Annotated in this window: 51 protein-coding genes and 3 pseudogenes (1 of these 54 cut by a window edge); 41 read left to right on the top strand and 13 right to left on the bottom strand. The window is 57.2% G+C overall.

Annotation, left to right across the window (positions count from 1 at the left end; translation table 11 throughout):
• Positions 1–223, top strand: the 3' portion of a protein-coding gene (yfcD, locus tag ACOTZP_RS14600; protein WP_006811396.1) for an NUDIX hydrolase YfcD. 344 nt of this gene lie to the left of the window's left edge; 223 of the gene's 567 nt are visible here — the last part of the coding sequence; the start codon falls outside the window, past its left edge; its stop codon occupies positions 221–223.
• 3 nt (positions 224–226) lie between these two features.
• Here the strand turns inward: yfcD and ACOTZP_RS14595 are convergent, their stop codons facing one another.
• Positions 227–1,246, bottom strand: coding sequence for a LacI family DNA-binding transcriptional regulator (locus ACOTZP_RS14595; protein WP_271074637.1), 1,020 nt, complete (start codon positions 1,244–1,246; stop codon positions 227–229).
• Positions 1,247–1,482: 236 nt separating this feature from the next.
• Between ACOTZP_RS14595 and ACOTZP_RS14590 the strand changes: the two genes are divergently transcribed.
• The 5 genes from ACOTZP_RS14590 to ACOTZP_RS14570 all read left to right on the top strand — a co-directional run bounded on the left by ACOTZP_RS14590 (position 1,483) and on the right by ACOTZP_RS14570 (position 5,464).
• Positions 1,483–1,926, top strand: a complete 444-nt coding sequence (locus ACOTZP_RS14590; RefSeq protein ID WP_271074638.1) for a PTS sugar transporter subunit IIA — start codon at positions 1,483–1,485, stop codon at positions 1,924–1,926.
• Between the two features lie 79 nt (positions 1,927–2,005).
• Positions 2,006–2,278, top strand: a complete 273-nt coding sequence (locus ACOTZP_RS14585; protein WP_003861447.1) for a PTS sugar transporter subunit IIB — start codon at positions 2,006–2,008, stop codon at positions 2,276–2,278.
• A gap of 21 nt (positions 2,279–2,299) precedes the next feature.
• The gene (locus ACOTZP_RS14580) at positions 2,300–3,691 is read left to right on the top strand and encodes a PTS ascorbate transporter subunit IIC (protein ID WP_017383437.1); all 1,392 of its coding nucleotides are present in this window, start codon (positions 2,300–2,302) and stop codon (positions 3,689–3,691) included.
• A complete protein-coding gene (locus ACOTZP_RS14575; RefSeq protein WP_271074639.1) occupies positions 3,688–4,518 on the top strand; it encodes a transketolase in 831 nt (276 codons plus the stop codon). The genes ACOTZP_RS14580 and ACOTZP_RS14575 overlap by 4 nt, the downstream gene beginning before the upstream one ends.
• Complete coding sequence (locus tag ACOTZP_RS14570) at positions 4,511–5,464, top strand: transketolase family protein (protein WP_038416451.1); 954 nt, start codon at positions 4,511–4,513, stop codon at positions 5,462–5,464. Before ACOTZP_RS14575 ends, ACOTZP_RS14570 begins: the two co-directional genes overlap by 8 nt.
• Positions 5,465–5,574: 110 nt before the next feature.
• Here the strand turns inward: ACOTZP_RS14570 and pta are convergent, their stop codons facing one another.
• Together pta and ackA are read right to left on the bottom strand one after the other, a co-directional pair.
• A complete protein-coding gene (gene pta, locus ACOTZP_RS14565; RefSeq protein WP_022648836.1) occupies positions 5,575–7,716 on the bottom strand; it encodes a phosphate acetyltransferase in 2,142 nt (713 codons plus the stop codon).
• A gap of 75 nt (positions 7,717–7,791) precedes the next feature.
• On the bottom strand, positions 7,792–8,994 hold the full coding sequence (gene ackA / locus ACOTZP_RS14560) for an acetate kinase (RefSeq protein ID WP_022648835.1): 1,203 nt from the start codon (positions 8,992–8,994) through the stop codon (positions 7,792–7,794).
• 335 nt (positions 8,995–9,329) lie between these two features.
• Here ackA and yfbV point away from each other — a divergent pair, with 335 nt between their 5' ends.
• From yfbV to ACOTZP_RS14525, 7 genes and pseudogenes are all read left to right on the top strand, one after another.
• Complete coding sequence (gene yfbV / locus ACOTZP_RS14555; RefSeq protein WP_003861459.1) at positions 9,330–9,785, top strand: terminus macrodomain insulation protein YfbV; 456 nt, start codon at positions 9,330–9,332, stop codon at positions 9,783–9,785.
• Between the two features lie 92 nt (positions 9,786–9,877).
• A complete protein-coding gene (locus ACOTZP_RS14550) occupies positions 9,878–10,372 on the top strand; it encodes a YfbU family protein (RefSeq protein ID WP_008502874.1) in 495 nt (164 codons plus the stop codon).
• A gap of 11 nt (positions 10,373–10,383) precedes the next feature.
• Positions 10,384–11,043, top strand: coding sequence for a sugar phosphatase (locus tag ACOTZP_RS14545; RefSeq protein WP_022648834.1), 660 nt, complete (start codon positions 10,384–10,386; stop codon positions 11,041–11,043).
• A gap of 75 nt (positions 11,044–11,118) precedes the next feature.
• Complete coding sequence (locus tag ACOTZP_RS14540; RefSeq protein WP_022648833.1) at positions 11,119–12,951, top strand: SLC13 family permease; 1,833 nt, start codon at positions 11,119–11,121, stop codon at positions 12,949–12,951.
• Positions 12,952–13,058: 107 nt separating this feature from the next.
• Positions 13,059–13,150: pseudogene (locus ACOTZP_RS14535) on the top strand (hypothetical protein); the annotation flags it as partial.
• Positions 13,151–13,274: 124 nt separating this feature from the next.
• Positions 13,275–13,349: pseudogene (locus ACOTZP_RS14530) on the top strand (hypothetical protein); the annotation flags it as partial.
• Between the two features lie 306 nt (positions 13,350–13,655).
• Positions 13,656–13,748: pseudogene (locus ACOTZP_RS14525) on the top strand (hypothetical protein); the annotation flags it as partial.
• A gap of 82 nt (positions 13,749–13,830) precedes the next feature.
• Here ACOTZP_RS14525 and yfbR read toward each other — a convergent pair.
• Both yfbR and alaA read right to left on the bottom strand, forming a co-directional pair.
• The gene (gene yfbR, locus ACOTZP_RS14520) at positions 13,831–14,430 is read right to left on the bottom strand and encodes a 5'-deoxynucleotidase (protein WP_022648832.1); all 600 of its coding nucleotides are present in this window, start codon (positions 14,428–14,430) and stop codon (positions 13,831–13,833) included.
• A 117-nt stretch (positions 14,431–14,547) separates the two neighbouring features.
• Positions 14,548–15,762 (bottom strand): alanine transaminase AlaA, encoded by a 1,215-nt coding sequence (gene alaA, locus ACOTZP_RS14515; RefSeq protein WP_022648831.1) that lies wholly within the window; start codon positions 15,760–15,762, stop codon positions 14,548–14,550.
• A 936-nt stretch (positions 15,763–16,698) separates the two neighbouring features.
• On the opposite strand from alaA, the gene lrhA reads away from it, so the two are divergent.
• The 14 genes from lrhA to nuoN all read left to right on the top strand — a co-directional run bounded on the left by lrhA (position 16,699) and on the right by nuoN (position 33,292).
• Positions 16,699–17,637: a transcriptional regulator LrhA gene (gene lrhA, locus ACOTZP_RS14510; RefSeq protein ID WP_058677682.1), complete on the top strand. Its 939-nt coding sequence runs from the start codon at positions 16,699–16,701 to the stop codon at positions 17,635–17,637.
• Positions 17,638–18,267: 630 nt separating this feature from the next.
• Positions 18,268–18,708: an NADH-quinone oxidoreductase subunit NuoA gene (gene nuoA / locus ACOTZP_RS14505; RefSeq protein ID WP_003861475.1), complete on the top strand. Its 441-nt coding sequence runs from the start codon at positions 18,268–18,270 to the stop codon at positions 18,706–18,708.
• Between the two features lie 15 nt (positions 18,709–18,723).
• Complete coding sequence (nuoB, locus tag ACOTZP_RS14500; RefSeq protein ID WP_003861482.1) at positions 18,724–19,398, top strand: NADH-quinone oxidoreductase subunit NuoB; 675 nt, start codon at positions 18,724–18,726, stop codon at positions 19,396–19,398.
• Between the two features lie 89 nt (positions 19,399–19,487).
• Positions 19,488–21,290: an NADH-quinone oxidoreductase subunit C/D gene (nuoC, locus tag ACOTZP_RS14495; RefSeq protein WP_003861484.1), complete on the top strand. Its 1,803-nt coding sequence runs from the start codon at positions 19,488–19,490 to the stop codon at positions 21,288–21,290.
• A 2-nt stretch (positions 21,291–21,292) separates the two neighbouring features.
• The gene (nuoE, locus tag ACOTZP_RS14490; protein WP_006176513.1) at positions 21,293–21,793 is read left to right on the top strand and encodes an NADH-quinone oxidoreductase subunit NuoE; all 501 of its coding nucleotides are present in this window, start codon (positions 21,293–21,295) and stop codon (positions 21,791–21,793) included.
• Positions 21,790–23,127, top strand: a complete 1,338-nt coding sequence (gene nuoF / locus ACOTZP_RS14485) for an NADH-quinone oxidoreductase subunit NuoF (protein WP_006811381.1) — start codon at positions 21,790–21,792, stop codon at positions 23,125–23,127. Before nuoE ends, nuoF begins: the two co-directional genes overlap by 4 nt.
• A 54-nt stretch (positions 23,128–23,181) precedes the next feature.
• Positions 23,182–25,905 (top strand): NADH-quinone oxidoreductase subunit NuoG, encoded by a 2,724-nt coding sequence (gene nuoG, locus ACOTZP_RS14480; protein WP_271075021.1) that lies wholly within the window; start codon positions 23,182–23,184, stop codon positions 25,903–25,905.
• On the top strand, positions 25,902–26,879 hold the full coding sequence (gene nuoH, locus ACOTZP_RS14475) for an NADH-quinone oxidoreductase subunit NuoH (RefSeq protein WP_022648828.1): 978 nt from the start codon (positions 25,902–25,904) through the stop codon (positions 26,877–26,879). Before nuoG ends, nuoH begins: the two co-directional genes overlap by 4 nt.
• Positions 26,880–26,893: 14 nt before the next feature.
• A complete protein-coding gene (nuoI, locus tag ACOTZP_RS14470; protein WP_003861491.1) occupies positions 26,894–27,436 on the top strand; it encodes an NADH-quinone oxidoreductase subunit NuoI in 543 nt (180 codons plus the stop codon).
• A gap of 10 nt (positions 27,437–27,446) precedes the next feature.
• A complete protein-coding gene (gene nuoJ, locus ACOTZP_RS14465) occupies positions 27,447–28,001 on the top strand; it encodes an NADH-quinone oxidoreductase subunit J (protein WP_006176507.1) in 555 nt (184 codons plus the stop codon).
• Positions 27,998–28,300, top strand: a complete 303-nt coding sequence (nuoK, locus tag ACOTZP_RS14460) for an NADH-quinone oxidoreductase subunit NuoK (RefSeq protein WP_006176506.1) — start codon at positions 27,998–28,000, stop codon at positions 28,298–28,300. Before nuoJ ends, nuoK begins: the two co-directional genes overlap by 4 nt.
• Positions 28,297–30,138, top strand: coding sequence for an NADH-quinone oxidoreductase subunit L (gene nuoL / locus ACOTZP_RS14455; RefSeq protein WP_022648827.1), 1,842 nt, complete (start codon positions 28,297–28,299; stop codon positions 30,136–30,138). The genes nuoK and nuoL overlap by 4 nt, the downstream gene beginning before the upstream one ends.
• A 160-nt stretch (positions 30,139–30,298) precedes the next feature.
• Entirely contained in the window at positions 30,299–31,828 is a 1,530-nt protein-coding gene (nuoM, locus tag ACOTZP_RS14450; protein WP_023300624.1) for an NADH-quinone oxidoreductase subunit M, read from the top strand.
• 6 nt (positions 31,829–31,834) lie between these two features.
• Positions 31,835–33,292 carry an NADH-quinone oxidoreductase subunit NuoN gene (nuoN, locus tag ACOTZP_RS14445; protein WP_271075022.1) on the top strand — a complete coding sequence of 486 codons (1,458 nt, stop codon included), beginning with the start codon at positions 31,835–31,837 and terminating at the stop codon, positions 33,290–33,292.
• A 99-nt stretch (positions 33,293–33,391) separates the two neighbouring features.
• Here nuoN and ACOTZP_RS14440 read toward each other — a convergent pair whose 3' ends face one another.
• Both ACOTZP_RS14440 and rbn read right to left on the bottom strand, forming a co-directional pair.
• The gene (locus ACOTZP_RS14440) at positions 33,392–34,396 is read right to left on the bottom strand and encodes a chemotaxis protein (protein WP_023306639.1); all 1,005 of its coding nucleotides are present in this window, start codon (positions 34,394–34,396) and stop codon (positions 33,392–33,394) included.
• Positions 34,397–34,460: 64 nt separating this feature from the next.
• Positions 34,461–35,378, bottom strand: coding sequence for a ribonuclease BN (rbn, locus tag ACOTZP_RS14435; RefSeq protein ID WP_022648823.1), 918 nt, complete (start codon positions 35,376–35,378; stop codon positions 34,461–34,463).
• Between the two features lie 71 nt (positions 35,379–35,449).
• Here rbn and ACOTZP_RS14430 point away from each other — a divergent pair, with 71 nt between their 5' ends.
• The 8 genes from ACOTZP_RS14430 (at position 35,450) to menE (ending at position 43,361) form a co-directional block, all read left to right on the top strand.
• Positions 35,450–35,914 carry a GNAT family N-acetyltransferase gene (locus ACOTZP_RS14430; RefSeq protein ID WP_023300622.1) on the top strand — a complete coding sequence of 155 codons (465 nt, stop codon included), beginning with the start codon at positions 35,450–35,452 and terminating at the stop codon, positions 35,912–35,914.
• A 50-nt stretch (positions 35,915–35,964) separates the two neighbouring features.
• The gene (gene elaB / locus ACOTZP_RS14425) at positions 35,965–36,270 is read left to right on the top strand and encodes a stress response protein ElaB (RefSeq protein ID WP_022648821.1); all 306 of its coding nucleotides are present in this window, start codon (positions 35,965–35,967) and stop codon (positions 36,268–36,270) included.
• Between the two features lie 86 nt (positions 36,271–36,356).
• Positions 36,357–37,652 (top strand): isochorismate synthase MenF, encoded by a 1,296-nt coding sequence (gene menF / locus ACOTZP_RS14420; RefSeq protein ID WP_271075023.1) that lies wholly within the window; start codon positions 36,357–36,359, stop codon positions 37,650–37,652.
• An 88-nt stretch (positions 37,653–37,740) separates the two neighbouring features.
• A complete protein-coding gene (menD, locus tag ACOTZP_RS14415) occupies positions 37,741–39,411 on the top strand; it encodes a 2-succinyl-5-enolpyruvyl-6-hydroxy-3-cyclohexene-1-carboxylic-acid synthase (protein WP_171936325.1) in 1,671 nt (556 codons plus the stop codon).
• Complete coding sequence (gene menH / locus ACOTZP_RS14410; protein ID WP_155025454.1) at positions 39,408–40,184, top strand: 2-succinyl-6-hydroxy-2,4-cyclohexadiene-1-carboxylate synthase; 777 nt, start codon at positions 39,408–39,410, stop codon at positions 40,182–40,184. The genes menD and menH overlap by 4 nt, the downstream gene beginning before the upstream one ends.
• Positions 40,181–41,038 (top strand): 1,4-dihydroxy-2-naphthoyl-CoA synthase, encoded by an 858-nt coding sequence (menB, locus tag ACOTZP_RS14405; RefSeq protein WP_014832749.1) that lies wholly within the window; start codon positions 40,181–40,183, stop codon positions 41,036–41,038. The genes menH and menB overlap by 4 nt, the downstream gene beginning before the upstream one ends.
• Positions 41,038–42,003 (top strand): o-succinylbenzoate synthase, encoded by a 966-nt coding sequence (menC, locus tag ACOTZP_RS14400; RefSeq protein ID WP_271075024.1) that lies wholly within the window; start codon positions 41,038–41,040, stop codon positions 42,001–42,003. The genes menB and menC overlap by 1 nt, the downstream gene beginning before the upstream one ends.
• Entirely contained in the window at positions 42,000–43,361 is a 1,362-nt protein-coding gene (gene menE, locus ACOTZP_RS14395; protein ID WP_063163618.1) for an o-succinylbenzoate--CoA ligase, read from the top strand. Before menC ends, menE begins: the two co-directional genes overlap by 4 nt.
• Here the strand turns inward: menE and ACOTZP_RS14390 are convergent, their stop codons facing one another.
• From ACOTZP_RS14390 to ACOTZP_RS14380, 3 genes are read right to left on the bottom strand one after another with little or no spacing between them, the layout of a single operon-like run.
• Positions 43,362–44,876, bottom strand: coding sequence for a tripartite tricarboxylate transporter permease (locus tag ACOTZP_RS14390; RefSeq protein WP_063150339.1), 1,515 nt, complete (start codon positions 44,874–44,876; stop codon positions 43,362–43,364).
• 11 nt (positions 44,877–44,887) lie between these two features.
• Entirely contained in the window at positions 44,888–45,319 is a 432-nt protein-coding gene (locus ACOTZP_RS14385) for a tripartite tricarboxylate transporter TctB family protein (protein ID WP_022648813.1), read from the bottom strand.
• A gap of 11 nt (positions 45,320–45,330) precedes the next feature.
• Positions 45,331–46,311 (bottom strand): Bug family tripartite tricarboxylate transporter substrate binding protein, encoded by a 981-nt coding sequence (locus ACOTZP_RS14380; protein ID WP_038416442.1) that lies wholly within the window; start codon positions 46,309–46,311, stop codon positions 45,331–45,333.
• Positions 46,312–46,463: 152 nt separating this feature from the next.
• On the opposite strand from ACOTZP_RS14380, the gene tctD reads away from it, so the two are divergent.
• The 4 genes from tctD (at position 46,464) to ACOTZP_RS14360 (ending at position 50,497) form a co-directional block, all read left to right on the top strand.
• Positions 46,464–47,138: a transcriptional regulator TctD gene (tctD, locus tag ACOTZP_RS14375; RefSeq protein ID WP_046619087.1), complete on the top strand. Its 675-nt coding sequence runs from the start codon at positions 46,464–46,466 to the stop codon at positions 47,136–47,138.
• Positions 47,125–48,534, top strand: coding sequence for a sensor histidine kinase (locus ACOTZP_RS14370; RefSeq protein WP_023306632.1), 1,410 nt, complete (start codon positions 47,125–47,127; stop codon positions 48,532–48,534). Before tctD ends, ACOTZP_RS14370 begins: the two co-directional genes overlap by 14 nt.
• A 129-nt stretch (positions 48,535–48,663) precedes the next feature.
• Positions 48,664–49,203, top strand: a complete 540-nt coding sequence (locus ACOTZP_RS14365; RefSeq protein WP_022648809.1) for a YfaZ family outer membrane protein — start codon at positions 48,664–48,666, stop codon at positions 49,201–49,203.
• Between the two features lie 94 nt (positions 49,204–49,297).
• Positions 49,298–50,497, top strand: a complete 1,200-nt coding sequence (locus tag ACOTZP_RS14360) for a nicotinamide mononucleotide deamidase-related protein YfaY (RefSeq protein WP_032623880.1) — start codon at positions 49,298–49,300, stop codon at positions 50,495–50,497.
• Positions 50,498–50,528: 31 nt separating this feature from the next.
• Here the strand turns inward: ACOTZP_RS14360 and glpC are convergent, their stop codons facing one another.
• From glpC to glpA, 3 genes are read right to left on the bottom strand one after another with little or no spacing between them, the layout of a single operon-like run.
• The gene (gene glpC / locus ACOTZP_RS14355) at positions 50,529–51,719 is read right to left on the bottom strand and encodes an anaerobic glycerol-3-phosphate dehydrogenase subunit GlpC (RefSeq protein ID WP_023306631.1); all 1,191 of its coding nucleotides are present in this window, start codon (positions 51,717–51,719) and stop codon (positions 50,529–50,531) included.
• Complete coding sequence (gene glpB / locus ACOTZP_RS14350; protein WP_023300613.1) at positions 51,716–52,933, bottom strand: glycerol-3-phosphate dehydrogenase subunit GlpB; 1,218 nt, start codon at positions 52,931–52,933, stop codon at positions 51,716–51,718. Before glpB ends, glpC begins: the two co-directional genes overlap by 4 nt.
• Positions 52,923–54,551 carry an anaerobic glycerol-3-phosphate dehydrogenase subunit A gene (gene glpA / locus ACOTZP_RS14345; RefSeq protein WP_150312179.1) on the bottom strand — a complete coding sequence of 543 codons (1,629 nt, stop codon included), beginning with the start codon at positions 54,549–54,551 and terminating at the stop codon, positions 52,923–52,925. The genes glpB and glpA overlap by 11 nt, the downstream gene beginning before the upstream one ends.
• A gap of 250 nt (positions 54,552–54,801) precedes the next feature.
• Between glpA and glpT the strand changes: the two genes are divergently transcribed.
• Positions 54,802–56,154, top strand: coding sequence for a glycerol-3-phosphate transporter (gene glpT / locus ACOTZP_RS14340; protein ID WP_039274182.1), 1,353 nt, complete (start codon positions 54,802–54,804; stop codon positions 56,152–56,154).
• Between the two features lie 11 nt (positions 56,155–56,165).
• The gene (gene glpQ / locus ACOTZP_RS14335) at positions 56,166–57,224 is read left to right on the top strand and encodes a glycerophosphodiester phosphodiesterase (RefSeq protein WP_271075025.1); all 1,059 of its coding nucleotides are present in this window, start codon (positions 56,166–56,168) and stop codon (positions 57,222–57,224) included.
• The last annotated feature ends 167 nt before the right edge of the window (positions 57,225–57,391 follow it).

Below are 57,391 nucleotides of genomic sequence, written 5' to 3'. Positions count from 1 at the left end.
CGTCTGGGGCGGGCTGTTTAGCTGCGTTTCCCACGGACCTTTCGCCTTGCAGGAAGAGGAAGTGAGCGAAGTGTGCTGGATGACGCCGGAAGAGATCACCGCGCGTTGCGACGAATTCACGCCGGATTCCCTTAAAGCACTGGCGCTGTGGATGACCCGCAACGCCAAAAACGAATCCGCTAAACCGGAAAATAAGGCGGAAAAAGAGGAAGAGGCTGAGTAAGCCTTAACAGCTTTCCCGCAGACACAGGCTGGACGCGATGGGTTTATGGTCGCGCCAGTCTCCGTCATTCAGACGTTCCAGTAACGCTTTCCCGGCTTCAATCCCAATCTTGCGATGCGGTACTGCCATCGTCGTCAGCGGCGGCTGACAGACGCGGCTGACGTCGCTGTCGCCAAAGCCCACGACCGCTAAATCGTCCGGCACCTTGATGCGCCGACGCTGGCACTCATACAGCGCGCCGCAGGCCAGTTCATCGGACACGCACACCAGCGCATCCAGCTCCGGCCACGCCAGCAGAAACTCCGGCAATTGTGCCGCACCGGTGGAAAAGCTCGGCGGCATGGCGGCATTAATCACTCTGTTTGGCGACAGGTGGTGGCGCAGCATCGCCTTGTACCAGCCCTGCAAATGCTGCTGAAAAATCCACTGCTCCTGGTTAGCGCACAGCAGGCCGATATTCTGATAGCCGCGCTGAATCACCATTTCGGTAAGTTCATACATGGCGGCGACGTTATCAATCCCGATATTCATATCAATAGGATCGGCACGCATTGCACCCATTTCCATCACCGGGATAGAGGCGTTTTTTAGCCAGTGTCGCACGGTGTCGGAGTGCTCGACGCTGAGCAGTATCGCCGCGGCGATGTTCGAGGCCAGCAGCGTTTCAAGCAGTTTCTCTTCCTGTTCAAGACGATGCTGAGATTCCGCCAGCATAATCTGATATCCGGCTGGCTGGAGCACCTGCTGTAGCCCGGCGAACATCTCGGAACAGCCAGCTTCGGAAAGATTGGGTACAACCATCGCAATCGTCCATGACGATGCCGATGCCAGTGCGCTGGCGGCAAGATTGGGCATGTAACCCAGCTCCTGCACCGCGGCTTCAATTTTTTCACGCAGTTTTTCGGAAACCTGTTCGGGCGTGCGGAGGGCACGGGATACAGTCATCGTGCCTACGCCGGCAAGCTGCGCGACATCCGCGAGCGTTACTTTTCCGGTACTGCGCCGTTTTCGGGTTAAAGACATACATCTTCCTGCTGACAGGACGCGATTTAGTTTCATCCTTCATTTTACGTGACAGGCAGTATACGCCTTAAATCCCTTTTTTTGCTGTGATTTCGCACCAGGATAGCAATTTGATAGCGCTATCACAGTTCTGCATGTTAGTCGTTGGTAGCGCTATCTTTGTGATCGCGATCGCAGTCATTAATTGATGGGTTGAATAGAGTTTGCCCATGTCTGGTCTTAAGCGGGAGTGAAAAATGCTCAAAAAGTGGATATATGATACAACCATCATCCTACAGGATAGCGTTAAAAGCTGGCCCCAGGCGCTGGAACTGTGCGCGAAACCGCTGCTGGATTTGCAGGTCATTGCGCCGGAATATGTCACGGCTATCATTGAGCAGCATCACAGGTTAGGTCCCTACTATGTGCTGGCTCCTGGGCTGGCAATGCCACATGCGCGACCGGAAGAAGGGGCGAAAGGACTTGGCCTGTCATTATTAAAACTGAAACAGGGCGTCTCATTTGGTGCTGGTGAGTTTGACCCCGTCGATGTGATTGTGATGCTGGCGGCGCCGGACAAACATAGCCATATCGAAATGATCTCCGCCTTAGCAGAATTATTTTCCAGCGACGAAGATATGGCTGAATTACATCGGGAGAATACGCTGGAGGAGATAAAAACCGTCATCAATCGCTTCTGATTTAATTATTTAATCCGATTCATCTCAACATTACGCGTCAGCGTGATGGGGCGTACTCTACTCAAAAAAGGGGATAACAATGAAAATTATGGCTATTTGCGGCTCCGGCCTGGGCAGCAGTTTTATGGTCGAAATGAATATTAAAAAGGTGCTCAAAAAACTGGAAATTGAGGCAGAGGTTGAACACTCCGATCTCTCCTCGGCCACGCCGGGCGCGGCGGACCTGTTTGTAATGGCGAAAGACATTGCCGCCAGCGCCAGCGTGCCGGAAAGCCAGCTGGTGGTGATCAACAATATTATCGATATCAACGAACTCGAAGCGCAGCTGCGCGCCTGGTTCGAAAGACAATAATCCTGAAAAGGCGAGGTGGATATGTTTATCCTTGAAACGCTGAATTTCGTTGTTGATATTTTAAAAGTCCCTTCAGTCCTGGTCGGGTTAATTGCCCTGATTGGTCTGGTGGCGCAGAAAAAAGCCTTTTCAGATGTGGTAAAAGGCACAATAAAAACCATTCTCGGCTTTATTGTACTGGGCGGCGGCGCAACCGTGCTGGTGGGCTCTTTAAATCCGCTCGGCGGTATGTTTGAGCACGCCTTTAATATTCAGGGCATTATTCCCAACAATGAAGCTATTGTTTCGATTGCCCTGGAAAAATATGGTGCCTCCACCGCGCTCATTATGGCTTTCGGGATGGTGGCGAATATTATTGTCGCGCGCTTTACCCGCCTGAAGTACATCTTCCTGACCGGGCATCACACCTTCTACATGGCGTGCATGATTGGCGTGATCCTGACGGTCGCAGGCTTCGAAGGGGTAGGGTTGGTCTTCACCGGTTCGTTGATCCTCGGCCTGATTATGGCCTTCTTCCCGGCGATTGCGCAGCGCTATATGAAGCGAATTACCGGCAACGATGAGATTGCCTTCGGTCATTTCGGCACGCTGGGCTACGTGCTGTCCGGCTGGATTGGCAGCAAGGTCGGTAAAGGCTCGCGCTCCACCGAAGAGATGAACCTGCCGAAGAACCTCAGCTTCCTGCGCGACAGTTCGATCTCCATCTCACTGACCATGATGATTATCTACCTGATTATGGCGGTGAGCGCCGGGCGTGAGTACGTGGAGGCCACCTTCAGCGGCGGCCAGAACTACCTGGTGTACGCCATCATTATGGCCATCACCTTCGCGGCAGGCGTGTTTATCATCTTGCAGGGTGTGCGCCTGATTCTGGCGGAAATTGTCCCGGCCTTTACCGGCTTCTCAGAAAAACTGGTGCCCAATGCGCGACCTGCGCTGGACTGCCCGGTGGTCTACCCGTATGCGCCAAACGCGGTGCTGATTGGCTTCCTGTTCAGCTTCCTCGGCGGGATTGTAGGCTTGTTCATCTGCGGTCAGTTTAGCTGGGTGCTGATTCTGCCGGGCGTCGTGCCGCATTTCTTCACCGGTGCAACGGCGGGCGTGTTTGGGAACGCCACCGGCGGACGTCGCGGGGCGATGATTGGCGCCTTTGCTAACGGCCTGCTGATCACCTTCCTGCCGGTCCTGCTGCTGCCTGTTCTGGGCGCGATTGGCTTTGCGAATACGACCTTCTCGGACGCCGACTTTGGCGCCGTCGGGATTGTGCTCGGCAACCTGGCGCGCTTCCTGTCGCCGCTTGCCATCACCGGACTGGTTGTTGTGTTGTTTGCGCTGCTGGTGGCCTACAACGTCTTCGCTAAAAACAAACCTGCCAGCGGTAACGCGCAGGAAAACCCCGGAGCCAAATCATGAATGAAAATGAAATAACCGAACTGGCGCGTCAGATCCGCCTTGAGACGCTGAAATCCCTGACGCAGCTGGGTTTTGGTCACTACGGCGGCAGCATGTCAGTCGTTGAAACACTGGCCGTTCTGTACGGCGCGGTAATGAAAATTGACCCGGCCGATCCGGACTGGCCAGAGCGCGATTACTTTGTGCTGTCGAAGGGACATGCGGGCCCGGCGCTGTACAGCACGCTGGCGATTAAGGGCTACTTCCCGATTGAAGAGCTGAGCACGCTAAACCAGAACGGAACGCGTCTGCCAAGCCACCCGGATCGCCTGAAAACACGCGGCGTGGATGTCACCACCGGATCGCTGGGGCAGGGGATCTCCATTGCAGGCGGCATGGCGCTGTCGCACAAGCTGGCAGAAAGGCCAAACCGGGTGTTTTGCATCGTTGGCGACGGGGAGCTGAACGAAGGGCAGTGCTGGGAAGCCTTCCAGTTTATTGCTCACCATCGACTGAACAATCTGACGGTGTTCGTGGACTGGAACAAACAGCAGCTCGACGGCGAGCTGGACGAAATCATCAGCGCCTTCGATCTGGAAGGCAAATTCCGCGCCTTTGGTTTTGACGTAGTGACGGTGAAGGGGGATGACATTCCGGCGCTGCTGGAGGTGACCGCGCCGATCCCTGCGACCGATGCGCGTCCGCGGGTGGTGATCCTCGACAGCATCAAAGGGCAGGGGGTGCCATACCTGGAACAGCTCAGCAACTCGCATCACCTGCGATTAACTGAGGAGAGCAAAGCGGCGCTCAACGAGACGATTCGCCAACTGGAGGCTTCACATGATTAAGGTTGCACCGACAGGACAGAAAGATGCCGTTGAGATGCGTAAGGTCTATGCGGGTTTTGTGGCAAAACAGATTGAGGCCGGGAGCGAGATTATTGCGCTCGAAGCGGATCTGATGAGTTCGATGGCGATGGACGGCGTAGCGCGTGATTATCCACAGCACGTCATCAACTGCGGCATTATGGAGGCCAACGTGATTGGGACGGCCGCCGGGCTGTCGCTCACCGGACGTAAGCCGTTCGTCCATACCTTTACCGCTTTTGCCAGCCGTCGCTGCTTCGACCAGCTGTTTATGTCCCTGGACTACCAGCGCAATAACGTGAAGGTGATTGCCTCGGATGCGGGCGTGACGGCCTGCCACAACGGCGGGACGCATATGTCGTTTGAGGATATGGGCATCGTGCGCGGTCTGGCGCATTCAGTGGTGCTGGAGGTGACCGATGCGGTGATGTTCGAAGATGTGCTGCGTCAGCTTATCGACCTGGAAGGCTTCTACTGGGTGCGGACCATCCGTAAACAGGCGCCGAGCGTCTATGCCCCGGGGTCAACCTTCACCATCGGCAAGGGCAACGTGCTGCGCGAGGGAACCGATATTACCCTGATTGCTAACGGCATTATGGTGGCGGAAGCGCTGGAGGCGGCGCGCCAGCTGGAGCAGGAGGGGGTAAGCGCAGCGGTCATCGACATGTTTACCCTGAAGCCTATAGATCGGATGCTGGTGAAAAATTATGCCGAGAAAACCAGGCGTATTGTGACCTGTGAAAACCACAGCATTCACAACGGGCTGGGGTCGGCGGTGGCGGAAGTGCTGGTGGAAACCTGTCCGGTGCCGATGCGGCGGGTTGGGGTGAAGGAGCGTTACGGTCAGGTAGGCACGCAGGACTTCCTGCAGAAGGAGTATGGCCTGACGGCACATGACATTGTGTCGGCGGCACGTGAGTTGCTGTAATAAAAAAGGCGACCGTTGAATGGTCGCCTTTTTTTGCCGGATGGCGCTTCGCTTATCCGGCCTACAAAACCCTGGGCCCGGTAAGCGCTAGCGCCACCGGGCTTTTTAGCTTACTGCTGCTGCGAAGACTGAATCGCCGTCAGCGCGATGGTGTAGACGATATCGTCAACCAGCGCACCACGAGACAGGTCGTTCACAGGCTTGCGCATACCTTGCAGCATTGGCCCGATGGAGATCAGGTCTGCTGAACGCTGTACCGCTTTATAGGTGGTGTTACCGGTGTTCAGATCCGGGAAGATGAACACGGTAGCGCGACCTGCAACCGGCGAGTTAGGCGCTTTAGATTTCGCAACGTCAGCCATTACCGCGGCATCGTACTGGAGCGGGCCGTCGATCATCAGATCCGGACGTTTTTCCTGCGCAATGCGGGTCGCTTCACGGACTTTCTCTACGTCGCTGCCTGCACCAGAGGTACCGGTGGAGTAGGAGAGCATCGCGACGCGCGGTTCGATACCGAAGGCAGTCGCGGAGTCCGCAGACTGGATAGCGATTTCTGCCAGCTGCTCTGCGGTTGGGTCCGGGTTGATCGCGCAGTCGCCGTAAACGTAAACCTGTTCAGGCAGCAGCATGAAGAACACGGAGGAGACCAGAGAGCTGCCCGGTGCGGTTTTGATCAGCTGCAACGGTGGACGGATGGTGTTCGCGGTGGTGTGAACCGCACCGGAAACCAGGCCGTCAACTTCGTCCTGCTCCAGCATCAGCGTCCCCAGCACGACGTTGTCTTCCAGCTGCTCGCGCGCAACGGCTTCGGTCATGCCCTTGTTCTTACGCAGCTCAACCAGGCGGGCAACGTAGCTTTCGCGAACCACTTCCGGGTCAACGATCTCAATGCCAGCGCCCAGCTCAACGCCCTGAGACGCCGCAACGCGGTTGATCTCATCCGGGTTACCCAGCAGCACACAGGTCGCGATACCGCGCTCTGCACAGATGGCCGCTGCTTTAACGGTACGGGGTTCGTCACCTTCTGGCAGAACCACGCGTTTGCCCGCTTTACGCGCCAGCTCGGTCAGCTGGTAACGGAAGGCTGGAGGAGACAGACGACGGCTGCGCTCGGACGTCGCCGTCAGGGATTCAATCCAGTCTGCGTTGATGTAGCCCGCAACGTATTCCTGAACTTTCTCGATACGCTCGTGGTCATCAACCGGCACTTCGAGGTTGAAGCTTTGCAGGCTCAGGGAGGTCTGCCAGGTGTTGGTGTTCACCATGAAGACTGGCAGGCCAGTGGCGAACGCACGTTCGCACAGCTTGCTGACGCGCGGGTCCATCTCGTAGGCACCGGTCAGCAGGATCGCACCGATTTCCACGCCGTTCATCGCAGCCAGGCACGCTGCAACCAGCACGTCTGGACGGTCAGCAGAGGTCACCAGCAGGGAACCTGCGCGGAAGTGTTCCAGCATGTGCGGAATGCTGCGCGCGCAGAAGGTCACGGACTTCACGCGGCGGGTGTTGATATCGCCTTCGTTAACGATGGTGGCATTCAGGTGACGCGCCATATCGATTGCACGGGTGGCAATCAGATCGAAGCTCCATGGCACCGCACCCAGCACCGGCAGTGGGCTGGAATCCTGCAGCTTAGCCGGGTCAACTTTGATGACTTTCGCTTTGGAAGAGTCGTCGAAGATTTCGGACAGGTCAGGACGCGTACGGCCCTGCTCATCTACTGGCGCGTTCAGCTTGTTAACAATCACGCCGGTGATGCTGGTGTTTTTTGCACCGCCGAAGCTGCTGCGCGTCAGTTCGATACGCTCTTTCAGCTGCTCTGGGGTGTCCGTGCCCTGAGACATCACGAAAACAATCTCTGCGTTCAGGGTTTTCGCGATTTCAAAGTTCAGAGACTGGGCAAACTGGTGTTTACGGGTCGGGACCAGGCCTTCAACCAGCACCACTTCAGCGTCCTGCGCGTTTGCGTGGTAGTTGGCGATGATCTCTTCCATCAGCACGTCTTTCTGGTTGCTGGAGAGCAGAGATTCAACGTGGCTCATCTTCAGCGGTTCAGCCGCTGGCAGATTGGAGTTCTTACGAACGATGGAGGTGGTCTGGTCTGGCGCATCGCCACCGGCACGTGGCTGGGCGATAGGCTTAAAGACACTCAGACGAACGCCTTTGCGTTCCATAGCGCGGATCACGCCGAGGCTGACGCTGGTCAGGCCGACGCTGGTTCCGGTAGGGATCAGCATAATAGTACGGGACACGGTTTATCCTCTTTCGTTACCGCCGCGTTGGGCGGGCTACAAAACAGCACCGCCAGCATTGCTGGCGGTGTGGAATCAGGCAGTCAGGCGGCACGCGTCTTGCGCGATGACCAGCTCTTCGTTAGTTGGGATAACGATAGCCGGGCGGGTGCCTTCTTTGTTGATGAAGCCAGACTTGCCGAAGCGGGCAGCCAGGTTACGCTCGTGATCGACTTCGAAGCCCAGTACGCCCAGTTTGCCCAGGGACAGCTCACGTACCATTGCCGCGTTCTCACCGATGCCGCCGGTGAAGATAACCGCGTCCAGACGACCGTCCATCAGCGCGGTGTAAGAACCGATGTACTTCGCCAGACGGTGGCAGTAAACGTCCATTGCACGTTTAGCGTCAGCTTTTTCTGCGTAGTTGTCTTCAACGTAACGGCAGTCGCTGGTGACTTCGGTCAGACCCAGCAGGCCAGACTCTTTGGTCAGCATTTTGTTGATGTCGTCAACGCTCATGCCCAGGGTGTCGTGCAGGTGGAAGATGATCGCCGGGTCGATATCACCGGAACGGGTACCCATCACCAGACCTTCCAGCGGGGTCAGACCCATAGAGGTGTCAACACACTTACCGTTGCGGATAGCAGAAACAGAACCACCGTTGCCCAGGTGGCAGGTGATGATGTTGACTTCTTCAACCGGCTTGTTCAGTACTTTTGCGGCTTCCTGAGTCACATAGAAGTGGCTGGTGCCGTGTGCGCCGTAGCGACGTACGCCGTGCTCTTTGTACAGGCTGTATGGCAGGGCATAGAGGTAAGACTCTTCCGGCATGGTCTGATGGAACGCGGTGTCAAACACGGCCACGTTTTTATCTTTCAGATTCGGGAAGGATTTCAGTGCTTCAGCGATACCGATCAGGTGAGCCGGGTTATGCAGCGGTGCGAAAGACGCAGAGTCTTTGATGCCCTGAATCACAGAGTCGTCGATTACCACGGAGCTGGTGTATTTTTCGCCGCCGTGGACGATACGGTGACCAATCGCAGTCAGCTGAGCAGACAGTTCTGGTTTTTGTGCCAGAATAGTGTTAACGATAAAGTTCAGCGCTTCACTGTGAGCGGCGCCTGCACCTAAAGCCGCTTCTTGTTTGCTGCCGTCCATCTTCCACTTGATACGTGCTTCAGGCAGATGGAAACATTCGGCCAAACCAGAGAGGTACTCATCACCGTTGAGCGCATCGATGATGGCGAATTTCAGTGAAGAGCTACCGCAGTTCAGAACCAGTACTAACTTACTCGACATGGAAGTACCTATAATTGATACGTGGCTAAAAAAACGTCAATGAGTCTAAAGCGTAACGCATGCTGACTCAGACATTTATGATTAACATCATGCCAAACGAACATTCTGGCAGGATGGAAGAAATACCTATGATTTTAAGCCATTTTGAACATTTTTCAGACAATGGCATAATATGCGATAATTTGACGAGTTAACGCTTCTCGTCTACGGCCTATCAGGCTGGCACAGGATACCCGATACGGGGTAGCGATGACAAAATATTTTGAACGTTGTCATAGCCTGTTGTGGTTTTGCACGAAAATTTTAATTTTTATATGTGAAGTTGAGGTACAGCCATGTCAACACCTGAAATCCCGTCCGTGAACTTTTTTAGTCTGTTTCGTCGGGGACAGCATTACGCAAAGACATGGCCGATGGAAAAGCGCCTCGCGCCCATGTTTATTGAAAATCGCACTATTCGCGCCACGCGCTATGCGATTCGCTTTATGCCCCCGATCGCTGTCTTTACTCTTTGCTGGCAAATTGCGCTGGGTGGACAGCTTGGACCTGCCGTCGCGACGGCGCTCTTTGCGTTAAGCCTGCCGATGCAGGGATTGTGGTGGTTAGGTAAACGTTCCGTCACGCCACTTCCGCCTTCTATTTTACACTGGTTTTATGAAGTGCGTGGAAAACTGGAGGAGGCCGGCCAGGCGCTCGCCCCGGTTGAAGGCAAGCCGGATTATCAGGCGCTGGCGGACACCCTCAAGCGCGCGTTTAAACAGCTTGATAAAACATTCCTCGATGACTTGTGATTGATCATCGAAACGACGACCAAAAGAAGGCACAGTAACAATCAGTTACCGTGTCTTTTTTTTACAGTGCAATGCGCTACAGGAGTCGAAAGATGGAAATGACCCATGCTCAACGTCTGATTTTGTCTAACCAGTACAAGATGATGACTATGCTTGATCCCGATAACGCTGCGCGCTACAGCCGCCTGCAAACCATTGTTGAACGTGGTTTTGGCTTGCAGATGCGCGAACTGGATCGCGAATTTGGCGAACTGAAAGAGGAAACCTGCCGTATCGTTATCGACATCATGGAGATGTACCATGCGCTGCATGTGTCCTGGACCAATCTGAAAGACCAGCAGTCCATTGACGAGCGCCGCGTAACGTTCCTGGGCTTTGATGCCGCGACAGAAGCGCGCTATCTGAGCTATGTGCGCTTTATGGTGAACACCGAAGGGCGCTACACTCATTTTGATGCGGGTACGCACGGCTTCAACGCCCAGACCCCAATGTGGGATAAGTATCAACGTATGCTGAGCGCGTGGCACGCCTGTCCGCGTCAGTACCATTTAAGCAGCAACGAAATTCAACAAATCATTAATGCCTGACGGAGGTGCGTGTGCAGTGTAAAGGTTTTCTGTTTGATCTGGACGGTACGCTGGTGGATTCGCTGCCGGTAGTGGAGCGTTCCTGGTGTCATTGGGCCGACAGGCACGGCATCGACCATCAGGATGTACTGAATTTCATCCATGGCAAACAGGCCATTACCTCATTGCGGCACTTCCTGGCGGGACGTCCTGAGGAAGAGATTCAGGCGGAGTTCAAATATCTGGAGCAGATTGAAGCTACCGACACTGAGGGCATCACCGCGCTGCCCGGTGCGCGCGAATTGCTTGAGCATCTGAATGAAGCGCAGATCCCGTGGGCTATCGTCACCTCCGGCTCGGTTCCTGTCGCGCATGCCCGCCATAAGGCGGCCGGTTTACCGACGCCGGACGTCTTCATTACCGCTGAGCGCGTAAAGCGCGGCAAGCCCGAACCGGATGCGTTTCTGCTCGGCGCTGAACTGCTCGGCCTTGCGCCAGCGGAGTGCGTGGTGGTGGAAGACGCGGCGGCAGGTGTGCTGGCCGGACTGAACGCCGGAAGCCACGTCATTGCCGTTAACGTCCCGGCGGGGTCCCCGCGGCTGGAGGAGGCGGATTTTGTGCTTAATACTCTGACCGCCATCGACGTCTCGAAGGCATCAGACGGCGTTGTAACCGTCTCGCTAAAAATGTAATCCCATGATATAGCCCCGCATTACCGGGGCTTTTTTATGGCAGAATTGCTTCTCCTCCACTGACAAGGACATGTTGTGAACGGTGAACTGATTTGGGTCCTGAGCCTGCTGTTAATCGCCATCATTCTTTTTGCCACGGGCAAGGTGCGCATGGATGCCGTCGCCCTGTTTGTGATTGTCGCGTTCGTTCTGAGCGGTACCCTTTCCCTGCCGGAAGCCTTTTCCGGGTTTAGCGATCCCAACGTTATTTTGATTGCCGCCCTGTTTATTATTGGCGACGGGCTGGTACGCACCGGCGTGGCGACGATGATGGGGTCGTGGCTGGTTAAAGTGGCGGGCAGCAGCGAAACCAAAATGCTGATTTACCTGATGCTGACGGTCGCCGGACTGGGTGCGTTTATGAGCTCGACGGGGGTCGTGGCCATCTTTATTCCGGTTGTGCTGAGCGTCTGCATGAGGATGCAGATCTCCCCGTCGCGGCTGATGATGCCGTTGAGCTTTGCCGGGCTCATCAGCGGCATGATGACGCTGGTCGCGACGCCGCCGAACCTCGTCGTAAACAGCGAACTGATCCGTGAGGGGCTTGAGGGGTTTAGCTTTTTCAGCGTCACGCCGATCGGGCTGGTTGTACTGGTGATGGGCATTATCTATATGCTGTTGACCCGTTTCGCGCTGAAAGGGGAGAAGCAGGACAAAGCCAAAGAGGGCTGGAAGCGGCGAACTTTTCGCGATTTGATCAAAGAGTACCGTCTGACCGGGCGCGCCCGTCGGCTGGCTATCCGCCCCGGTTCGCCGATGATAGGCCAGCGGCTGGACGACCTTAAGCTACGCGAACGCTATGGCGCGAACGTCATCGGGGTTGAGCGCTGGCGTCGTTTTCGTCGGGTAATCGTTAACGTGAATGGGGTGTCAGAGTTTCGCGCGCGTGACGTCCTGCTGATTGATATGTCCACCGCGGACGTGGATCTGCGAGAGTTTTGTAGCGAGCAGCTGCTGGAGCCGATGGTGCTGCGCGGCGAGTATTTCTCCGACCGGGCGTTGGATGTGGGTATGGCCGAGGTGTCTCTAATCCCGGAATCGGAGTTATTGGGCAAAACCGTGCGCGAAATCGGCTTTCGTACCCGCTATGGCCTCAACGTAGTGGGCCTGAAGCGCGATGGCGTAGCCCTTGAAGGGGCGGTGGTGGATGAGCCGATCCTGCTGGGGGATATCTTCCTCGTGGTCGGCAACTGGAAACTGATTAGCCAGCTCGGGCAGAAAGGCCGCGATTTTGTGGTGCTGAATATGCCGATTGAAGAGAGCGACGCGTCACCGGCGCACAGCCAGGCGCCCCATGCGATTTTTTGCCTGGTGTTGATGGTCGCGTTGATGCTGACAGACGAGATCCCTAACCCGGTGGCGGCGATAATCGCCTGTCTGTTAATGGGCAAATTCCGCTGTATCGACGCCGAAAGCGCTTACAAAGCTATTCACTGGCCAAGCATCATTCTCATCGTTGGGATGATGCCCTTTGCCCTGGCGCTACAGAAAACCGGCGGGGTGGATTTGATCGTAAAAGGCTTAATGGACGCGGGCGGGGGATATGGTCCGTACCTGATGATGGTTTGCCTGTTCGTCATGTGCGCCACCATTGGTTTGTTCATCTCCAATACCGCAACGGCGGTGCTGATGGCGCCTATTGCGCTGGCGATGGCAAAATCGATGGGCGTTTCGCCCTATCCGTTTGCGATGGTGGTAGCGATGGCGGCGTCCGCGGCATTTATGACGCCGGTATCTTCCCCGGTCAATACCCTGGTGCTGGGGCCGGGAAACTATCGATTCAGCGATTTTGTAAAGCTGGGCGTGCCGTTCACCGTGCTGGTGATGCTGGTATGCGTGGTGCTGATTCCGGTGTTATTCCCGTTCTGAGAACATCGCCGGGTGGCGGCTACGCCTTACCCGGCCTACGTGATTCGTAGGCCCTGCAAGCGCAGCGCCGCTGGGCGAAAAACTACAGCGGCGAATCCTTGCTAATCTCATCCAGCGACTTCGTGAAATTGGCGTGCCGTTCACCGTGCTGGTGATGCTGGTATGCGTGGTGCTGATTCCGGTGTTATTCCCGTTCTGAGAACATCGCCGGGTGGCGGCTACGCCTTACCCGGCCTACGTGATTCGTAGGCCCTGCAAGCGCAGCGGCGCTGGGCGAAAAACTACAGCGGTGAATCCTTGCTAATCTCATCCAGCGACTTCGTGAAATTGGCGTGCCGTTCACCGTGCTGGTGATGCTGGTATGCGTGGTGCTGATTCCGGTGTTATTCCCGTTCTGAGAACATTGCCGGGTGGCGGCTACGCCTTACCCGGCCTACGTGATTCGTAGGCCCTGCAAGCGCAGCGGCGCTGGGCGAAAAACTACAGCGGTGAATCCTTGCTAATCTCATCCAGCGACTTCGTGAAATTGGCGTGCCGTTCACCGTGCTGGTGATGCTGGTATGCGTGGTGCTGATTCCGGTGTTATTCCCGTTCTGAGAACATTGCCGGGTGGCGGCTACGCCTTACCCGGCCTACGTGATTCGTAGGCCCTGCAAGCGCAGCGCCGCTGGGCGAAAAACTACAACGGCGAATCCTTGCTAATCTCATCCAGCGACTTCGTGAAGATTGGCGTGCCGTTCACCGTGCTGGTGATGCTGGTATGCGTGGTGCTGATTCCGGTGTTATTCACGTTCTGAGAACATCGCCGGGTGGCGGCTACGCCTTACCCGGCCTACGTGATTCGTAGGCCCTGCAAGCGCAGCGGCGCTGGGCGAAAAACTACAGCGGTGAATCCTGACTGATCTCATCCAGCGACAAATGGAAGCTCGGCACAAACACCTGCATAAAGTAATCCATCTCTTCGCTACGGCGGGAGTCGAGCGTTTTCTCCAGGCGCGTTTTCGCCAGCAGGAACTCGTTATTCCCCGCGGATAACTCTTCCAGACATTTCAGGTAGGCGCACAGCGCATCGGCCTGCTTAACCAGGGATTTCTCCTCTTCCGTATACTGATGCTCGTCGATCAGCGGCCCGAAGATATCACGCAGCTCATCAGGCACCATATCGATCAGCTTCTGCTGGGCAATCTTCTCAATGGCCTTATATTCCTGGGCAATCTGCGAGTTGAAATATTTCACCGGCGTAGGCAGATCCCCGGTCAGTACTTCCGATGCATCGTGGTACAACGCCAGCAGGGCGATACGTTCGGCATTAACCTGCCCGTTGAATTTGCGGTTTTTAATCGCGGCCAACGCATGAGCGACCATGGCAACCTGCAAACTGTGCTCAGACACATTTTCAGTGCGCACGTTGCGCATCAGCGGCCAGCGGTTGATGAGTTTCAGGCGGGAGAGGTGGGCAAAGAAATGACTCTGACTCATAGGTTACCTTATGTCTTCACTGCGACGGACTTCATTGTGCGGGGAGGGGAGGGAAGATGCAAATTTGCAGATGTTACAGGCCGGGTAAGCGCAGCGCCACCCGGCGGAAAGTCAGCGTTACTGATGGTACCCCGAGAGGAATCGTCCGAAGCGGCTGATGGCCATTTCGAGATCGTCTTCGCGCGGCAGGGTTACAATACGCACGTGATCCGGCCACGGCCAGTTAAACGCCGTCCCCTGAACCAGCAGCACTTTTTCCTGCAACAGGAAGTCGAGCACCATTTTCTGGTCGTCGTGAATATTGAAGCGCTTCGCGTCGATTTTCGGGAACATATACAGCGCGCCGTTAGGCTTCACGCAGGAGACGCCCGGAATATCATTAATTAATTCCCATGCACGGTTGCGCTGTTCATAGAGGCGGCCGCCTGGAACGATAAACTCGCTGATGCTTTGATAGCCCCCGAGTGCTGTCTGGATCGCATGTTGCGCCGGTACGTTGGCGCACAGACGCATGGATGCCAGCATCTCCAGCCCTTCAATGTAGCCTTTCGCATGTTTTTTCGGACCGTTCAGTACCATCCAGCCCTGACGGAAACCGGCAACGCGGTAAGTTTTAGACAGTCCGTTAAAGGTGACCGTCAGCAGATCGGGCGCCAGCGCGGCGATAGAGTGGTGCTGCGCCGCGTCGTACAGGATCTTGTCGTAAATCTCGTCGGCAAAGATGATCAGGTTGTGCAGGCGGGCGATCTCGACGATCTCCATCAGCAGCTCTTTTGAATAGACCGCGCCCGTCGGGTTATTCGGGTTAATGATCACGATTCCCCGGGTGCGCGGTGTTATTTTGGCGCGAATGTCATCCAGATCCGGGAACCAGTCCGACGATTCATCGCAAAGATAGTGCACCGCTTTACCGCTGGAGAGCGATACCGCAGCCGTCCACAGCGGATAGTCTGGAGCGGGAACCAGCATTTCATCGCCGCTGTTCAGGAGCGCCTGCATCGCCTGAACGATCAGCTCCGAGACACCGTTGCCAATGTAGATATCTTCAACGGTGACGTCGCGCATACCGCGAGCCTGATAGTGCTGCATAATGGCTTTACGGGCGGAATAAAGCCCTTTTGAATCGCAGTAGCCTTGTGCAGTGGGCAGGTTACGGATCACATCCACCAGGATCTCATCCGGCGCTTCAAAACCAAATGGCGCGGGGTTGCCGATGTTGAGTTTCAGAACCTTATTGCCTTCCTCTTCAAGGCGTTTTGCCTCTTTGAGTACCGGGCCACGGATGTCGTAACAGACGTTGTCGAGCTTGCTGGATTTTTCGATAGGGGACATGAACCTTTAACCTTTTCGCTATTATTGCAACTTCCTGCCGTGGAAGCAGCACGGAACAATGTACTCCCACCGCGCTTCGTTTTGAAGGGCGCACAGAAGAAGATTTTGTCCAACCAGGCAGCACTGCTGTGATTGCTTAATCTAATGATGGAGTGATTTTGCGCCTGAAATTACCGTGAAAACGCTTAATGTTGGGTTTTTTATGCTGAAAGTTTCACATAAATATTAATATTATTCTGATTTAAATTAAAAGACGATCCGGGCTGAAGCGTTAGTCCCCCTGAGTGACCATTCGTAAAACCTGAATGCTGAGATACAGTTTGCTCTATTAGCAAAGCCAGGTTAAAAGTTACTCATGTGAAATTAATGTTAAGTGTTATTAATGAATGGCCTGAATCTAAATTAAACTTTATTTATTATTAACGAAGAAAATGCAACTTTCGTTAATTTTAATAAAAAGAGTGTAGTTGCTTATCATTGGCGTTAAATCCGTTATATTGCAATAAGACTTATAAATATAGTGGATTTGGGTTAAGATGTGTTTTGGGAATGCAGCGTAGCGATAGGCCTGTTACGTATATCAGCTTCTGCCTTCCTGTATTAATCGATTGTTATTGTTAAAGTAATCTCTGGCTGATTGGGTAAGTCACATCTTGCTACGCTGGCAACGCTGCGATATAGATGGCAGAAAACATGTCTTACTCTTAATGGAATTTACATCTACCTTCAGATAACGAAATATCCTGAACGCAAGAGAATAAAAATAACGTCATGAAACGTGATTTCTGACTGTTGATATACCAAAGTACAATAACTATCTGTCAGGCAGTCTGCCGGGCCGGGACGCGAGGGAAACTCTTCAGAAGGAATTGCTTAACTGTTACACACAGCTTCAACCCGGGCAGCTCCGCACGAGCAACCTGAAAGTGAAAAGATATGATAAATGCAAATCGTCCGATAATGAATCTCGACCTCGATCTGCTGAGAACGTTTGTTGCGGTCGCCGATCTCAACACTTTTGCAGCAGCTGCTGCCGCCGTTTGCCGTACCCAGTCCGCCGTGAGTCAGCAAATGCAGCGGCTGGAACAACTGGTTGGTAAAGAGCTTTTTGCGCGTCATGGACGTAATAAGCTTTTAACAGAACATGGTATTCAGCTTCTGGGTTATGCCAGAAAGATACTGCGCTTTAATGATGAAGCCTGTATGTCATTAATGTTTAGCAACCTTCAGGGAGTGTTAACATTAGGGGCGTCAGATGAATCAGCAGATACCATTTTGCCCTTCCTTCTCAACCGAATTAGCTCGGTTTATCCGAAGCTTGCCCTGGACGTTAGCGTTAAACGCAATGCCTTCATGGTTGAGATGCTGAAAGAAAACGAGGTTGACCTGGTGGTCACCACGCATCGACCTGGCCAGTATGACTGCCTGACGCTGCGTACTTCTCCTACGCACTGGTACTGTGCCGCGGAGTACGTATTGCAAAAAGGTGAGCCAATACCCCTGGTCCTGCTGGACGATCCTAGTCCGTTCCGCGATATGGTGCTGACTGCGCTCAACGAAGCCAGTATTCCGTGGCGCCTGGCGTACGTTGCGTCAACGTTGCCTGCGGTACGAGCGGCAGTGAAGGCCGGACTTGGCGTAACAGCCCGTCCGGTGGAGATGATGAGCCCCGATCTGCGTGTGCTGGGTCAATCTGAGGGACTCCCGTCGTTGCCGGATACGGAGTACCTGCTGTGCCATAATTCCGCCAGCAATAACGAGCTAGCGAAAGTGGTATTCGAGGCAATGGAAAACTACCACAATCCATGGCAGTACGCGCCTGTTACTCCGGAAGGAGGGGATGACTCCCTGATTGTGGAAAGGGATTTTGAGTGATCATTCCCCCAAAATTCTCGTAACAAAATGTAAGTGCAAAAAAGAGCCACTCGCATGATTTTTTCCTGCGAGTGGTTTTTTTTGCTATTCATAACCGCGAACGGAGCAGGGTTAAAGCAAATACCGCTTATTTATCAATGCAGAAAATGCTTTGGTTAAGTTGTAAACGACACCACTTCTAACTTGCCTAATACCCCGCCGATGTTAAAAAAACAGGAAATATGTTGCTGTTTTTTTGATTGAATTAACAAAAGCGTGTCTCAGATCAAGAAAATACTCCCATTTGGGGGGAGGAATCGTTGGCAAATCCTGTCAAAATAGGAGGGTTATTTTTTTTACTTCCAAAACGGACACGATTCAACAAGATGCATTTGACGTAAAGTCATGTACCCACCAGGGTTAAAGGGCACCAAATGTTAATGAGAATCGCACGTTGTAATTTAATGTGAAGAAACCTTTGTTAAAGTTGACAAAAGGTTATAGAAAGGAGTAAAAAACCCCATCATTTTGCTGTCTATGTCTCATTTCTGACAGTTAGTGTAAGGTTATTTTGTTCCTCCCCATGAATCGATGTGATGCCCATCTGCCAGCAAGAGCAGTGTCGTCGGTATCACTTTTGATGAGTAAGCAATGAGTATGTCAACATCCACAGAAGTCATCGCTCATCACTGGGCATTCGCAATCTTTCTTATTGTAGCCATTGGCCTGTGCTGCCTGATGTTAGTCGGCGGCTGGTTCCTGGGCGGTCGCGCCCGCGCAAGGCACAAAAACACACCTTTCGAATCAGGTATTGATTCAGTAGGTACCGCTCGCTTACGCCTGTCTGCCAAGTTCTACCTGGTAGCCATGTTCTTCGTCATTTTCGACGTGGAAGCGCTTTACCTCTTCGCGTGGTCTACCTCCATTCGCGAAAGTGGTTGGGTGGGCTTTGTCGAGGCCGCAATTTTCATTTTAGTGTTACTGGCCGGTCTGGTTTATCTGGTGCGTATTGGCGCGCTGGACTGGACACCTGTGCGTTCACGCCGTGAACACATCAACCCGGAAAACAGTATCTCTAATCGTCAGCAGTAACAGCGAGGCAATAAGATGGATTATACGCTCACCCGCATAGATCCTAACGGTGAGAATGACCGTTACCCCCTGCAAAAACAGGAGATCGTAACCGACCCCCTGGAGCAAGAAGTCAACAAAAGCGTGTACATGGGCAAGCTCGAACATGCCATGCACGATATGGTCAACTGGGGTCGTAAGAACTCCATCTGGCCATACAACTTTGGCCTTTCTTGCTGCTACGTTGAAATGGTGACGTCATTCACTGCGGTGCATGACGTTGCGCGTTTTGGGGCCGAGGTACTGCGTGCTTCTCCACGTCAGGCTGACCTGATGGTGGTGGCCGGGACCTGCTTTACCAAGATGGCACCGGTTATTCAGCGTCTTTATGACCAGATGCTGGAGCCAAAATGGGTAATCTCCATGGGCGCATGTGCAAACTCCGGCGGTATGTACGACATTTATTCCGTTGTGCAGGGCGTTGATAAGTTCATTCCGGTGGATGTGTACATCCCGGGCTGCCCGCCGCGTCCAGAGGCCTATATGCAGGCGCTGATGCTGCTGCAGGAGTCAATCGGTAAAGAACGCCGTCCGCTCTCCTGGGTTGTTGGCGATCAAGGTGTCTATCGCGCGAACATGCAGTCTGAGCGCGAGCGTAAACGTGGTGAACGTATTGCCGTCACCAACCTGCGTACGCCTGACGAAATTTAATTTGCGCCTGTGGGCCTGGAGAACACCTTCGCATATCACTACTCAAATAGCGCGAAGCCAGGCTTAACAGTCACCACGGACCATTTGCAATGGTGAACAATATGACCGACTTAACCGCGCAAGAAGCCGCCTGGCAGACCCGGGATCATCTCGATGACCCCGTCATTGGCGAACTGCGCAACCGTTTTGGGCCGGATGCCTTTACTGTTCAGGCCACCCGCACCGGGGTACCCGTTGTTTGGGTGAAGCGTGAGCAATTACTGGAAGTTGTCGATTTCCTCAAGAAATTGCCAAAACCTTACGTCATGCTGTTTGACTTACACGGCATGGACGAACGTCTGAGAACGCACCGCCAGGGTCTCCCTGCTGCGGATTTTTCCGTTTTCTACCACCTGATCTCAATAGACCGCAACACGGATATCATGCTCAAGGTGGCATTGTCTGAAAACGACATGCATCTGCCGACGATCACCAAACTTTTCCCAAACGCTAACTGGTACGAGCGTGAAACCTGGGAAATGTTCGGCATGACCTTCGACGGCCACCCCCATCTGACGCGCATCATGATGCCGCAGACCTGGACCGGCCACCCGCTGCGTAAAGACTACCCGGCACGCGCCACCGAATTCGACCCGTTTGAGCTGACCAAAGCCAAGCAGGATCTGGAGATGGAAGCGCTGACCTTCAAGCCGGAAGACTGGGGCATGAAGCGCGGCACCGAAAACGAGGACTTCATGTTCCTTAACCTCGGTCCAAACCACCCGTCTGCGCACGGTGCATTCCGTATTATTCTTCAGCTTGACGGCGAAGAGATTGTCGACTGCGTGCCTGACATTGGCTACCACCACCGTGGTGCCGAGAAGATGGGTGAGCGTCAGTCCTGGCACAGCTACATTCCGTATACTGACCGTATCGAATACCTCGGCGGCTGCGTAAACGAGATGCCATACGTGCTGGCCGTTGAGAAACTGGCAGGCATCACCGTCCCGGATCGCGTTAACGTGATTCGCGTGATGCTGTCTGAACTGTTCCGTATTAACAGCCACCTGCTGTACATCTCCACGTTCATTCAGGACGTCGGCGCGATGACGCCGGTCTTCTTCGCCTTTACCGACCGTCAGAAAATCTACGATCTGGTGGAAGCGATTACCGGTTTCCGTATGCACCCGGCCTGGTTCCGCATCGGCGGCGTGGCGCACGATCTGCCGCGCGGCTGGGACCGCCTGCTGCGTGAATTCCTCGACTGGATGCCGAAACGTCTGGCGTCTTACGAGAAAGCCGCGCTGCGTAACTCCATCCTGAAAGGCCGCTCCCAGGGCGTTGCTGCCTACGGCGCGAAAGAGGCGCTGGAGTGGGGAACCACAGGTGCTGGCCTGCGTGCGACCGGTATTGATTTCGACGTGCGTAAAGCCCGTCCTTACTCTGGCTACGAGAACTTCGACTTTGAAGTCCCGGTTGGCGGCGGCGTTTCCGACTGCTACACCCGCGTGATGCTGAAAGTGGAAGAGCTGCGCCAGAGCCTGCGCATCCTTGAGCAGTGCCTCAACAACATGCCGGAAGGCCCGTTCAAGGCGGATCACCCGCTGACGACGCCGCCACCGAAAGAGCGCACGCTGCAACATATCGAAACCCTGATCACCCACTTCTTGCAGGTTTCCTGGGGCCCGGTCATGCCGGCACAAGAATCCTTCCAGATGATTGAAGCGACCAAGGGTATCAACAGCTACTACCTCACCAGCGACGGCAGCACCATGAGCTACCGTACCCGCGTGCGTACGCCAAGCTTTGCGCACCTGCAGCAGATCCCGGCCGCTATTCGCGGCAGTCTGGTCTCCGACCTGATTGTGTATCTGGGTAGTATCGATTTTGTTATGTCAGATGTGGACCGCTAATTATGCACGAGAATCAACAACCACAAACCGAGGCTTTTGAGCTGAGTGAAGCAGAGCGTGCCGCCATTGAGCACGAGATGCACCACTACGAAGACCCGCGTGCGGCGTCCATTGAAGCGCTGAAAATCGTACAGAAACAGCGTGGTTGGGTGCCGGATGGGGCGATCTATGAGATCGCAAAAGTGCTGGGCATTCCGGCAAGTGACGTAGAAGGCGTAGCCACGTTCTACAGCCAGATCTTCCGTCAGCCGGTCGGCCGCCATGTGATCCGCTACTGTGACAGCGTTGTCTGCCACATTACCGGTTATCAGGGCATTCAGGCTGCGATTGAGAAGAAACTTAATATTAAGCCGGGCCAGACCACGTTCGACGGACGCTTTACCCTGCTGCCAACCTGCTGCCTGGGTAACTGCGACAAGGGACCGACCATGATGATTGATGAGGACACTCACAGCCATCTGACGCCGGAAGCGATTCCTGACCTGCTGGAGCAGTACAAATGAAAACTGTAATTCGTACTGCTGAGACGCATCCGCTGACCTGGCGTCTGCGCGATGACAAACAGCCGGTCTGGCTCGACGAATATCAGAGCAAAAACGGCTATGCCGGTGCGCGTAAAGCCCTCGGCGGCATGGCGCCAGACGACATCGTTAATGCGGTAAAAGATTCTGGCCTGAAAGGGCGCGGCGGTGCGGGCTTCTCCACCGGTCTGAAGTGGAGCCTGATGCCGAAAGATGAATCCATGAACATCCGTTACCTGCTGTGTAACGCCGATGAAATGGAGCCGGGTACCTATAAAGACCGCCTGCTGATGGAACAGCTGCCGCACCTGCTGGTGGAAGGCATGCTGATCTCAGCGTTCGCGCTGAAAGCGTACCGTGGCTACATCTTCCTGCGCGGTGAATACATCGAAGCGGCTGAAAACCTGCGTCGCGCGATTGCCGAAGCCACTGAAGCCGGACTGCTGGGTAAAAACATCCTGGGCACCGGGTTTGACTTCGAGCTGTTCGTGCACACCGGTGCCGGGCGTTATATCTGCGGTGAAGAAACCGCGCTGATTAACTCCCTGGAAGGCCGCCGCGCGAACCCGCGCTCCAAGCCACCGTTCCCGGCAAGCTCCGGCGTGTGGGGTAAACCGACCTGTGTAAACAACGTCGAAACCCTGTGTAACGTTCCGGCTATCCTTGCGAACGGCGTGGAGTGGTATCAGGGCATCTCATCAAGTAAAGATGCCGGTACCAAGCTGATGGGCTTCTCCGGTCGCGTGAAGAATCCTGGCGTCTGGGAGCTGCCGTTCGGCACCACCGCACGTGAAATTCTTGAAGACTACGCCGGCGGCATGCGCGATGGCCTGAAATTCAAAGCCTGGCAGCCGGGTGGGGCAGGGACAGACTTCTTAACCGAAGCCCACCTTGACCTGCCAATGGAGTTCGAAAGCATTGGTAAAGCAGGCAGCCGTCTGGGTACCGCGCTGGCGATGGCCGTCGACCACGAGATCGGCATGGTATCCCTGGTGCGTAACCTGGAAGAGTTCTTCGCCCGCGAGTCCTGCGGCTGGTGTACACCATGCCGTGACGGTCTGCCGTGGAGCGTGAAGATCCTGCGCGCTATCGAACGTGGCGAAGGCCAGCCTGGCGATATCGAGACACTTGAGCAACTGTGTCGATTCTTAGGGCCAGGTAAAACCTTCTGTGCCCACGCACCGGGTGCCGTCGAGCCGCTGCAGAGCGCGATTAAATATTTCCGCGACGAATTCGAAGCAGGCATCAAGCAGCCGTTCAGCAATACCCATTCTATCAATGGTATTCAGCCGAACCTGCTGAAAGCACGCTGGTAAAAACAGAATTTTGATTAACGCTCGGTTTCGGCCGAGCCAACTGGAAGCATGCTAATGGCTACGATTCATGTAGACGGCAAAGAATACGAAGTCAACGGGGCGGACAACCTGCTGGAAGCTTGTCTGTCTCTTGGCCTCGATATTCCGTACTTTTGCTGGCATCCGGCGCTGGGCAGCGTCGGTGCTTGCCGCCAGTGTGCGGTGAAGCAATATCAAAACGCGGAAGACACGCGTGGTCGACTGGTGATGTCCTGTATGACGCCAGCCACCGAAGGCACTTTTATTTCGATTGATGACGAAGAAGCCAAACAGTTCCGCGAAAGCGTAGTGGAGTGGTTGATGACCAACCACCCACACGACTGTCCGGTGTGTGAGGAGGGTGGTAACTGCCACCTTCAGGATATGACCGTCATGACCGGTCACAGCTTCCGTCGCTATCGCTTTACCAAGCGTACCCACCGAAATCAGGATCTGGGGCCGTTCATCTCTCACGAAATGAACCGCTGCATCGCCTGCTACCGCTGCGTGCGTTACTACAAAGATTATGCAGACGGTCAGGATCTGGGCGTGTATGGCGCGCATGACAACGTTTACTTCGGTCGTCCGGAAGACGGTACGCTTGAAAGCGAATTCTCCGGTAACCTGGTAGAAATCTGCCCGACCGGCGTGTTCACGGATAAAACCCACTCCGAGCGTTACAACCGTAAATGGGACATGCAGTTTGCGCCAAGCATCTGCCAGCAGTGCTCCCTCGGCTGTAACACCAGCCCGGGTGAACGTTACGGTGAACTGCGTCGTATCGAAAACCGTTACAACGGTACCGTTAACCACTACTTCCTCTGCGATCGCGGTCGTTTTGGCTATGGCTATGTGAACCTGAAAGACCGTCCGCGTCAGCCGGTTCAGCGCCGTGGCGACGACGTCATTACCCTCAACGCTGAACAGGCGATGCAGGGCGCGGCAGATATTCTGCGCCAGTCGAAGAAAGTGATCGGCATCGGCTCCCCGCGCGCCAGCATCGAAAGCAACTTCGCACTGCGTGAGCTGGTTGGGGCGGAAAACTTCTATACCGGTATCGCCCATGGCGAGCAGGAACGTCTGCAACTGGTGCTGAAAGTGCTGCGTGAGGGCGGTATACACACGCCTGCGCTGCGCGAAATCGAATCCTATGATGCGGTTCTGGTGCTCGGGGAAGACCTGACGCAGACCGGCGCACGCGCGGCTCTGGCGGTTCGTCAGGCGGTGAAGGGTAAAGCACGTGAAATGGCAGCGGCGCAGAAAGTGGCTGACTGGCAGATTGCGGCGATCCTCAACATCGGCCAGCGCGCGAAGCATCCTCTGTTTGTGACTAACGTCGACAACACCCGTCTGGACGATATCGCCGCGTGGACCTACTGCGCACCGGTTGAAGATCAGGCGCGCCTCGGCTTTGCCATTGCCCACGCGCTGGACAGCAACTCGCCGGCCGTTGAACTGGATCGCGACCTGCAGAACAAGGTCGACGTGATTGTTCAGGCGCTGGCGGGGGCGAAGAAACCACTGATCATTTCCGGTACCAACGCCGGTAGCGCTGAAATCATTCAGGCCGCAGCGAACGTTGCCAAAGCCCTGAAGGGCCGTGGCGCTGACGTCGGTGTGACCATGATTGCCCGTGCGGTGAACAGCATCGGACTGGGCATGATTGGCGGCGGCTCGCTGGAAGAAGCGTTAAGCGAACTGGAATCCGGTTCTGCTGATGCGGTGGTAGTGCTGGAAAATGACCTGCATCGCCACGCTTCCGCCGCTCGCGTTGACGCCGCGCTCTCCAAAGCACCGCTGGTGATGGTTATCGACCATCAGCGCACCGCGATCATGGACAAAGCGCATCTCGTGCTCTCTGCTGCAAGCTTCGCAGAAAGCGACGGGACGGTGATCAACAATGAAGGCCGCGCACAGCGCTTCTTCCAGGTTTATGACCCGGCCTACTACGACAGCAACACCGTGATGCTGGAAAGCTGGCGCTGGCTGCACTCTCTGCACAGCACCGTGCAGAGCCGTGAAGTGGACTGGACGCAGCTCGACCACGTTATCGACGCGGTTGTTGAGAAACTGCCTCAGTTGGCGGGCATTAAAGACGCCGCGCCTGACGCAAGCTTCCGTATTCGCGGCCAGAAACTGGCGCGTGAGCCGCACCGCTACAGCGGTCGTACTGCGATGCGTGCCAACATCAGCGTGCACGAACCGCGTCAGCCGCAGGATAAAGACACCATGTTCGCCTTCTCGATGGAAGGGAACAACCAGCCGTCTGCGCCGCGTTCGCAAATCCCGTTTGCATGGGCACCGGGCTGGAACTCCCCACAGGCATGGAACAAATTCCAGGCTGAAGTGGGTGGTCATCTGCGCCACGGCGATCCGGGCGTGCGTCTGTTTGAAGCCTCCGAAACCGGTCTGGACTTCTTCTCTACCGTTCCGGAACGTTTCCAGGCTCAGGAAGGCCACTGGCGTATTGCGCCGTACTACCATCTGTTCGGTAGCGACGAAATGTCCCAGCGTTCTCCGGTATTCCAGCAGCGTATGCCGCAGCCGTACATCAAGCTCAACCCGGCGGATGCCGCGAAGCTTGGCGTTAACGCGGGTGCGAACATTGCCTTTAGCTACGACGGCCAGACAATCAGCCTGCCGCTGATTATTTCTGAAAGCCTGTCAGCAGGGCAGGTGGGTCTGCCGATGGGTATGCCTGGCATCGCGCCGGTCCTGGCGGGTGCGCATCTTGATAACCTTCAGGAGGCAAAAGCATGAGTTGGTTAACGCCGGATCTTATCGACATCCTGCTGAGCATTCTGAAAGCGGTCGTCATTCTGCTGGTGGTCGTCACCTGCGGCGCGTTCATGAGCTTTGGTGAACGTCGTCTGCTCGGTCTGTTCCAGAACCGTTACGGACCGAACCGCGTGGGCTGGGGTGGTTCACTCCAGCTGGTGGCGGACATGATCAAGATGTTCTTTAAAGAGGACTGGGTTCCGCGCTTCTCGGACCGCGTGATCTTTACGCTGGCGCCGATGATCGCCTTTACCTCGTTGCTGCTGGCGTTTGCTATCGTTCCCGTCAGCCCGACCTGGGTGGTGGCTGACCTGAACATCGGCATTCTGTTCTTCCTGATGATGGCAGGCCTCGCGGTGTACGCGGTGCTGTTCGCAGGCTGGTCCAGTAACAACAAATACTCGCTGCTGGGTGCGATGCGTGCTTCCGCGCAGACGCTGAGCTACGAAGTGTTCCTGGGACTCTCCCTGATGGGCGTGGTGGCGCAGGCCGGTTCATTCAACATGACCGACATCGTCAACAACCAGGCCGACATCTGGAACGTTATCCCGCAGTTCTTTGGTTTTGTGACCTTTGCTATCGCGGGCGTGGCGGTGTGTCACCGTCACCCGTTTGACCAGCCAGAAGCCGAACAGGAACTGGCCGACGGTTACCACATTGAATATTCCGGTATGAAATTCGGTCTGTTCTTCGTGGGCGAGTACATCGGTATCGTCACCATTTCCGCGTTGATGGTAACGCTGTTCTTTGGTGGCTGGCATGGCCCGTTCTTACCGCCGTTCATCTGGTTCGCGCTGAAAACCGCGTTCTTCATGATGATGTTCATTTTGATTCGTGCGTCCTTACCGCGTCCGCGTTATGACCAGGTAATGTCCTTCGGCTGGAAAGTGTGCCTGCCGCTGACGCTCGTCAACTTGTTGGTAACGGCGGCTGTCATTCTCTGGCAGCAGCCATAAGGGGCTTTGAGATCATGACCTTAAAAGAATTACTCGTAGGCTTTGGCACCCAGGTACGCAGTATCTGGATGATCGGCCTGCACGCGTTTGCCAAACGCGAAACCCGGATGTATCCGGAAGAGCCGGTATATCTGCCGCCGCGCTACCGTGGCCGTATCGTGCTGACGCGCGACCCGGACGGCTCCGAGCGCTGCGTAGCCTGTAACCTGTGTGCGGTAGCGTGTCCGGTAGGCTGTATCTCTCTGCAGAAAGCCGAGACGGTAGACGGCCGCTGGTACCCTGAGTTCTTCCGCATCAACTTCTCACGCTGCATTTTCTGCGGTCTGTGTGAAGAAGCGTGCCCAACCACGGCGATTCAGCTGACTCCAGACTTCGAGCTGGGTGAGTACAAGCGTCAGGACCTGGTGTACGAGAAAGAGGATCTGCTGATTTCCGGTCCGGGCAAATACCCGGAATATAACTTCTACCGGATGGCGGGTATGGCAATCGACGGCAAAGATAAGGGCGAAGCAGAGAACGAAGCTAAGCCTATCGACGTCAAGAGCCTGTTACCGTAAGGAGAGGGCAATGGAATTCGCTTTTTATATCTGTGGCCTTATCGCCATCCTGGCTACGCTGCGAGTGATCACGCACACCAATCCGGTGCATGCGTTGCTGTATTTAATCATTTCGCTGCTGGCTATTTCCGGGGTGTTCTTTGCGCTGGGCGCGCACTTCGCCGGTGCGCTGGAAATTATCGTCTACGCGGGTGCCATTATGGTGCTGTTCGTGTTCGTGGTGATGATGCTCAACCTGGGCGGCTCTGAAATTGAACAGGAACGTCAATGGTTAAAACCGCAGGTGTGGATTGGCCCGGCAATTTTGTCGGCCATCATGCTGGTGGTGATTGTTTACGCTATTCTGGGCGTTAACGACCAGGGCATTGACGGCACGCCAATCAGCGCCAAGGCTGTTGGTATTGCGCTGTTTGGTCCGTACGTTCTGGCGGTTGAACTGGCCTCTATGCTGCTGCTGGCGGGCCTGGTTGTTGCCTTCCACGTCGGTCGCGAAGAACGTGTTGGTGAGGTGCTGAGCAACCGCACTGATGACCGTGCGAAAAGAAAAACGGAGGAGCGCGCATGATCCCCTTAACACATGGACTGATCCTCGCTGCGATTTTGTTCGTTCTGGGCTTAACCGGTCTGGTTATCCGCCGCAATCTGCTGTTTATGCTGATCGGTCTGGAAATCATGATCAACGCTTCCGCGCTGGCCTTTGTGGTCGCCGGTAGCTACTGGGGCCAGGCCGACGGTCAGGTGATGTACATTCTCGCCATCAGCCTCGCGGCTGCCGAAGCGAGTATTGGCCTGGCGCTGTTGCTGCAGCTCCATCGTCGCCGCCAGAACCTGAACATCGATTCAGTAAGTGAGTTGCGTGGATGAACATGCTTGCCTTAACCATTATTTTTCCGCTGATTGGCTTCGTGCTGCTGGCATTTTCTCGCGGCCGCTGGTCTGAGAATCTGTCTGCCACCGTGGGCATTGGCTCAATCGGTCTGGCTGCGCTGGTGACAGCGTATGCGGGTATCGATTTCTTTAACAATGGACGTCAGGCCTACAGCGTGCCGCTGTGGAACTGGATGTCGGTCGGTAACTTCAACATCGGTTTCAACCTGGTGCTGGATGGTCTGTCTCTGACCATGCTCTCCGTGGTCACCGGCGTCGGCTTCCTGATCCACATGTTCGCCTCCTGGTACATGCGCGGTGAAGAGGGATACTCCCGCTTCTTCGCCTACACCAACCTGTTTATCGCCAGCATGGTGGTTCTGGTGCTGGCCGATAACCTGCTGCTGATGTATCTGGGCTGGGAAGGCGTGGGTCTGTGCTCTTACCTGCTGATCGGTTTCTACTACACCGATCCGAAGAATGGCGCAGCGGCCATGAAAGCGTTCGTCGTGACCCGCGTGGGTGACGTCTTCCTCGCTTTCGCGCTGTTCATTCTCTACAACGAACTGGGCACGCTGAACTTCCGCGAAATGGTGGAACTGGCGCCAGCGCACTTCGAAGCAGGCAACAACATGCTGTGGTGGGCAACGCTGATGCTGCTGGGTGGTGCTGTGGGTAAATCCGCACAGCTGCCGTTGCAGACATGGCTTGCCGACGCGATGGCGGGTCCAACCCCTGTCTCCGCGCTGATCCACGCCGCGACCATGGTCACCGCCGGTGTCTACCTGATTGCGCGTACCCATGGCCTGTTCCTGATGACCCCGGAAATTCTGCATCTGGTGGGTATCGTCGGTGCGGTTACGCTGGTGCTGGCAGGCTTTGCCGCACTGGTGCAGACCGACATCAAACGCGTTCTCGCGTACTCCACCATGAGCCAGATTGGTTACATGTTCCTGGCGCTGGGCGTTCAGGCGTGGGACGCAGCCATTTTCCACCTGATGACGCACGCGTTCTTTAAAGCGCTGCTGTTCCTCTCATCCGGTTCGGTGATCCTGGCCTGCCACCACGAGCAGAATATCTTCAAAATGGGCGGACTGCGTAAGTCCATCCCGCTGGTCTATGTCTGCTTCCTGGTAGGCGGCGCGGCGCTGGCGGCACTGCCGCTGATTACCGCAGGCTTCTTCAGTAAGGATGAAATCCTGGCGGGCGCCATGGCGAATGGTCATATCAATCTGATGGTTGCGGGTCTGGTCGGTGCGTTTATGACCTCCCTGTACACCTTCCGTATGATTTTCATCGTCTTCCACGGTAAAGAACAAATTCACGCTCACGCAGGGAAGGGGATTACCCACCACCTGCCGCTGATTGTGCTGCTGGTACTCTCCACCTTCGTTGGCGCGATGATTGTGCCACCGTTGCAGGGCGTACTGCCGGCAACAACCGAGCTTGAGCACGGTCGCGTTCTGACGCTTGAAATCACCTCCGGCGTTGTGGCTATCGCGGGCATCCTGATTGCCGCATGGCTGTGGCTGGGCAAACGCACGCTGGTGACTGCCGTTGCCAACAGCGCGCCGGGCCGTCTGCTGGGCACCTGGTGGTACAACGCATGGGGCTTCGACTGGCTGTACGACATGATCTTCGTGAAGCCGTTCCTGGGCATTGCGTGGCTGTTGAAGCGCGATCCGCTGAACAGCCTGATGAATATCCCGGCGATCCTCTCTCGCTTTGCAGGTAAAGGCCTGCTGTACAGCGAGAACGGCTATCTGCGCTGGTATGTGGCATCCATGAGCATCGGTGCGGTTGTCGTGCTGGCGCTGCTGATGGTGTTGCGATAGTGGTTTTTGCCCGGTGGCGCTGTGCTTACCGGGCCTACGAGACCGTAGGTCGGGTAAGCGTGAGCGTCACCCGACACCACATACCGCACTAACACGTGAATTTTGTCGAATTCGTTGAAAATCGGTCCCTGAGGGACTTTAACAAGGAATAAAAATCGCCATGTTATTACCCTGGCTAATATTAATTCCCTTCATCGGCGGCTTCCTGTGCTGGCAGACTGAACGCTTTGGCGTGAAGATGCCGCGCTGGATCGCGCTGATCACCATGGGATTGACGCTCGCGCTTGGCCTGCAACTGTGGTTGCAGGGTGGCTACTCATTGACCCAGTCTGCGGGCCTTCCGCAGTGGCAGTCTGAGTTCATTCTGCCGTGGATCCCACGTTTCGGTATCACGATCCACCTTGCGATTGACGGTCTGTCGCTGCTGATGGTCGTGCTGACCGGTCTGCTCGGCGTTCTGGCGGTACTCTGCTCCTGGCGAGAAATCGAAAAATACCAGGGCTTCTTCCACCTGAACCTGATGTGGATCCTGGGCGGCGTTATCGGCGTGTTCCTGGCCATCGACATGTTCCTGTTCTTCTTCTTCTGGGAGATGATGCTGGTGCCGATGTACTTCCTGATCGCGCTGTGGGGCCACAAGGCATCCGACGGTAAAACGCGTATCACGGCGGCCACCAAGTTCTTCATCTACACCCAGGCGAGTGGTCTGGTGATGTTGATTGCCATCCTGGCGCTGGTGTTTGTGCATTACAACGCCACCGGCGTCTGGACCTTCAACTATGAAGATCTGCTGAAGACCCCGATGTCCCACGGTGTGGAATACCTGCTGATGCTCGGCTTCTTCATCGCCTTCGCGGTGAAAATGCCGGTGGTTCCGCTGCACGGCTGGCTGCCGGACGCGCACTCTCAGGCGCCAACGGCGGGTTCCGTTGACCTGGCGGGTATCTTGCTGAAAACGGCGGCCTACGGTCTGCTGCGTTTCTCCCTGCCGCTGTTCCCGAACGCCTCCGCAGAGTTTGCGCCGATTGCCATGTGGCTTGGCGTGATCGGTATCTTCTACGGTGCATGGATGGCCTTCACGCAGTACGACATCAAACGTCTGATTGCTTACACCTCCGTTTCCCACATGGGCTTCGTACTGATTGCCATCTACACCGGTAGCCAGCTGGCGTACCAGGGCGCGGTGATCCAGATGATTGCGCACGGCCTGTCCGCTGCCGGTCTCTTCATCCTGTGTGGTCAGCTGTACGAACGTCTGCATACCCGCGACATGCGTATGATGGGCGGCCTGTGGGGCAAAATGAAATGGCTGCCTGCACTCTCCATGTTCTTCGCGGTTGCCACCCTGGGTATGCCAGGTACCGGTAACTTCGTTGGCGAATTTATGATTCTGTTCGGCAGCTTCAAAGTGGTTCCGATGATTACCGTCATCTCCACCTTTGGTCTGGTGTTCGCCTCCGTGTACTCGCTGGCGATGCTGCACCGCGCCTACTTCGGTAAAGCGAAGAGCGAAATTGCTGCTAAAGAACTGCCGGGGATGTCGCTGCGTGAGCTGTCCATCATCCTGCTGCTGGTCGTACTGCTGGTGCTGCTGGGCTTCTATCCGCAGCCGATTCTGGATACCTCGCACTCCGCGATGGGTAACATCCAGCAGTGGTTTGTTAATTCTGCTTCTACTACAAGGCCGTAATTCGCCATGACAATAACTCCACAACAACTGATCGCGCTGCTACCGCTGCTGATCGTCGGATTGACGGTGGTGGTTGTGATGCTCTCCATTGCGTGGCGACGCAATCACTTCCTGAATGCGACCCTGTCCGTTCTGGGTCTGAACGCTGCGTTAGTCTCCCTCTGGTTTGTTGGCCAGGCGGGCGCAATGGACGTCACGCCGCTGATGCGCGTTGACGGCTACGCCATGCTCTACACCGGTCTGGTGCTGCTGGCGAGCCTGGCAACCTGTACCTTTGCGTACCCGTGGCTCGAAGGGTACAACGACAACAAAGAAGAGTTTTACCTGCTGGTACTGATTGCCGCACTGGGCGGCATTCTGCTGGCGAACGCGAACCACATGGCCGCGCTGTTCCTCGGTATTGAGCTGATCTCACTGCCGCTGTTCGGCCTGATTGGTTACGCCTTCCGCCAGAAACGCTCACTGGAAGCGGCTATCAAGTACACCATCTTGTCCGCTGCTGCGTCGTCGTTCCTGCTGTTCGGTATCGCGCTGCTGTATGCACTGACGGGTAACCTCTCCTTCCTGGCGCTCGGCAAGAGCCTCGGCGACGGCATGATGCATGAGCCGCTGCTGCTGGCGGGTCTGGGCATGATGATTGTAGGCCTTGGCTTTAAACTCTCTCTGGTGCCGTTCCACCTGTGGACGCCAGACGTTTATCAGGGTGCGCCAGCGCCGGTCTCTACCTTCCTGGCGACGGCGAGTAAAATCGCTATCTTTGGCGTGGTCATGCGTCTGTTCCTGTACGCCCCGGTGGGTGACAGCGAAGCGGTTCGCGTGGTGCTGGGCATTATCGCGTTCGTCTCCATCATCTTCGGTAACCTGATGGCGCTGAGCCAGACCAACATTAAGCGTCTGCTGGGCTACTCCTCAATCTCCCATCTGGGCTACCTGCTGGTGGCGCTGATTGCGCTGCAAAGCGGTGAGATGTCGATGGAAACCGTGGGTGTGTATCTGGCCGGTTACCTGTTCAGCAGCCTCGGCGCGTTCGGCGTGGTGAGCCTGATGTCCAGCCCGTACCGTGGGCCGGATGCAGATTCCCTGTTCTCCTACCGTGGTCTGTTCTGGCACCGTCCGATTCTGTCTGCGGTAATGACCGTGATGATGCTCTCTCTGGCGGGTATCCCGATGACGCTGGGCTTTATCGGTAAGTTCTACGTGCTGGCCGTCGGTGTGCAGGCGGGTCTGTGGTGGCTGACTGCCGGTGTCGTTATCGGCTCCGCGATTGGTCTTTACTACTACCTGCGTGTGGCTGTGAGCCTGTACCTGAGTGCGCCTCAGCAGCTCAACCGTGATGCGCCGTCCAACTGGCAGTACAGCGCCGGGGGGATCGTGGTGCTGATCTCCGCGCTTCTGGTGCTAATCTTCGGTATCTATCCGCAGCCGCTGATTGAGATTGTGCAGCGCGCGATGCCGCTGATGTAAAAGCAAAAAACCCGCCTCGGCGGGTTTTTTATTGCCCAACGGCGCTACGCTTGCAGGGCCTACAGGTCTTGTAGGTCGGGTAAGCGAAGCGCCACCCGACTAAGCTAACTGCTTCCTGCTTATAAGCGGCCCGTCAATCTTCTTCATCGAGCGGTCCAGCACCTCTTCAATCACCGACGACAGCTCATTCAGCTCAAACTTCGCCACATAGCCGTCAGCCTTCACTTTGCGTATATGATCTTCGTTCGCGTTGCCGGAAAGAGACGAGTGGATCACCACCGGAATATCTTTCAGTACCGGGTCAGTTTTGATTTTGCGCGTCAGCGTAAAGCCGTCCATCTCCGGCATTTCGAGATCGGTTAATACCAGGGCAATCTTATCGGTAACGGGGACGCCCTCAGCCTGAGCCTGCGCGGCCAGCTGAGTGATTTTCTCCCATGCGTCTTTGCCGGTGATATGCAGCTGAGCCGGGATCTCCATTGCCTGCAATCCCTTCTCCAGCATTGAGCGCGCTACTTTCGAGTCTTCAGCAACAATCGCGACAGAGCCAGGCTTGATGTTGAATTTGGTGGTTTCCAGATGGGTGGCGTGCAGATCGTGGTTCGCCGGGGTGATGTCATAAAGGATCTGCTCCACGTCGAGCACCATTGCCAGATCGTTGGTATCGGTCTTATCGTCCAGACAGGCAATGCTGGTGATGTAGCGACCGCTGACGGCGGTTTCCGCGGCGTGCACCTGCTTCCAGTCGAGACGCATGATGTTCTCCACCGATTCCACGGCAAACGCCTGCACGCTGCGGGCATATTCGGTGATCAGCAAAATGTTTAGCCCGGTGGCTGGCTTGCAGCCGGCGACGGCGGCCAGATCGATCACCGGGATCACCTGGTCGCGAATATTTACCATTCCCATCAGCGGAGACTTCATTCCCGCTGGTTTGGTGAAGGTCGGCATCGGCACAATTTCGCGCAGTTTGAACACGTTGATGCCGAACAGCTCGGATTTATTTTCGTTCAGAGAGGTGCCAAGACGGAACAGCAACAGTTCAAAACGGTTGGACTGGGTCAGGTTCGCCCTGTCATCAATATCTTTCTGGAAATTATCCATTCTACCCTCAAGAGAAATGCTTGCCTTTTAATCGTTATCGGCACCCTGAGGGAAAAATGAAGGACTAAACGCTGACCTGAGCAAAATCTTCCGCCAGCTCGCATGCCGGGAACACCTCCCGACACTCTGCCAGCAGGCTTTCACAGCCGCGGACGTCATAGCGTGAGCTGACGTGAGTGACAATCAGTTTCCGGACGCCAGCCTCGCGCGCCAGCTGCGCGGCCTGACGCGTTGAGCTGTGCCCCCGGCTGTTGGCTTTTTCTTCCATCGCCGCTTCCAGCGTTGCCTCATGCACCATCACATCCACACCCCCGGCAAGCCGGAGCGCCGAAGGGCAGGGGGCGGTATCCCCAAAAATAGCCAGTTTTTTGCCCGGCTGCGGCGGCGCAAGGTAATCCTGACCGTTGATAACGCGCCCGTCTTCCAGCGTGACGGTCTCGCCGTGCTTCAGACGCTGGAACAGCGGGCCAGGTTTCACCCCATCGGCCTGCAACGCGGCGGCGTTCAGCGCGCCGGGCTTGTCATGCTCCTCAACGCGATAACCGTAGCATTCCACCGGATGGTTAAGCGGGTAAGCGCGCACCTGGTAATCTCCGTCGTCGAACACCAGACCTTCGCCGATCTCAACCACCTCCAGCGGATAATCGGTCCACGAGCCGCTCAGGCGCAGCGTGGTCTCAACGAATGCCTGAATACCCGCAGGGCCATAAATGGTCAGCGGGTTAGCGTTACCGGCCATCGAACGGCTACACAGCAGGCCCGGCAGGCCAAACAGATGGTCGCCGTGCAGATGGGTGATAAATATTTTATCCACTTTCCCCGGGTGGTATGAGGTATGCAGCAACTGATGCTGCGTACCTTCGCCGCAGTCAAACAGCCACAGCCCGCCGCGGGTAGGATGCTTAAGATCCAGCAGAATCGCCGTCACGTTGCGTGAGCGGGTTGGCACGCCCGCGGACGTACCCAGAAAAATCAGTTCCATAACGCAATCAGCCCTTTGCCGAATGGGAAGGGGTTTAGTATAACGTGATGAACCCCAGGAAGGAGAAACACATGATCCAGTGGCAAGATCTACACCACAGCGAACTGACTATTCAGTCACTCTACGCCCTGCTCAAACTGCGCTGCGAAGTTTTTGTGGTTGAACAAACCTGCCCGTATCAGGATATCGACGGCGATGACCTGGTCGGCGAGAACCGGCACATCCTCGGCTGGCGCGATAACGAGCTGGTGGCGTATGCGAGGATTCTGAAAAGCGAAGAGGATTTTGACCCTGTCGTCATTGGCCGCGTCATTATCAGCGGAAGCGCGCGCGGTGAAAAGCTGGGCTATCAGCTGATGGAAAAAACGCTGGACGCATGCCTGAAACGGTGGCCAGACAAGGCGTTATACCTGGGCGCGCAGGCGCATTTGCAATCATTCTATGGCCATTTTGGTTTTACCCCAGTCACGGACATTTACGATGAAGATGGCATCCCACATATTGGTATGGCGCGCGAAGCGAAACAGGCGCAATAGCGAGACGTTGTCTATAGTTATCGGACTGGTGTACTAACATGGAGAAAAATATGTCATTTCAATCCTGGGATACCCGAGCAGACGACGATCTAACGCTGTTAAGCGAAACGCTGGAAGAAGTACTGCGCTCTTCAGGCGATCCTGCCGATCAGAAGTACATTGAGCTCAAAGCCCGCGCCGAGCAGGCGCTGCATGACGTGAAAAACCGCGTCAGCAACGCATCCGACAATTACTACTACCGCGCCAAACAGGCGGTTTATCGTGCCGACGATTATGTGCACGAAAAGCCGTGGCAGGGCATTGGGGTCGGTGCGGCCGTAGGGCTGGTGCTGGGCCTGCTGTTAGCCCGTCGTTAAGCCGGTAAACCCCTCCCTACACGTGGGTACTGCTATTTATCATCAGTACCCCGTATAATGTAAGGTTTTAACAGGGAGAGGTTCGCGTGCATTCGATTTCCATCGCGCTGGAACGCCTGCGCACTCAGCTTGCGCAAGCGTTACCCGCTACACCCGGTTTACGCCATTTCGATGTCTCTTTCCCGTTAAACGACGCCTTCGATCCGCTGGCCTGGCTGGGTGTGCAGCGATGCTATCCCCAGTTTTACTGGCAACAGCGGAGCGGTGATGAAGAACTTGCCGCGCTCGGAAGCCTCGCCCATTTTGACTCTCTGGCCTCGGCCTCCCGGTTTTTGCACACCCATGACGTAGCCAATGATACCCGTATCTGCGGCCTGAACGCCTTCAACCCGGCACAGGGAAAGCTGTTTTTACCGCGCCTTCTCTGGCGACGGTCTGGCGGGGTCGCCACGCTGCGCCTGCAACTGTGGAGCGAAACGTCGCTGTGTGACGATGCCGGTGACGCACTGAAGTTTATTGATAACCTGCGCGACGCCGCGCCGATCCGCCCGTTGTCCGTGCAGATTGTGCAGGAAACCCATCATCCGGAAAAACCGGAATGGCTGGCGTTGATTCGTCAGGCGACGGATACCCTTGCTCGCGGCGATTTTGAGAAAGTGGTGCTCGCACGTGCTACAGACGTGCAGTGCCAGCAGCCCGTGAACGCCATCGCGCTAATGACCGCCAGCCGCGCGCTAAACCTCAACTGCTATCATTTTTGTATGGTCTTTGACGCCAGCAACGCGTTCCTCGGCTCGACGCCCGAGCGACTTTGGCGGCGACGCGGCATGCTGCTGCGCACTGAAGCGCTGGCAGGCACCGTCGCCAGCCATTCTGACGATAAGCAGGCCCAGCGTCTGGGCGACTGGCTGATGAACGACGACAAAAATCAGCGGGAAAATATGCTGGTGGTGGAAGATATCTGCCAGCGTCTTCAGCACCATACCCGGACGCTGGAGATCCTCCCAGCGCAGGTGCTGCGTCTGCGCAAGGTGCAGCATTTACGCCGCTGTATCTGGACCGAACTCAAACAATCTGATGACGAGCAGTGTCTGCATATTCTGCAACCGACGGCGGCGGTGGCCGGGCTGCCGCGTCAGGCAGCGCGAGAATTTATTGCGAAAGTGGAGCCGTTTGACCGGGAGTGGTACGCCGGATCGGCGGGCTATTTATCGCGCGATCAAAGCGAGTTCTGCGTGGCATTACGCTCCGCCCGCGTTCATGACGCCGCGCTGCGTCTTTATGCGGGGGCGGGCATCGTCAGCGGCTCCGATCCAGAGCAGGAGTGGCAGGAGATCGAAAATAAGGCCGCCGGGCTGCGTTCCCTCCTCCTGAGGGATTAATACTGATTCGTGCAATCCCGATTCATATCAAAATTCTGACTTTTTCTATTATTTATACTGTGTCGCATTCTTGATACTGGACAATCTCATGTCAGTAAGTTCTTTTAACCGACGCTGGGCGACGGTGATCCTTGAAGCCCTGACCCGCCATGGTGTCAGGCATGTGTGTATTGCTCCGGGCTCTCGCTCCACGCCGCTCACCCTTGCTGCGGCGGAAAACAGGGCTTTTATTCATCACACCCATTTTGACGAGCGTGGTCTCGGCCACCTGGCGCTCGGGCTGGCGAAAGTCAGCAACGCGCCCGTGGCGGTGATAGTGACTTCCGGCACGGCGGTAGCAAACCTCTATCCGGCGCTGATTGAAGCGGGGTTAACCGGCGAAAAGCTGATTTTACTCACCGCCGATCGTCCCCCGGAACTTATTGACTGCGGCGCGAACCAGGCGATTCGTCAGCCTGGCATTTTTGCCTCGCATCCTTCACAGACGGTCTCGTTGCCGCGCCCCACCCAGGATATTCCCGCCAGCTGGCTGGTCTCAACTCTCGACCATGCCATGAACGCACTGCGCAGCGGCGGGCTGCACATTAACTGCCCGTTTGCCGAACCGCTGTACGGCGAAATGAACGAGACCGGCCTAGCCTGGCAACAGCACCTGGGAGAATGGTGGGAGAGCGAAAAGCCCTGGCTGCGTGAGCAGACGCATCTGGAAAGCGCTAAGCAGCGCGACTGGTTCTTCTGGCGCCAGAAGCGCGGGGTGGTGATTGCCGGGCGGATGAGTGCGGCAGAAGGCAAGCTGGCGGCGGAGTGGGCACAAACGCTTGGCTGGCCGCTGATTGGTGATGTGCTTTCCCAGACGGGCCAGCCGCTGCCCTGCGCTGACCTCTGGCTGGGGAACGCGAAAGCGGTCACCGAGCTGGCGCAGGCGCAAATTGTCGTCCAGCTGGGCTCGAGCCTGACGGGCAAGCGACTGCTCCAGTGGCAGGCCACCTGTACGCCAGAAGAGTACTGGCTGGTGGATCCGCTCGAAGGACGCCTTGACCCGGCGCACCATCGCGGTCGCCGCCTGGTGAGCGATATTGACAGCTGGCTGGAATTGCATCCGGCGGAAAAACGCAAACCCTGGGCGGTGGAGATCCCGGCGCTGTCGCGTCAGGCGTGGGAACTCACCAAAGCGCAGTGCGAGGAGTTCAGTGAAGCCGGGCTGGCGCACCGTATCCGCAAATATCTTCCCGAGCAGGGGCAACTTTTTGTCGGTAACAGCCTGGTGGTGCGCCTGATTGACGCCTTTTCGCAGCTGCCCGCGGGTTATCCGGTATACAGCAACCGGGGCGCGAGCGGCATTGACGGGCTGATCTCCACCGCCGCTGGCGTACAGCGGGCCAGCGCAAAATCCACGCTGGCGATTGTGGGGGATCTCTCAGCCCTCTACGATCTCAACGCGCTGGCGCTCCTGCGTCAGGCGTCGGCTCCGTTCGTGCTGATTGTTGTTAACAATAACGGCGGACAGATTTTCTCCCTGCTGCCGACGCCGCAAAGCGAACGTGAGCGCTTCTATCTGATGCCGCAAAACGTGCAGTTCGAACACGCCGCCGCCATGTTCAGCCTGAAGTACCATCGCCCGGAAAACTGGGACGCGCTGGAGACGGCGCTGAACACCGCCTGGCGGCAGCCTGGCGCGACGCTGATTGAGCTGGTGGTAAACGATTCTGACGGCGCGCAGAAGCTGCAACATCTGCTGGCGCAGGTGAGTCACCTGTGATCCTCGCTGGCGTCACTCAGCCCGGAAAACCAGGCTACCCCTGGCTGGTTTTCCTGCACGGTTTTTCCGGCGACTGTCGTGAGTGGCAGACCGTTGGGGCGTCGCTGCATGACTACCCCAGGCTCTACCTTGACCTGCCCGGGCACGGTGGTTCAGCGGATACGGGCGTGACGGGGTTTGCAGAGGTAAGTGAATTGCTCACGTATACCTTAATTAGTTACAACATACTAAATTACTGGCTGGTAGGGTACTCACTCGGTGGCCGCATTGCGATGTTCCATGCCTGCCAGCATCCTGCGGGGTTAGACGGGGTGATTGTGGAAGGTGGACACCCTGGGCTGCAAGACGTCGAGGCGCGCCAGGCGCGGCTGACCTCGGACCGCCGCTGGGCGTCACGTTTTCGCAGTGAGCCGCTTGAAGCCGTCTTTGCCGACTGGTATCAACAGCCGGTCTTTACCTCCCTTACGGATGAACAGCGCAACACGCTGATCGCGCTGCGTAGCCGGAACAACGGCCCGAGGCTGGCTGAGATGCTGGAAGCCACCTCGCTTGCCGTTCAGCCTGATTTACGTCCCGCGCTCACCGCGCGTGATTTTTCTTTCGACTATCTCTATGGCGAACGTGACGGGAAGTTTGCAGCCATCGCTGCTGAACTTAACGCCATGCGTCATGCTATCCCTCATGCCGGACACAACGCCCACCGGGACAACCCGGAAGCGGTTGCCGCGAGTCTGGCTCAGATACTACGTTATCGAACAAAGGACACGCTATGATCTATCCTGATGAAAACATGCTTTACGCGCCGGTTGAATGGCAGGACTGCTCCGAAGGCTACACCGACATTCGCTACCACAAATCCACCGATGGTATCGCCAAAATCACCATCAATCGTCCACAGGTACGCAACGCGTTTCGTCCGCTGACCGTAAAAGAGATGATCCAGGCGCTGGCGGATGCCCGCTACGACGACAACATCGGCGTCATCGTCCTCACCGGGGAAGGGGAGAAAGCCTTTTGCTCGGGCGGCGATCAGAAAGTCCGCGGCGACTACGGCGGATACCAGGATGATGCCGGCACGCACCACCTGAACGTGCTGGATTTCCAGCGCCAGATCCGCACCTGTCCAAAACCGGTGGTTGCGATGGTGGCAGGTTATTCCATCGGCGGCGGTCACGTGCTGCACATGATGTGTGACCTGACTATCGCGGCGGAAAATGCCATTTTCGGTCAGACTGGCCCGAAAGTTGGCTCCTTCGACGGCGGCTGGGGGGCATCCTACATGGCGCGCATCGTCGGCCAGAAAAAAGCCCGCGAAATCTGGTTCCTGTGCCGTCAGTACAACGCCCAGGAAGCGCTGGACATGGGGTTGGTTAACACCGTGGTGCCGATCGCCGATCTGGAAAAAGAGACCGTGCGCTGGTGTCGCGAAATGCTGCAAAACAGCCCAATGGCGCTGCGCTGCCTGAAAGCGGCCCTCAACGCCGACTGTGACGGTCAGGCGGGACTTCAGGAGCTGGCGGGTAACGCCACCATGCTGTTCTATATGACCGAAGAGGGTCAGGAAGGGCGCAACGCGTTCAACGAAAAACGCCAGCCAGACTTCAGCAAATACAAACGGAACCCGTAATGCGTCGCGCGCAGGTTTACCGCTGGCAGATACCGATGGACGCGGGCGTGGTACTGCGTGAAAGGCGGTTAAAAACCCGTGATGGCTTTTTCGTGCATCTCCGGCAGGGCGAGCGGGAAGGGTGGGGCGAAATCGCCCCGCTTCCGGGCTTTAGCCTGGAAACGCTGGATGAGGCGCAGGCGGCGCTGATGGCCTGGACGCACGAATGGCGTGAGGGGGCAGATCCGTCGCTGCCGGACGTTCCTTCTGTCGCGTTCGGCATCAGCTGCGCGCTGGCAGAGCTGGACGGCTGTTTGCCGGATGCGGCGAATTATCGCGCCGCGCCGCTCTGTTCCGGCGATCCGGATGAAATTTTCGCGCTGCTCTCCGGGATGCCTGGCGAGAAGGTGGCGAAAATTAAGGTCGGCCTGTACGAAGCGGTGCGCGACGGAATGGTGGTTAACCTGTTACTGGAAGCCATTCCCGATCTGCACCTGCGCCTGGACGCCAACCGCGCCTGGACGCCGCTCAGGGCGCAGCAGTTTGCGAAGTACGTCAACCCGGCGTACCGCAACCGCATCGCGTTTCTCGAAGAGCCGTGCAAAACGCGCGACGACTCTCGCGCCTTCGCCCGGGAAACCGGCATTGCCATTGCCTGGGATGAGAGCCTGCGCGAAGCCGGTTTTACGTTTGTCGCCGAGCCGGGCGTCGGGGCCGTGGTCATTAAACCAACGCTGACCGGCAGCCTCGACAAGGTGCGCGAGCAGGTTGCGGCGGCCCATGCCGCAGGGCTGACGGCGGTGATCAGTTCATCCATCGAATCCAGCCTCGGGCTGACGCAGCTGGCGCGCATCGCTGCATGGTTAACGCCGGACACCGTTCCCGGTCTTGATACGCTAAACCTGATGCAGGCCCAGCTGATTCGCCATTGGCCGGACAGCACCTTGCCGTGCCTCGATGTCGGGACGCTGGAGCCGCTGCAATGACTTTTACAGACTGGCCGTGGCGGCACTGGCGCTCCAGGAGTGCCGATACACCCGCGCTGCGTTTAGACGATATAACGCTCAACTGGTCACAGCTGGGCGAGCGTATCGATCGTCTGGCAGCCGGTTTTCAGTCTCAGGGTGTCAGGGACGGTGACGGCGTCATGCTGCTCGCCCACAACCATCCGCAGACCCTGCTGGCCTGGCTGGCGCTGCTTCAGTGCGGCGCCCGCATTTTGCCGGTGAACCCTCAGCTTCCCCGTCCGCTGCTGGACGTCCTCCTGCCGCAGATGACCCTGCGCTTTGCGCTGGTGCTTAACGGTGAGTATGACGGTCTGCCTGGGCTGGCATTAAGAGAGGGCGAGGAGCAGGGCGGGGTGACGTGGCGGGCAGAACGGCTGGCCTCAATGACGCTCACCTCCGGCTCCACCGGCTTGCCGAAAGCGGCGGTGCACACCTGTGCCGCCCACCTTGCCAGCGCAAAAGGCGTGTTGTCGCTGATGCCTTATGGCGGTGATGACGACTGGCTGCTGTCCTTGCCGCTGTTTCACGTCTCCGGTCAGGGGATTTTGTGGCGCTGGTTGCAGGGCGGAGGCCGTCTCACCGTGCGTGAAAAACAGCCGCTGGAGCAGGCCCTGCAGGGCTGTACCCACGCCTCGCTGGTGCCGACGCAGCTGTGGCGGCTGCTCAATTCACACCATCCCGTTGCGCTGAAAGCCGTGCTGCTCGGCGGGGCGGAAATCCCCGTTGAGCTGACCGAACAGGCGCGCAAGCAGGGGATCCGCACGTTCTGCGGCTACGGTCTGACCGAGTTCGCCTCCACCGTCTGCGCCAAAGAGGCCGACGGCGCGCCGGACGTGGGCAGCGCGCTGCCGGGCAGAGACCTTCAGGTGGTGAACGGTGAAGTCTGGATCCGGGCGGAAAGCATGGCGGCGGGCTACTGGCGAGACGGCGCCTTACTGCCGCTGGTCAACGAGCAGGGCTGGTTCGCCACCCGCGATCGCGGCGAGTGGCATGACGGACGCCTGACCATTCTGGGCCGAATGGACAATCTCTTTTTCAGCGGCGGAGAAGGGATCCAGCCGGAAGCGCTGGAGCGCGTTATCGTCACACATCCGCAGGTAAGCCAGGTGTTTATCGTCCCGCTGGATGACGCCGAATACGGGCAACGCCCGGTGGCGGTAGTGGAATGTGAGCCGGGTACGGATATCACGCTGTTGCCGGAGTGGGTTCAGGGCAGGCTGGCGCGCTTTGAGCAGCCGGTACACTGGCTGGCGCTGCCGTCAGAACTGAAAAATGGCGGGATAAAGATCTCCCGCCAGGCGTTAAGGCAGTGGGTCAATGCCCTGTTGAGGGGCTAATCAGCCGATATCCGGCTGCGGTTTCTGCTGGCGTCGACGCATCCAGCGCAGCACCGGCGGCACGACAATCACCATGATCGCCATCGCCAGCAGGATCTTCGTCACGCTGCTCTCCCACAGGATCCCCATGTTGCCGTTGCTGATGGAGAGGGCGCGGCGCAGGTTCTGCTCCAGCATTTCCCCCAATACAAACCCTAAAATCAGCGGCGACATCGGGAAGTGCATCTTGCGCAGAATGTAGCCCAGCACGCCGAGCAGCACCATTAACACCAGGTCGAAGGTGGTGCTGTGCACCGCGTACACCCCAACCGCAGAGACGGCGGCGATGGCCGGGACCAGGAACCACAGGGGAATGGTCAGCATGCGGGTGAACAGCCCGATCAGCGGGATGTTCATCACCAGCAGCATCACGTTGGCGATCAGCAGCGCCGCAATCAAGCCCCAGACGATATCGGGCTGCTCGGTAAACATCGCCGGACCCGGGGTGATGTTATAGAGCGTCAGCGCGCCCATCATCACCGCCGTGGTGCCGGAACCCGGCACGCCGAGGGTCAGCATCGGGATAAACGAGCCGCAGGCCGAGGCGTTATTCGCCGCCTCCGGCGCCGCCACGCCGCGGATATCGCCTTTGCCGAAGCTGTCGCTGTTACCGCTCAGCTTTTTCTCGGTCATGTAGGTAATGGCGCTGGCGATAGTCGCCCCCGCGCCTGGCAGAATGCCGACGAAGAAACCGATCACTGCCGAACGCAGGGTGGCACCCACACACTGCGCCCCCTCTTTGGCATTAAAGAGCATACGTCCGGTTTTACGCACCAGCGTCTGCCCGCTGCTGGTATGTTCCAGCATCAGTAAGATTTCTGAGACAGAGAACAGACCAATCACCACGACGATAAACTGCACGCCGTCAGACAGGTGGACGCTGTCGAAGGTAAAGCGATAAACCCCGGTGTTGGCATCCACGCCGACGGTGGCCAGACTGAGGCCAATCAACGCAGACAAAAACGACTTCAGCGGATTCTGCGCCATCATGCTGCCGAGACAGGCGATGGCGAATACCATCAGGGCAAAATACTCGGCCGGACCAAATGCCAGCGACCACTGGGCCAGCGCCGGGGCGAAGAGGATGATGCCGCCAATGGCGATCAGGGAGCCAAAGAACGAGCTGACGGCGGAAATAGAGAGCGCCACGCCGCCGCGTCCCTGCTGCGCCATCGGATAACCATCCAGCGCGGTCATAATGGCAGCGGCATCGCCGGGCACGTTAAGCAGTATCGAGGAAATACGCCCCCCGTATTCGCAGCCGATATAAACCGTCGCCAGCAGGATCAACGCCGATTCCGCAGGCAGGTGCAGCGCAAAGGCCAGCGGCAGTAAAATCGCCACGCCGTTGATAGGCCCAAGGCCCGGCAGCAGGCCAACGATCGTCCCGACGAAACAGCCGATCAGGGCGATCACCAGGTTTTCCGGGGTCATCGCTACCGCGAACCCCTGAGAGAGATAGATCCAGGTATCCATAGCGTGCTCCGTTAGTTAAACCATGCGCCGAGCGGCAGGGTCACGTCCAGCAGGCGGTCGAAGGCGTACCAGAGTAAAATGCCCAGTACGACCCCGGAGATCCCCGCCGCAGGCAGCGAGGCGTTAAACAGTATGCCAATCACCATCGTCAGCAGGGCGGTGGCGATCGGGAAGCCGAGCCACTCAAAGCCCCACGCGTACATCAGCAGAACAATCACCATTACCAGCAGACGTTGCAGCGTGCGGCGTGGCGGCCACTCCACGGTGTCCGGATGGCGCAGCAGCAGGGCCACCGAACAGAGCAGCATCAGGCCAACAATGCCTACGGGAAAGGGGCGTGGCCCCACGGGTTCATAGCTGTATTCGCTGTGGATCTGCCAGGCGACGAACAGGCCGCCAATGCAGAGCAGCAGCCATATCCCGGCAAAAATGCGATCGCTCATAGCGCCTCCGGTTATTTCGCCAGACCAAAGGCTTTCGCCTGTTCGCGATAGTCATTCACCTGTTTTTTCACGTACTCGTCCAGCTGCTTGCCGTTCAGGTTGAACTCAAACAGCCCGCGCAGGTCGCGCTGTTTTTTGAACTCCTCGGTTTGCTGAAGTTTTGCGAAGGTATCCACCCACCACTGGTACTCGGCGTCGGTCACTTTTGGCCCGACGAAGAAGCCACGGATGATCGGCCAGACCAGGTTATAACCCTGCTCTTTGGCGGTTGGGACGTCTGCCAGCTGGCCCGGCAGACGGTTTTCTGAGAAGACCGCCAGCACGCGGATCTTATCCCCACTCAGGTAGGGCACCATTTCGCTGAGATCACCCGATACTGCCTGCACGTGATTGCCCATCAGCGCCGTCACCGGCTCACCGCCGCCTTCAAAGGCCACGTAACGCATTTTGTGCGGATCCACTTTGGCCTGTTGCGCCAGCAGCGCGGCTTTCATCCAGTCCTGGCTGCCGATAGAGGCGCCTGCGCCAATTACCACGCTGTTCGGATCTTTTTCCATGGCGGTCAGCAGATCTTTCAGGGATTTCCACGGGGAGTCGGCGCGAACGGCGATCATGCCGTAATCGGTGCCCACGGTGGCGAGCCAGCGCACGTCATTCACGTCATAACGACCAAATTTCCCCTGCGACAGGTTCAGCAGCGAGCCGCCGGAGAAGGCCACCACGGTGCCGGGTTCAGCAGGGCGCTGGGCGACGATGGCGTTATAGGCTACCGCGCCCACGCCGCCGGGCATGTAGGTGACGCGCATCGGTTTCTCAATGGCCTTCGTCTCCAGCAGGCTGACCTGAATCAGCTTACAGGTCAGGTCAAAGCCGCCGCCGGGTTTGGCCGGTGCGATACACTCGGTGCGGGACGGGGTGTCCTGCGCCTGGACGACAGAGGCACTCAACAGCAATACGCTTGCAGCAAGGGTAGAAAGTAATTGTTTTTTCATCGTTTATCCTCACGCCGGAGAACCGGGAGTACGGGTACGGGTGTCTTTTTTCTGATTATGTGAACCACCTTGTAGCGGTTCCGTTGCGTGATTGTTAAAACAATAACCTTTCATTTCCCTTTCACTGCGACACCAACTTTACAGGATGTGATATGCGTCTCTTACTCGCGGAAGATAATCGTGAGCTGGCTCACTGGCTGGAGAAAGCGCTGGTACAAAGCGGATTTGCCGTGGATTGCGTCAACGATGGACGGGCGGCCGATCACCTTTTGCAGGGGGAAAACTATGCCGTCGCGATCCTTGATATCGGCATGCCCGGCTTCGACGGGCTGGAAGTGGTGCATCGTCTGAGAAAGCGCGGGCAGACGCTGCCGGTGCTATTTCTCACCGCCCGCAGCAACGTGGCAGACAGGGTGAAAGGGCTGAATGCCGGGGCGGATGACTATCTGCCGAAGCCGTTCGAGCTGGAGGAGCTTGATGCCCGCCTGCGTGCGCTGCTGCGCCGCAGTGAAGGACGAACTCAGGAGCGCCAGCGGCTGGGAGAGCTGGAGTACGATGATGAAGGCTTTTTTCTGCTGCGCGATGAACCCCTTTCCCTCACGCCGCGCGAGCTCTCTTTACTGAAGGTGCTGATGCACCGCCGGACCCGTCCCGTCTCCCGGCAACAGCTCTTCGACCAGGTGTTCAGCCTGAACGACGACGTCAGCCCCGAGAGTATCGATCTCTATATTCACCGCCTGCGTAAGAAGCTGACCGGCAGCGGCGTGCGGATCACCACCCTCCGGGGACTGGGCTACGTGCTGGAGTGCGGCGATGAAGTGGGTTAAGCCGCAGTCGCTTTACCTGCAACTTTTGCTCTTTCTGGGTTTGCCGCTGCTGCTGTTATGGGGGCTGTCAGCCTTTAACAGCTACGTTAGCGCGCTACAGGCGGCGACGCAGGCCTATGACCGTACGCTGTTATCCTCGGCGCGCACCGTGTCTGAGCGGCTGGTGGTGCACAAGGGCAAGCTGCTGGTGAACGTGCCCTGGGTCGTGCTCGACAGCTTTGAGCTGAACATGAACGATCGCCTCTACTACAAGGTGGTTGACCCTGACGGGCGGACGATCTCCGGCTATGACGATCTGCCAAATATGCCTCCCTCCACGTCGCGCACCACTCACTATCCGGCGCTGGCGTGGTTTTATCATACCGAGTATCGCGGGCAGGCGATCCGCGTGGCGAAGCTGCTCCAGCCGGTTAACGAAGATAATGTGTTCGGGATGGCGGAAATTTATGTCGCAGAAACGTTGCAGTCGCGGCGCTATCTGGCCACACAGCTGCTGTTTTCCTCACTCGTGTCGCAGGGGCTGCTGGTGCTGCTGACGCTGGTCCTGACCGCCTGGCTGCTGCGCCGCGTGCTGCGCCCAATGCGGCAACTCTCTTCGCTGATGGTGCGCCGTGAGCCCGGGCTGCTGGCCCCGCTGCCGGAGCTGCTGCCCTGGTCGGAAACGCGGCTGCTGATTGTGGCGTTTAACCGTTACATCGACCGGTTGCGCGGCGTACTTTCGCGGCAGGAGCGCTTCAATGCCGATGCCTCACACCAGCTCAAAACGCCGCTGGCGGTGCTAAAAACGCAGGTATCCGTTGCTCTGACGCGTAACGATCCGGCGCTGTGGCAGGAGAGCTTACGGGCAATGAACGTTACGCTGGATAACACCATCGTGCTGACGGAAAGGCTGTTACAGCTTTCGGCGGTGAAGCGGAAAGAGCAGGGGGAGCGACAGTTTGCCCCTGTCGATCTGGTACAGGTGGTGCAAAACTGCTGCTTTTCGCGGCTGGCACAGGCGCGCAGCAAGGGTATCGATCTCGGTTATGACGGCGTACAGCAGCCGGTAATGATTGAGGGGGATGACGTTTTGCTGGGCGAACTCTGCGCTAACCTGCTGGAGAATGCGATCAAATACACGCCGGAGCAGGGCATCGTGACGGTGTACCTGCGCATGGATAACGATGCCGTTGAGCTGAGCGTGGAGGACAGCGGACCGGGTATTGCCGAAGACCAGATCTCCCAGGCCATGCTGCCGTTTCATCGGCTGGATAACGTGGGCGATGCCGCCGGGTCCGGCATTGGCCTGGCGCTGGCCAACGATATTGCCCGCCTGCACCGCAGCCATCTTCAGCTGATGCCCAGTGAAAATCTGGGCGGCCTGTGCGTAAAAATGCGTTTTTTATTGATGATATAAATACCGATATTATCAAATCGTTACAAACTAATTGCCCGATGTCCACTGAGCGCATTGATCCCACAGACAGTCAGGTTAAAATCTCGCGGTTTTTGGACATCTCTGAATATATTGTGCGGGATCACGACAATGAAAAAAGTGGCATTAATGGGCTTAGGCCTGATGTTTGTATCGGCAGCAGCCAACGCTATTTCCTTCAACGGCTCGGCGGGCGAAGATTATACCCACCTGGGCTTTGGTCTTGGCACGGATAGCGCAGGCCTGGCGATGACCGGCGGCTGGACGCATAACGACGACGATGGGGATGCGGCAAGCCTGGGGCTGGGCTTCAACGTACCTTTGGGTCCTTTCCTGGCGACAGTCGGCGGTAAAGGGATTTACACCAACCCGAACGACGGTGACGAAGGTTACGCGGCGGCAGTGGGCGGCGGTTTGCAATGGAAAATCGGCGACAGCTTTGGCCTGTTCGGTGAGTACTACTACTCTCCGGATTCCCTCTCCAGCGGTATCGATAGCTATGAGGAAGCCAACGTGGGTGGACGCTGGACCATCATCCGTCCTGTCACCATCGAAGCGGGTTATCGTTATCTGAACCTGGCAGGTAAAGACGGCCACCGCGACAACGCGCTGGCAGATGGTCCCTACATCGGTGTGAGCGCAGGTTTCTAATCCTTTCGGCGCGGCGTTCAGTCGCGCCAGTTTCTCTCTTCCCCCGGTCTTCGATTGCGCTATAGTGTTTTGACCATTGAAATGGGAGAACACAATGATAAACGTGGAAATGTTATCCACTGGCGACGAAGTGCTGCATGGGCAAATCATTGATACCAATGCCGCCTGGCTCGCCGATCTCTTCTTTGAGCAAGGATTACCGTTAACGCGCCGCAACACCGTGGGTGACAATCTTGAGTCGCTGGTCAACGTTCTGCGCGAGCGCAGCGAACGCTGCGACGTGCTGATTGTGAACGGCGGGCTTGGGCCCACCAGCGACGATCTCAGCGCGCTGGCCGCCGCCACGGCCAGAGGTGAAGGCCTGGTCCTGCACGAGGCGTGGCTGGCACAGATGGAGCGATTTTTCTCTGAGCGTGGCCGCGTGATGGCCCCCAGCAACCGCAAGCAGGCTGAAATTCCCGCCAGCGCGGAACTGATTGATAACCCGGTCGGCACCGCCTGCGGGTTTGCCGTTCAGTTGAACCGCTGCCTGATGTTCTTCACTCCGGGCGTGCCGTCGGAATTTAAAGTGATGGTCGAGCAGCAGATCCTGCCGCGCCTGCGCGCGCGCTTCACGCTGCCTGAACCGCCGCTGTGCCTGCGTCTGACCACCTTTGGCCGCTCGGAAAGCGACCTGGCCCAGAGCCTCGATCACCTGCAACTGCCTCCCGGCGTGTCGATGGGCTATCGTTCCTCCATGCCGATTATTGAACTAAAGCTGACCGGACCGGCGTCAGAGAAAGCCGCTATGCTGGCACTGTGGCCGGAAGTGCAGCGCGTCGCCGGGGAAAGCCTGATTTTCGAAGGAACGGAAGGGCTGCCGGCGCAGATCGCAGCGCATTTGCAGTCCCGCCAGCTGAGCGTGACGTTAAGCGAGCAGTTTACCGGTGGGCTTCTGGCGCTTCAGCTTACCCGGGCGGGTGCGCCGCTGCTGGCCAGTGAAGTGGTGCCGTTCCAGCAGGAGACGCTGGCGCAGACGGCGCGCTGGGCATCCGAGCGCAGAGTGAAGCATTTCGCCGGACTGGCGCTTTTTGTGGGCGGGCTGGATGAGGAGCATCTCAACTTCGCCCTGGCAACGCCGGAAGGGACCCACGCCCTGCGGGTGAAGATGAGTATTACCCGCCACAGCCTGGCCGTGCGTCAGGAGATGTGCGCGATGATGGCGCTGAACATGCTGCGCCGCTGGCTGAACGGGAAAGAGGTCGCCAGCGAGCACGGCTGGATCAACGTCGTGGAATCGCTGTTTGTAGAGTGAGAATGTGCCGGGGGAGTGTCCCCGGCAACGGTTACGCCAGTGCGTTTGCCAGCAAGGTAATGGGATGTTCACAGCGTTTGCTGGTGGACATCTCGATCTGCCACTTGCAGGTTTCACAGTCCGTCACCACGATATCTGCGCCGCTCTCTTCAATCTGCCGGAACAGCGGCGCGCCAATGGCCTGTGACGTTGGGTAGTTTTCACGCTTGAATCCGTAGGTGCCAGCGATGCCGCAGCAGCGTGAGTCCAGCACCGTCAGCTCCAGCCCCGGGATCAGCCGCAGCAGCTCCAGCGTATAGATCGACCAGCCCATCTTCTCCATATGACATGGCGTGTGATACACCACCTTCAGCGGCAATTTGCCCAGCGGTAACGTCTGCCCGCTGTCAAGCTTGCGCCAGAGAAAGCGAGTCGCCAGCTCAATGTGCTCGCGCAAGCCGGTGTTATCCACATCCAGCAGATGCGGATATTCATCGCGCAGCGTGAAGGTACAGGTTGACGACGTCGCCAGTACCGGGATCCCGTTGTCGACGATCGCCTCGCGCAAAGAGGTGACGTTGCTTTTCGCCTGCCTGCGCGCTTTGTCAGTAAAACCGTTGGCAATCAGCGGAACGCCGCAGCACTTCTCTTTGCTCAGCAGCTGAACGCCCGTCCCCATGGCGTTCAGCACTTTCAGCAGGTCTTTCCCCAGCTGCGGATGGTTGTAGTTCACGTAGCAGCCGTGGAAGAAGGCAACCTGCTCAGCGAACTGCGCCTGTTCTGCCGCCACGGATTTATACCAGCGGCGGAAGGTGCCGTGAGAATATTTCGGCAGACTGCGGTGATGGTCGATTTTGAGCGTCGCATCCAGCAGCCTGCGCACCGGCTTCAGGGCGGTGGCGGCATTGACGACCGGCGCGAAAGGCGTCGAGAGGCTGCCCATCAGATCGGTGTGGCTCAGTATCGCGTCGCGCAGCGTCGGTTTTTGCGTACTGTAGCGGGCGCGGGCGCGCTGGATGATATCGCCTATTTTCACGTCCGACGGGCAGGCAACTTCGCAGCGTTTACAGTTGATACAGTATTTCAGCGCCTCGTCGTAGAGCGCGCCGTCCTTCAGGCGCAGACGCTCCCCGTCGGGGCCGGCCTGTTTCGGGCCGGGATAGCGCGGATCGACGCCGCTGACCGGGCAAACCGTGGTGCAGACCGTGCATTTGATACAGCTTTCAAATCGGGTGTCGTTCATTGTGCTCCCTCCCTGCGCTGGATAATCTGCTCCGCGACATGCAGCGCGGTGACGGCGCAGACGCCGCCACCGCAGCCCTGTGCCACGGGATCGTACCCGCCCAGAACCGAGCCGATGGCGTAAAGATTTTCAACCGGTTCCCCGCCCAGCTGCGGGCGCAGCTGGGTGTCGACGATCACGCCGAACTGCTGCCAGGGCTGCGGGGTGAAGAAATCGCTTTGATACCAGTCCGCGCGGGAAGCGCTTTGCCGGACATCCAGCCCGAGAATTGCCTCACGCACGCCATCCCGGCTGCTCAGCAGACCGTTACTGAAGAAGCTGCCGCTTGCCAGCACCGTATAGCGTGCACGAAGCGGGATGTCGCCGTGGTTGCGGGTCCAGATTTCGCTTACCGCGCCCTCTGCCAGGGTGATTTTTTTCACCTCGTCGCCTGCCATCCAGACGCCACCCTGGGCGACAAACTGACGCTGAAGCTGGGTATGCAGACGAATGCCGGGCACGGAAGGGGGGAGCGTCGGCAGTAAACCGAGCGTACAGGGCAGGCGCGCCGAGAGCCAGCGCCAGAGCCGGTTGTCCGTTAAGCCAAAACAGGCGGGCATAAACAGGGCGTCGCAGCTCTCGCCGAGCGGTTGAAGCGCCGCGTACAGCTGCGGCCAGTAGCGTTCATTATCCAGCAGGCGGGCAATGTTCACCGCACGAAACTCGCTGGGGTTTTCGCGCAGCACGTCGAGCTCGGGGAGATCAATCTCCGCCGTATCCACCTGAATGCCTTGCTGTCTGAGAGACGCGGCGGCAAGATGCGGCTGGAAATCAAGGAAACCGCTGATCCCCACCACCCGCACGTGCCCGGCAGCGATGGGGGCGACAGGCACCTCTTCCGGGCTAAGCCAGGCGGCGCGCAGAGTGCCGAGCGGCGTGACGCGCTGATGATTTTGCTCGGCGTCACCCTGCATGCGTGCGCCGCAGGCGGTCAGCAGGTGTTCGGTTTCGCAGGCAAAGCGGGCCATATTCTCTGCGCCCGTCAGGCGGTAGGGATGTTCAGGCGGCAGATCGGCGAACGATAGCGCGCCCAGTAAATCCAGCGAGCCGGAGGAGAAGTGCAGGGCACTTTGACCGCGAGTGACAATGGCGCAGCGCAGACCCCGCTGCGTCAGTTTAAGACCGCACAGCAGGCCCGCCAGCCCTCCACCCACAATCACGGTATCAAATTTCATGGTTGTGCTCCTTCTCCAGACCGCAAAGTCCCTGATAGACCCAGCGGGTAAACTCACTTTCGCGCAGGGCATCGCCCCAGGCGACGGGCTGAATGCCTTTCCAGCGCTCATTTAAAAAATCGCTGAGCTGGGCGAGCGACTGGGTTGAGGAGGTGGCATGAAAACGTTGTAGCAGCCCGGCGGCACGGCAGGCGCACAGCTCCCCCTGACAGGTGCCCATCCCGACTCGCGTGCGGCGGCGTAAATCAAGCAGGTTGTTCACCGTCAGGTTTTCCACGGCATATTGCACCTCGCCTGCGGTCACGGCTTCGCATTCGCACACCAGGCTGCGGCTGAGTCGCCCTTCACCAAGCCAGGTCGGGGTGCGGTCGCCGTGGCGGTAAATCGCCGAACCGCGAAGCGGGGCAGGAAGTGAAATGATTTTGTGCAGCGTTTTTTCTGTCGATTGCTGCGAGCCGGGCAGGGCCCGCTCCGCCGTCACGCACGGCGCGGTGTTACCGAGCTTACGGCAGACGGCATCGGTGGCCCACTCCGCCATCAGCCGGTAGGTCATCAGCTTGCCGCCGGTAATGGTGATAAACCCGTCCATGCCGTCGCGTTCGGCGTGATCGAGCAGCACAATTCCGCGGCTGACGTTACGCCCGCTCGGATCGTTGTCGCTGGCGACGAGGGGACGCACGCCCGCGTAGGCACGCAGAATACGCGTCTGCGCCATCACCGGGGCCAGCTTTTCCCCTTCGCGCAGCAGAATATCCACCTCTTCGGCGGTAACGCGGTTGTAATCAATTTCGCTGTAGTCCACATGCATTGAGGTCGTGCCGATCAACGAAATGGTGTCCCCCGGCACGAGGATGTCGGCGTCAGACGGTTTACGGCAGCGGTTGATGACATGGTTATTGATGCGATGGTCGAGGATCAGCAGCGAGCCTTTGGCCGGGAACATGCGGACGGATAAATCGGCGTATTCCGCGATGCGCTGGCCCCAGATCCCTGCCGCGTTGACCACGACGGTGGCATACAGCTCGCGGTGTTCATTGTACTGCGTATCACACACGCGCACCCCGCGCACGGTATTACCTTCACGAATAAGCCCGGTGACGTGATGCCCGGTCAGGATCTGTGCGCCGTGTTCCCGCGCGTCGAGCATATTGGCGGCGGTCAGGCGGAAAGGATCAATGGTTCCGTCAGGCACTTTTACCGCGCCCAGTAACGCCGGGTTTACCGAGGGTTCAAGACGGCGCGCCTGTGCAGGATCGAGCGCCTCGGCCTGAATGCCTGCCGCCGTGCAGGCGGTGATAAAGGTTTGCTGAAAGCCGAAATCATCTTCGGGAAGGGTGATAAAAAGGCCGTTGGTCGGTTCAACGCAGTGGCGGGCGATGCGCCTGAGGATCTGGTTTTCAGCAATACACTCGCGCGCGGACTCAGCGTCAGTGACCGCATAGCGGGCACCGCTGTGCAACAGACCGTGGTTACGCCCCGTTGCGCCGGTGGCGATGTCGTGGCGTTCCAGAAGCGTGACGCTCAATCCCCGCAGGGCGCAGTCGCGTGCGATGCCGGCACCCGTCGCGCCACCGCCAATGATAATCACATCGCTGAAGCGTGGATCGTGAATTGTCATTGCCTTTCCTCTATGTTCGTTTTTTAGCATTTAGCCACATTGATCGTGTGGTTTGTTTGATTTCGAACATAAACGCGCGAAATTCGAAAGTGAAACGTGATTTCATGCGCTTTTTTGCGCATTCTGTCATATTTCTGTAACAATCTGTGCGTTGATTCACAGTAACATTCACCGCGATTTCTTAACATCGCCGCCTCTGTAGCCGGGCGCGAGATGCCCGGTCATTTTTTGAAAGGCCACGGAGGCTGTTATGCTCAGTATCTTTAAACCTGCGCCACACCGGGCGCGACTGCCAGAGGCAGAGATTGATCCTCTCTACCGCCGTCTGCGTTGGCAAATCTTCCTCGGGATCTTCTTCGGGTATGCGGCGTACTATCTGGTACGTAAAAACTTTGCGCTCGCCATGCCGTACCTGGTGGAACAAGGCTTCTCCCGCGGCGATCTGGGATTTGCGCTGTCGGGGATCTCCATCGCGTACGGTTTTTCGAAGTTTATTATGGGGTCGGTGTCGGATCGTTCGAATCCGCGCGTGTTCCTGCCCGCCGGTCTGATCCTCGCGGCAGCGGTGATGCTGTTCATGGGCTTTGTGCCGTGGGCGACCTCCAGCATTGCCATCATGTTCGTGCTGCTGTTCCTCTGCGGCTGGTTCCAGGGGATGGGGTGGCCGCCATGCGGACGTACCATGGTGCACTGGTGGTCACAGAAAGAGCGCGGTGGGATTGTATCGGTCTGGAACTGCGCGCATAACGTCGGGGGCGGGCTTCCGCCGCTGCTGTTCCTGCTGGGGATGGCCTGGTTCAACGACTGGCACGCGGCGCTCTATATGCCTGCCTTTGGCGCCATTCTGGTGGCGATTATCGCCTTCGCCCTGATGCGCGACACGCCGCAGTCCTGCGGCCTGCCGCCGATTGAAGAGTACAAAAACGACTACCCGGATGATTATAGCGAGAAGCACGAAGAAGAGCTGACCGCGAAACAGATCTTCATGAAGTATGTGCTGCCAAACAAGCTGCTGTGGTACATCGCGGTGGCGAACGTGTTTGTCTACCTGCTGCGCTACGGCATCCTCGACTGGTCCCCGACTTACCTGAAAGAGGTGAAGCACTTCGCGCTGGATAAATCCTCCTGGGCCTATTTCCTGTATGAATACGCGGGCATTCCCGGCACGCTGATCTGCGGCTGGATGTCGGACAAAGTGTTTAAGGGCAACCGTGGGGCGACGGGCGTGTTCTTTATGACGCTGGTCACCATCGCGACGGTCGTTTACTGGCTAAACCCGCCGGGTAATCCGGGTGTGGATATGGCCTGTATGATTGTCATCGGCTTCCTGATTTATGGTCCGGTTATGCTGATTGGCCTGCACGCGCTGGAGCTGGCGCCGAAGAAAGCGGCTGGCACGGCGGCAGGCTTTACCGGTCTGTTTGGCTACCTCGGCGGTTCAGTGGCGGCAAGCGCCATCGTCGGTTACACCGTCGACTTCTTCGGCTGGGACGGTGGCTTTATGGTGATGATTGGCGGCAGCGTGCTGGCGGTTCTGCTGTTGATCGTCGTGATGATTGGTGAAAAACGTCACCATGCCGAGGTGCTGGCGCGTCGTCAGTAAGGAGCATTGCGATGAAATTAACTCAGTTAGCGACAGGCCTGCTGCTGGCGGGCCTGATGACAGGCTCCGCGCTGGCGGCGGATAAAATCGTGATCGCCCACCGTGGCGCCAGCGGTTATCTGCCAGAGCATACGCTGCCGGCAAAAGCGATGGCCTATGCCCAGGGCGCGGATTATCTGGAGCAGGATCTGGTGATGACGAAGGACGACCAGCTGGTCGTTCTGCATGATCACTATCTTGACCGCGTGACGGACGTGGCGGAGCGTTTCCCGGATCGTGCCCGTAAAGATGGCCGCTACTACGCCATCGACTTCACGCTGGCGGAGATCCGCTCGCTGAAGTTTACCGAGGGCTTCGAGATTGAGAACGGTAAGAAGGTGCAGGTCTATCCGGGGCGTTTCCCGATGGGCAAGTCTGACTTCCGTATTCACACCTTCGAAGAGGAGATCGAGTTTGTTCAGGGGCTGAACCACTCGACGGGCAAAAATATCGGTATCTACCCGGAAATCAAAGCGCCGTGGTTCCACCATCAGGAAGGAAAAGACATTGCCGCGAAGACGCTGGAGGTACTGAAAAAGTACGGCTACACCAGCAAGCAGGATAAGGTTTTCCTGCAATGTTTCGATGCCGCGGAACTGAAGCGCATCAAAACTGAGCTGGAGCCGAAGATGAGGATGGATCTCAATCTGGTGCAGCTGATTGCCTATACCGACTGGAATGAAACTCAGGAAAAACAGCCGGACGGGAAGTGGGTGAACTACAGCTACGACTGGATGTTTAAGCCGGGCGCGATGAAGCAGATTGCGCAGTACGCCGACGGCATCGGGCCGGATTACCACATGCTGGTGGCGGAAGGCTCAACGCCGGGCCACGTGAAGCTGACGGCGATGGTGAAAGAGGCGCATGCGAGCAAGATGCAGGTGCATCCTTATACCGTGCGTGCAGACCAGCTGCCGGATTATGCGACGGACGTGGATCAGCTTTACGACGTGCTGTATAACCAGGCGGATGTGGACGGATTGTTTACGGATTTCCCGGATAAAGCGGTCGAATTCATTCACCGGAAGTAGGTTTTGTAGGTCGGGTAAGGCGAAGCCGCCACCCGACAATCAGGCTCTGCGGCCTGATGCCCTCACCCTAACCCTCTCCCACGGGGCTGAGGGATCCCCAGTAATTTTTTTATGCAGAAGCAATAAAGTTGCTTTCTAAATGACTGAGGGCTGTCAGCGATGCCCTG

This window comes from Enterobacter cloacae complex sp. SYL001 (genome assembly GCF_049237025.1).
Classification (GTDB): domain Bacteria; phylum Pseudomonadota; class Gammaproteobacteria; order Enterobacterales; family Enterobacteriaceae; genus Enterobacter; species Enterobacter intestinihominis.
Note: the sequence above shows the minus strand (reverse complement) of the source record. Positions and strands in the feature narration are given on the sequence as shown.

Coding starts and splice junctions, on each gene's coding strand:
- ACOTZP_RS14595 (WP_271074637.1), bottom strand. CDS start 1,246: ATGTCTTTAACCCGAAAACGGCGCAGTACCGGAAAAGTAACGCTCGCG.
- ACOTZP_RS14590 (WP_271074638.1), top strand. CDS start 1,483: ATGCTCAAAAAGTGGATATATGATACAACCATCATCCTACAGGATAGC.
- ACOTZP_RS14585 (WP_003861447.1), top strand. CDS start 2,006: ATGAAAATTATGGCTATTTGCGGCTCCGGCCTGGGCAGCAGTTTTATG.
- ACOTZP_RS14580 (WP_017383437.1), top strand. CDS start 2,300: ATGTTTATCCTTGAAACGCTGAATTTCGTTGTTGATATTTTAAAAGTC.
- ACOTZP_RS14575 (WP_271074639.1), top strand. CDS start 3,688: ATGAATGAAAATGAAATAACCGAACTGGCGCGTCAGATCCGCCTTGAG.
- ACOTZP_RS14570 (WP_038416451.1), top strand. CDS start 4,511: ATGATTAAGGTTGCACCGACAGGACAGAAAGATGCCGTTGAGATGCGT.
- ackA (WP_022648835.1), bottom strand. CDS start 8,994: ATGTCGAGTAAGTTAGTACTGGTTCTGAACTGCGGTAGCTCTTCACTG.
- yfbV (WP_003861459.1), top strand. CDS start 9,330: ATGTCAACACCTGAAATCCCGTCCGTGAACTTTTTTAGTCTGTTTCGT.
- ACOTZP_RS14550 (WP_008502874.1), top strand. CDS start 9,878: ATGGAAATGACCCATGCTCAACGTCTGATTTTGTCTAACCAGTACAAG.
- yfbR (WP_022648832.1), bottom strand. CDS start 14,430: ATGAGTCAGAGTCATTTCTTTGCCCACCTCTCCCGCCTGAAACTCATC.
- alaA (WP_022648831.1), bottom strand. CDS start 15,762: ATGTCCCCTATCGAAAAATCCAGCAAGCTCGACAACGTCTGTTACGAC.
- lrhA (WP_058677682.1), top strand. CDS start 16,699: ATGATAAATGCAAATCGTCCGATAATGAATCTCGACCTCGATCTGCTG.
- nuoA (WP_003861475.1), top strand. CDS start 18,268: ATGAGTATGTCAACATCCACAGAAGTCATCGCTCATCACTGGGCATTC.
- nuoB (WP_003861482.1), top strand. CDS start 18,724: ATGGATTATACGCTCACCCGCATAGATCCTAACGGTGAGAATGACCGT.
- nuoC (WP_003861484.1), top strand. CDS start 19,488: ATGGTGAACAATATGACCGACTTAACCGCGCAAGAAGCCGCCTGGCAG.
- nuoE (WP_006176513.1), top strand. CDS start 21,293: ATGCACGAGAATCAACAACCACAAACCGAGGCTTTTGAGCTGAGTGAA.
- nuoF (WP_006811381.1), top strand. CDS start 21,790: ATGAAAACTGTAATTCGTACTGCTGAGACGCATCCGCTGACCTGGCGT.
- nuoG (WP_271075021.1), top strand. CDS start 23,182: ATGGCTACGATTCATGTAGACGGCAAAGAATACGAAGTCAACGGGGCG.
- nuoH (WP_022648828.1), top strand. CDS start 25,902: ATGAGTTGGTTAACGCCGGATCTTATCGACATCCTGCTGAGCATTCTG.
- nuoI (WP_003861491.1), top strand. CDS start 26,894: ATGACCTTAAAAGAATTACTCGTAGGCTTTGGCACCCAGGTACGCAGT.
- nuoJ (WP_006176507.1), top strand. CDS start 27,447: ATGGAATTCGCTTTTTATATCTGTGGCCTTATCGCCATCCTGGCTACG.
- nuoK (WP_006176506.1), top strand. CDS start 27,998: ATGATCCCCTTAACACATGGACTGATCCTCGCTGCGATTTTGTTCGTT.
- nuoL (WP_022648827.1), top strand. CDS start 28,297: ATGAACATGCTTGCCTTAACCATTATTTTTCCGCTGATTGGCTTCGTG.
- nuoM (WP_023300624.1), top strand. CDS start 30,299: ATGTTATTACCCTGGCTAATATTAATTCCCTTCATCGGCGGCTTCCTG.
- nuoN (WP_271075022.1), top strand. CDS start 31,835: ATGACAATAACTCCACAACAACTGATCGCGCTGCTACCGCTGCTGATC.
- ACOTZP_RS14440 (WP_023306639.1), bottom strand. CDS start 34,396: ATGGATAATTTCCAGAAAGATATTGATGACAGGGCGAACCTGACCCAG.
- rbn (WP_022648823.1), bottom strand. CDS start 35,378: ATGGAACTGATTTTTCTGGGTACGTCCGCGGGCGTGCCAACCCGCTCA.
- ACOTZP_RS14430 (WP_023300622.1), top strand. CDS start 35,450: ATGATCCAGTGGCAAGATCTACACCACAGCGAACTGACTATTCAGTCA.
- elaB (WP_022648821.1), top strand. CDS start 35,965: ATGTCATTTCAATCCTGGGATACCCGAGCAGACGACGATCTAACGCTG.
- menD (WP_171936325.1), top strand. CDS start 37,741: ATGTCAGTAAGTTCTTTTAACCGACGCTGGGCGACGGTGATCCTTGAA.
- menB (WP_014832749.1), top strand. CDS start 40,181: ATGATCTATCCTGATGAAAACATGCTTTACGCGCCGGTTGAATGGCAG.
- menC (WP_271075024.1), top strand. CDS start 41,038: ATGCGTCGCGCGCAGGTTTACCGCTGGCAGATACCGATGGACGCGGGC.
- menE (WP_063163618.1), top strand. CDS start 42,000: ATGACTTTTACAGACTGGCCGTGGCGGCACTGGCGCTCCAGGAGTGCC.
- ACOTZP_RS14390 (WP_063150339.1), bottom strand. CDS start 44,876: ATGGATACCTGGATCTATCTCTCTCAGGGGTTCGCGGTAGCGATGACC.
- ACOTZP_RS14385 (WP_022648813.1), bottom strand. CDS start 45,319: ATGAGCGATCGCATTTTTGCCGGGATATGGCTGCTGCTCTGCATTGGC.
- ACOTZP_RS14380 (WP_038416442.1), bottom strand. CDS start 46,311: ATGAAAAAACAATTACTTTCTACCCTTGCTGCAAGCGTATTGCTGTTG.
- tctD (WP_046619087.1), top strand. CDS start 46,464: ATGCGTCTCTTACTCGCGGAAGATAATCGTGAGCTGGCTCACTGGCTG.
- ACOTZP_RS14370 (WP_023306632.1), top strand. CDS start 47,125: ATGAAGTGGGTTAAGCCGCAGTCGCTTTACCTGCAACTTTTGCTCTTT.
- ACOTZP_RS14365 (WP_022648809.1), top strand. CDS start 48,664: ATGAAAAAAGTGGCATTAATGGGCTTAGGCCTGATGTTTGTATCGGCA.
- ACOTZP_RS14360 (WP_032623880.1), top strand. CDS start 49,298: ATGATAAACGTGGAAATGTTATCCACTGGCGACGAAGTGCTGCATGGG.
- glpC (WP_023306631.1), bottom strand. CDS start 51,719: ATGAACGACACCCGATTTGAAAGCTGTATCAAATGCACGGTCTGCACC.
- glpB (WP_023300613.1), bottom strand. CDS start 52,933: ATGAAATTTGATACCGTGATTGTGGGTGGAGGGCTGGCGGGCCTGCTG.
- glpA (WP_150312179.1), bottom strand. CDS start 54,551: ATGACAATTCACGATCCACGCTTCAGCGATGTGATTATCATTGGCGGT.
- glpT (WP_039274182.1), top strand. CDS start 54,802: ATGCTCAGTATCTTTAAACCTGCGCCACACCGGGCGCGACTGCCAGAG.
- glpQ (WP_271075025.1), top strand. CDS start 56,166: ATGAAATTAACTCAGTTAGCGACAGGCCTGCTGCTGGCGGGCCTGATG.